Source organism: Nocardioides insulae DSM 17944 (assembly GCF_000422825.1).
In the GTDB taxonomy this organism is placed as follows: domain Bacteria; phylum Actinomycetota; class Actinomycetes; order Propionibacteriales; family Nocardioidaceae; genus Nocardioides; species Nocardioides insulae.
Genome location: NZ_AUGU01000020.1, coordinates 1 through 57,671, shown reverse-complemented (window position 1 = coordinate 57,671; position 57,671 = coordinate 1). Strand labels below are relative to the sequence as shown.

General features: G+C 70.6%; 51 protein-coding genes and 1 rRNA gene (1 of these 52 running past the window's edge). 18 read left to right on the top strand and 34 right to left on the bottom strand.

Translation table 11 applies throughout. The features are described from left to right. Positions 1-685, top strand: the 3' portion of a protein-coding gene (locus tag G515_RS0110090; RefSeq protein WP_028660038.1) for a Ppx/GppA phosphatase family protein. It extends 836 nt beyond the left edge of the window; the window shows 685 of its 1,521 coding nt (coding positions 837-1,521); the start codon falls outside the window, past its left edge; its stop codon occupies positions 683-685. 52 nt (positions 686-737) lie between these two features. On the opposite strand, the gene G515_RS0110085 is transcribed toward G515_RS0110090, so the two are convergent. The 4 genes from G515_RS0110085 to G515_RS0110070 all read right to left on the bottom strand — a co-directional run bounded on the left by G515_RS0110085 (position 738) and on the right by G515_RS0110070 (position 5,285). Next, positions 738-2,090, bottom strand: a complete 1,353-nt coding sequence (locus G515_RS0110085; protein ID WP_028660037.1) for a dipeptidase — start codon at positions 2,088-2,090, stop codon at positions 738-740. Further along, the gene (locus G515_RS0110080) at positions 2,083-2,529 is read right to left on the bottom strand and encodes a hypothetical protein (RefSeq protein ID WP_028660036.1); all 447 of its coding nucleotides are present in this window, start codon (positions 2,527-2,529) and stop codon (positions 2,083-2,085) included. Before G515_RS0110080 ends, G515_RS0110085 begins: the two co-directional genes overlap by 8 nt. Next, complete coding sequence (gene gadC / locus G515_RS0110075; RefSeq protein WP_028660035.1) at positions 2,526-4,004, bottom strand: glutamate/gamma-aminobutyrate antiporter GadC; 1,479 nt, start codon at positions 4,002-4,004, stop codon at positions 2,526-2,528. Before gadC ends, G515_RS0110080 begins: the two co-directional genes overlap by 4 nt. Before the next feature lie 144 nt (positions 4,005-4,148). Next, positions 4,149-5,285 carry an aminopeptidase P family protein gene (locus G515_RS0110070; RefSeq protein WP_036555312.1) on the bottom strand — a complete coding sequence of 379 codons (1,137 nt, stop codon included), beginning with the start codon at positions 5,283-5,285 and terminating at the stop codon, positions 4,149-4,151. Between the two features lie 337 nt (positions 5,286-5,622). Here G515_RS0110070 and G515_RS0110065 point away from each other — a divergent pair, with 337 nt between their 5' ends. Beyond that, entirely contained in the window at positions 5,623-6,237 is a 615-nt protein-coding gene (locus G515_RS0110065; RefSeq protein ID WP_028660033.1) for a hypothetical protein, read from the top strand. On the opposite strand, the gene G515_RS0110060 is transcribed toward G515_RS0110065, so the two are convergent. The 6 genes from G515_RS0110060 to G515_RS20685 all read right to left on the bottom strand — a co-directional run bounded on the left by G515_RS0110060 (position 6,210) and on the right by G515_RS20685 (position 20,713). After that, positions 6,210-8,900: a winged helix-turn-helix domain-containing protein gene (locus G515_RS0110060; protein ID WP_028660032.1), complete on the bottom strand. Its 2,691-nt coding sequence runs from the start codon at positions 8,898-8,900 to the stop codon at positions 6,210-6,212. The two genes, G515_RS0110065 and G515_RS0110060, sit on opposite strands and share 28 nt — an antisense overlap. Positions 8,901-9,035: 135 nt before the next feature. After that, the gene (gene ychF, locus G515_RS0110055) at positions 9,036-10,124 is read right to left on the bottom strand and encodes a redox-regulated ATPase YchF (protein WP_028660031.1); all 1,089 of its coding nucleotides are present in this window, start codon (positions 10,122-10,124) and stop codon (positions 9,036-9,038) included. 91 nt (positions 10,125-10,215) lie between these two features. Beyond that, positions 10,216-17,847, bottom strand: coding sequence for a DUF7927 domain-containing protein (locus G515_RS22685; protein WP_051218175.1), 7,632 nt, complete (start codon positions 17,845-17,847; stop codon positions 10,216-10,218). Positions 17,848-18,000: 153 nt separating this feature from the next. After that, complete coding sequence (locus tag G515_RS0110040) at positions 18,001-19,092, bottom strand: ABC transporter substrate-binding protein (RefSeq protein ID WP_028660030.1); 1,092 nt, start codon at positions 19,090-19,092, stop codon at positions 18,001-18,003. Between the two features lie 8 nt (positions 19,093-19,100). Next, on the bottom strand, positions 19,101-19,892 hold the full coding sequence (locus G515_RS20690; RefSeq protein ID WP_211221007.1) for an ABC transporter permease: 792 nt from the start codon (positions 19,890-19,892) through the stop codon (positions 19,101-19,103). Next, on the bottom strand, positions 19,889-20,713 hold the full coding sequence (locus G515_RS20685) for an ABC transporter ATP-binding protein (protein WP_051218173.1): 825 nt from the start codon (positions 20,711-20,713) through the stop codon (positions 19,889-19,891). The genes G515_RS20690 and G515_RS20685 overlap by 4 nt, the downstream gene beginning before the upstream one ends. A 258-nt stretch (positions 20,714-20,971) precedes the next feature. Here G515_RS20685 and G515_RS0110025 point away from each other — a divergent pair, with 258 nt between their 5' ends. Continuing rightward, positions 20,972-21,748, top strand: coding sequence for an exodeoxyribonuclease III (locus G515_RS0110025; RefSeq protein WP_028660029.1), 777 nt, complete (start codon positions 20,972-20,974; stop codon positions 21,746-21,748). Positions 21,749-21,826: 78 nt separating this feature from the next. Here G515_RS0110025 and G515_RS0110020 read toward each other — a convergent pair whose 3' ends face one another. Both G515_RS0110020 and G515_RS0110015 read right to left on the bottom strand, forming a co-directional pair. Continuing rightward, a complete protein-coding gene (locus tag G515_RS0110020) occupies positions 21,827-23,074 on the bottom strand; it encodes an acyl-CoA dehydrogenase family protein (protein ID WP_028660028.1) in 1,248 nt (415 codons plus the stop codon). 120 nt (positions 23,075-23,194) lie between these two features. After that, on the bottom strand, positions 23,195-23,710 hold the full coding sequence (locus tag G515_RS0110015) for a flavin reductase (protein WP_211221006.1): 516 nt from the start codon (positions 23,708-23,710) through the stop codon (positions 23,195-23,197). A gap of 195 nt (positions 23,711-23,905) precedes the next feature. Here G515_RS0110015 and G515_RS0110010 point away from each other — a divergent pair, with 195 nt between their 5' ends. After that, entirely contained in the window at positions 23,906-24,349 is a 444-nt protein-coding gene (locus G515_RS0110010) for a MarR family winged helix-turn-helix transcriptional regulator (protein WP_051218170.1), read from the top strand. Positions 24,350-24,397: 48 nt separating this feature from the next. Here the strand turns inward: G515_RS0110010 and G515_RS0110005 are convergent, their stop codons facing one another. Beyond that, complete coding sequence (locus G515_RS0110005; protein ID WP_028660025.1) at positions 24,398-25,567, bottom strand: hypothetical protein; 1,170 nt, start codon at positions 25,565-25,567, stop codon at positions 24,398-24,400. Between the two features lie 243 nt (positions 25,568-25,810). Between G515_RS0110005 and G515_RS20680 the strand changes: the two genes are divergently transcribed. Then, the gene (locus tag G515_RS20680) at positions 25,811-26,905 is read left to right on the top strand and encodes a DNA recombination protein RmuC (RefSeq protein WP_051218167.1); all 1,095 of its coding nucleotides are present in this window, start codon (positions 25,811-25,813) and stop codon (positions 26,903-26,905) included. 67 nt (positions 26,906-26,972) lie between these two features. Beyond that, a complete protein-coding gene (locus tag G515_RS0109995) occupies positions 26,973-27,389 on the top strand; it encodes a DUF6542 domain-containing protein (RefSeq protein WP_036555308.1) in 417 nt (138 codons plus the stop codon). 174 nt (positions 27,390-27,563) lie between these two features. Here G515_RS0109995 and G515_RS0109990 read toward each other — a convergent pair whose 3' ends face one another. The 11 genes from G515_RS0109990 to G515_RS0109940 form a co-directional block, all read right to left on the bottom strand. Beyond that, positions 27,564-28,184 carry an L-threonylcarbamoyladenylate synthase gene (locus tag G515_RS0109990; protein ID WP_028660023.1) on the bottom strand — a complete coding sequence of 207 codons (621 nt, stop codon included), beginning with the start codon at positions 28,182-28,184 and terminating at the stop codon, positions 27,564-27,566. A 1-nt stretch (position 28,185) separates the two neighbouring features. Continuing rightward, entirely contained in the window at positions 28,186-29,181 is a 996-nt protein-coding gene (locus G515_RS0109985; protein ID WP_036555307.1) for a 4-hydroxy-3-methylbut-2-enyl diphosphate reductase, read from the bottom strand. 111 nt (positions 29,182-29,292) lie between these two features. Further along, the gene (locus tag G515_RS0109980) at positions 29,293-29,556 is read right to left on the bottom strand and encodes an exodeoxyribonuclease VII small subunit (protein ID WP_028660021.1); all 264 of its coding nucleotides are present in this window, start codon (positions 29,554-29,556) and stop codon (positions 29,293-29,295) included. Then, on the bottom strand, positions 29,549-30,826 hold the full coding sequence (gene xseA / locus G515_RS0109975) for an exodeoxyribonuclease VII large subunit (RefSeq protein ID WP_028660020.1): 1,278 nt from the start codon (positions 30,824-30,826) through the stop codon (positions 29,549-29,551). Before xseA ends, G515_RS0109980 begins: the two co-directional genes overlap by 8 nt. A 96-nt stretch (positions 30,827-30,922) precedes the next feature. Next, positions 30,923-32,518, bottom strand: coding sequence for a sensor histidine kinase (locus G515_RS20675; RefSeq protein WP_051218165.1), 1,596 nt, complete (start codon positions 32,516-32,518; stop codon positions 30,923-30,925). After that, positions 32,515-32,724 carry a hypothetical protein gene (locus G515_RS0109965; protein ID WP_028660019.1) on the bottom strand — a complete coding sequence of 70 codons (210 nt, stop codon included), beginning with the start codon at positions 32,722-32,724 and terminating at the stop codon, positions 32,515-32,517. The genes G515_RS20675 and G515_RS0109965 overlap by 4 nt, the downstream gene beginning before the upstream one ends. After that, positions 32,721-34,235 carry a glycosyltransferase family 2 protein gene (locus G515_RS0109960; protein WP_211221005.1) on the bottom strand — a complete coding sequence of 505 codons (1,515 nt, stop codon included), beginning with the start codon at positions 34,233-34,235 and terminating at the stop codon, positions 32,721-32,723. The genes G515_RS0109965 and G515_RS0109960 overlap by 4 nt, the downstream gene beginning before the upstream one ends. Beyond that, complete coding sequence (locus tag G515_RS0109955; protein ID WP_211221004.1) at positions 34,190-34,939, bottom strand: PHP domain-containing protein; 750 nt, start codon at positions 34,937-34,939, stop codon at positions 34,190-34,192. The genes G515_RS0109960 and G515_RS0109955 overlap by 46 nt, the downstream gene beginning before the upstream one ends. Beyond that, positions 34,936-35,913 carry an ATP-grasp domain-containing protein gene (locus G515_RS0109950; protein WP_028660016.1) on the bottom strand — a complete coding sequence of 326 codons (978 nt, stop codon included), beginning with the start codon at positions 35,911-35,913 and terminating at the stop codon, positions 34,936-34,938. The genes G515_RS0109955 and G515_RS0109950 overlap by 4 nt, the downstream gene beginning before the upstream one ends. Beyond that, positions 35,910-36,977, bottom strand: a complete 1,068-nt coding sequence (locus G515_RS20670; RefSeq protein ID WP_051218162.1) for a response regulator — start codon at positions 36,975-36,977, stop codon at positions 35,910-35,912. Before G515_RS20670 ends, G515_RS0109950 begins: the two co-directional genes overlap by 4 nt. 160 nt (positions 36,978-37,137) lie before the next feature. Further along, positions 37,138-37,737 carry a DUF4245 family protein gene (locus tag G515_RS0109940; protein ID WP_028660015.1) on the bottom strand — a complete coding sequence of 200 codons (600 nt, stop codon included), beginning with the start codon at positions 37,735-37,737 and terminating at the stop codon, positions 37,138-37,140. Positions 37,738-37,861: 124 nt separating this feature from the next. Between G515_RS0109940 and G515_RS0109935 the strand changes: the two genes are divergently transcribed. The 11 genes from G515_RS0109935 (at position 37,862) to G515_RS20660 (ending at position 48,344) form a co-directional block, all read left to right on the top strand. After that, entirely contained in the window at positions 37,862-38,257 is a 396-nt protein-coding gene (locus G515_RS0109935; protein ID WP_028660014.1) for a TOBE domain-containing protein, read from the top strand. Then, the gene (gene modA / locus G515_RS0109930; RefSeq protein WP_084653426.1) at positions 38,254-39,054 is read left to right on the top strand and encodes a molybdate ABC transporter substrate-binding protein; all 801 of its coding nucleotides are present in this window, start codon (positions 38,254-38,256) and stop codon (positions 39,052-39,054) included. Before G515_RS0109935 ends, modA begins: the two co-directional genes overlap by 4 nt. Continuing rightward, entirely contained in the window at positions 39,051-39,845 is a 795-nt protein-coding gene (locus tag G515_RS20665; RefSeq protein ID WP_245565331.1) for an ABC transporter permease, read from the top strand. Before modA ends, G515_RS20665 begins: the two co-directional genes overlap by 4 nt. Beyond that, complete coding sequence (locus G515_RS0109920) at positions 39,842-40,918, top strand: sulfate/molybdate ABC transporter ATP-binding protein (RefSeq protein ID WP_028660012.1); 1,077 nt, start codon at positions 39,842-39,844, stop codon at positions 40,916-40,918. Before G515_RS20665 ends, G515_RS0109920 begins: the two co-directional genes overlap by 4 nt. A 10-nt stretch (positions 40,919-40,928) precedes the next feature. Then, a complete protein-coding gene (gene glpX / locus G515_RS0109915; RefSeq protein ID WP_028660011.1) occupies positions 40,929-41,960 on the top strand; it encodes a class II fructose-bisphosphatase in 1,032 nt (343 codons plus the stop codon). 1 nt (position 41,961) lies between these two features. Further along, complete coding sequence (locus G515_RS0109910) at positions 41,962-42,894, top strand: alpha/beta fold hydrolase (protein WP_036555303.1); 933 nt, start codon at positions 41,962-41,964, stop codon at positions 42,892-42,894. Positions 42,895-42,924: 30 nt separating this feature from the next. After that, positions 42,925-43,935, top strand: coding sequence for a cytochrome c oxidase assembly protein (locus tag G515_RS0109905; protein ID WP_028660009.1), 1,011 nt, complete (start codon positions 42,925-42,927; stop codon positions 43,933-43,935). Between the two features lie 106 nt (positions 43,936-44,041). Continuing rightward, positions 44,042-45,355 carry an extracellular solute-binding protein gene (locus tag G515_RS0109900; protein WP_036555300.1) on the top strand — a complete coding sequence of 438 codons (1,314 nt, stop codon included), beginning with the start codon at positions 44,042-44,044 and terminating at the stop codon, positions 45,353-45,355. Continuing rightward, on the top strand, positions 45,352-46,296 hold the full coding sequence (locus G515_RS0109895) for a carbohydrate ABC transporter permease (RefSeq protein WP_028660007.1): 945 nt from the start codon (positions 45,352-45,354) through the stop codon (positions 46,294-46,296). The genes G515_RS0109900 and G515_RS0109895 overlap by 4 nt, the downstream gene beginning before the upstream one ends. 1 nt (position 46,297) lies before the next feature. After that, positions 46,298-47,140 carry a carbohydrate ABC transporter permease gene (locus G515_RS0109890; protein ID WP_028660006.1) on the top strand — a complete coding sequence of 281 codons (843 nt, stop codon included), beginning with the start codon at positions 46,298-46,300 and terminating at the stop codon, positions 47,138-47,140. Positions 47,141-47,153: 13 nt separating this feature from the next. Further along, positions 47,154-48,344, top strand: coding sequence for an ABC transporter ATP-binding protein (locus G515_RS20660; RefSeq protein ID WP_051218158.1), 1,191 nt, complete (start codon positions 47,154-47,156; stop codon positions 48,342-48,344). Positions 48,345-48,384: 40 nt separating this feature from the next. Here the strand turns inward: G515_RS20660 and G515_RS20655 are convergent, their stop codons facing one another. From G515_RS20655 to G515_RS0109860, 5 genes are all read right to left on the bottom strand, one after another. After that, a complete protein-coding gene (locus G515_RS20655) occupies positions 48,385-49,020 on the bottom strand; it encodes a DUF1707 SHOCT-like domain-containing protein (protein ID WP_036555297.1) in 636 nt (211 codons plus the stop codon). A gap of 55 nt (positions 49,021-49,075) precedes the next feature. After that, on the bottom strand, positions 49,076-49,789 hold the full coding sequence (locus G515_RS20650) for a DUF1707 SHOCT-like domain-containing protein (RefSeq protein ID WP_036555295.1): 714 nt from the start codon (positions 49,787-49,789) through the stop codon (positions 49,076-49,078). A gap of 191 nt (positions 49,790-49,980) precedes the next feature. Continuing rightward, a complete protein-coding gene (locus G515_RS0109870; RefSeq protein ID WP_028660005.1) occupies positions 49,981-50,799 on the bottom strand; it encodes an arylamine N-acetyltransferase family protein in 819 nt (272 codons plus the stop codon). A gap of 67 nt (positions 50,800-50,866) precedes the next feature. Continuing rightward, the gene (locus G515_RS0109865; RefSeq protein WP_028660004.1) at positions 50,867-51,340 is read right to left on the bottom strand and encodes a VOC family protein; all 474 of its coding nucleotides are present in this window, start codon (positions 51,338-51,340) and stop codon (positions 50,867-50,869) included. A 49-nt stretch (positions 51,341-51,389) separates the two neighbouring features. Beyond that, entirely contained in the window at positions 51,390-51,800 is a 411-nt protein-coding gene (locus G515_RS0109860; RefSeq protein ID WP_157571070.1) for a helix-turn-helix domain-containing protein, read from the bottom strand. Positions 51,801-51,883: 83 nt separating this feature from the next. Between G515_RS0109860 and G515_RS0109855 the strand changes: the two genes are divergently transcribed. Further along, positions 51,884-53,572 carry a fumarate hydratase gene (locus G515_RS0109855; protein WP_028660002.1) on the top strand — a complete coding sequence of 563 codons (1,689 nt, stop codon included), beginning with the start codon at positions 51,884-51,886 and terminating at the stop codon, positions 53,570-53,572. Positions 53,573-53,657: 85 nt separating this feature from the next. On the opposite strand, the gene G515_RS0109850 is transcribed toward G515_RS0109855, so the two are convergent. From G515_RS0109850 to rrf, 5 genes are all read right to left on the bottom strand, one after another. After that, positions 53,658-54,746, bottom strand: a complete 1,089-nt coding sequence (locus G515_RS0109850; RefSeq protein ID WP_028660001.1) for an SPFH domain-containing protein — start codon at positions 54,744-54,746, stop codon at positions 53,658-53,660. Positions 54,747-54,783: 37 nt separating this feature from the next. After that, positions 54,784-55,299 (bottom strand): NfeD family protein, encoded by a 516-nt coding sequence (locus G515_RS20645; protein WP_084653423.1) that lies wholly within the window; start codon positions 55,297-55,299, stop codon positions 54,784-54,786. A 123-nt stretch (positions 55,300-55,422) separates the two neighbouring features. After that, complete coding sequence (locus G515_RS0109840; RefSeq protein WP_028660000.1) at positions 55,423-55,902, bottom strand: DUF3145 domain-containing protein; 480 nt, start codon at positions 55,900-55,902, stop codon at positions 55,423-55,425. 240 nt (positions 55,903-56,142) lie between these two features. Further along, entirely contained in the window at positions 56,143-57,417 is a 1,275-nt protein-coding gene (locus G515_RS0109835; RefSeq protein WP_028659999.1) for a tetratricopeptide repeat protein, read from the bottom strand. Between the two features lie 107 nt (positions 57,418-57,524). After that, positions 57,525-57,641: ribosomal RNA gene (rrf, locus tag G515_RS0109830) — 5S ribosomal RNA — on the bottom strand. Positions 57,642-57,671: the final 30 nt, after the last annotated feature.

Here is a 57,671-nt window from a genome sequence, read left to right as displayed (position 1 = left end):
CGGCACCGCCGGTCTGCGCCAGGCGTCGAACCGCGAGGATTTCCTCGCCGCCGTCCATGACCGGTGCCAGGTGGGCGTCGAGGTGATCTCGGGGGTCGAGGAGGCCGAGGTGGCCTACCGGGCCGCGGTGTCGGCCCTGCCGCTTCGCGGCGATCGGCTCCTGGTCTTCGACTCCGGTGGGGGGAGCAGCCAGTTCACCCGCGGCACCGCGACCGGCATCGAGGAGCAGTTCAGCCTCGACGTGGGCGCTGTCCGGATCACCGAGAGGTTCGGGCTGGCGGACGCCGTACCCAGGGAGGCCGTGGACGCCGCCTGCTCCGCCCTCGCCGAGGAGTTCGACCGGCTACGACACGGCCCGCGACCGGACACGGTGATCGCGATCGGCGGTACGTCGACCAACCTCGCGGCCCACCTGCACCGGCTGGTCAACTACGACCCGGCCGTCGTCCACGGCACCGTGCTCGAGGTGACCGAGGTCGAGCGCCAGATCGAGACCTACCGTCGGCTCTCCGCGGACGCTCGGCGTGAACTCCCCGGTCTCCAGCCCGCCCGCGCCGAGGTGATCCTCGCCGGTGCCTGCATCGTGCGGACCATCCTCGCGCTCACCGGGCAGGAGGCGATGACCGTCAGCGACCGCGGCCTTCGGCACGGGGTCGCCCTCCAACGGTTCGGCGGCGACGGCTGAGCACGAACGCCACCGATCCCCCGCCGCGGTGGGTTCGGGCCACGCCGTCGGCTCATCCCTCCCGCGCGGCGTACCGCTGGAGGAAGAGCGCCTCGCTGAGTGCCATCTGGGCGATCTCGTCCGGATGGACACTCTCGTTCGGCGCATGGATGAGTGCCTGCGGCTCCTCGACGCCGATCAGGATGATCTCCGCCTCCGGGTAGGTGTCGGCGAACACGTTGCACAGCGGGATCGAGCCGCCCTGCCCGAGCTTCGTGCTGGGCACGCCGTAGGCCTCCTCCATCGCGGCCATCATCGCGCGGTACGCCGGACCGTCGTCGGTGGCCTGGAACGGTGCCCCGGTCGCCTCGACGGCGACCCGGACCCGGACGCCCCAGGGGGCGGCGGCCTCCAGGTGCTCGGTCAGGGCGGTCCGGGCCTGCTCCACCGTGGTTCCGGGCGGGATCCGGAGGTTGAGCCTGGCCGCCGCGCTGGGCACGATCGCGGCCGCGGACCCCACCACCGGTGGTGCGTCGAGGCCGAGCACCGTGACGGCCGGTCGCGCCCAGAGCATGTCGGCGACGCTGCCGTCCCCGAGCAGGACGACCCCGTCGAGCACGCCGGCGTCGGCACGGAACCGTTCACCGGGATAGGGCTCACCGGTCCATGTCCCGTCGTCGGCCAGGCCGTCGATGGTGGTGTTGCCGCGCGCGTCGCGCAGGGTCGCCAGCATCGAGATGAGGGCGGCCAGCGCATCCGGCGCGGCCCCTCCGAACATGCCGGAGTGCAATTCGGAGGCGAGCGAGTCGACCGTCACCACGACGTTCACCATCCCCCGCAGGCTCACGGTCAGCGCGGGGTGTCCGACGGCGGCATTGCCGGTGTCGCAGACCAGGATGGCATCGGCGCGCAGCAGTTCGGCATGTGTGGCCACGAAGTCCTCGAGGCCACCGGTTCCCTGCTCCTCGGATCCCTCGACGACGAGCTTGAGATTCACCGGGATCTCTCCGAGTGCCCGGAGCGCGGCGAGGTGCATCACGATGTTGCCCTTGCAGTCCGCGGCCCCACGTCCGAACCAGCGGCCCTCGACCTCGGTCAGCTCGAACGGCGGCGTGCGCCAGGCCCCGTCGTCGAGTGGGGGCTGCACGTCGTAGTGGGCGTAGAGCAGCACCGTGGGCGCACTCGGGTCCGCACACGGCCGGGACCCGACCACCGCCTCGCTGCCGTCGCTGGTCTCGGCCAGGTGCACGTCGTCGAACCCCAGGTCGGCGAACCTCTCGGCGACCCACTTCGCCGCGCGCTCACATTCCTCGGGCGCGAACTGTCGCGGATCGGCCACCGACCTGATCGCCACCAGCTCAGCCAGTTCCTCCCTGGCCCGCGGCATCAGGCCGGCGACCGCGGCGCGCAACTCCGGCTCAGTCACCGGCCACCTCATCGGTCTCGAGGTCATCGACGAAGGACTGGAACGCCTCGACCTCCTCCGGACAGTAGGTCTGCATGATCAACACCTGTCCCTGGAACACCAGCCGGTCCACGACCACCGGCCGCGCCCCCGGACCGGAGGCGCCGTTGGCCAACTGGGCCAGGAAGGTGGCCTTGTTGAGCGCCTCGTTCGGACTCGCGCACACGGCGCCCCCGTCATCGCCGAGCAGGTTCACGACCCGGTCCTTGTCCGGGGCCGTGAGACCGGCGTCCTCGAAGGCCGCGATCAGCTCATCCGCCTTGGCGTCTGCGGTGCGCGCATCGCCGACGCCCCTGAAGGTGACCAGGCCGACGATCACCAGCACCACGACCGCGATCCCGACCACCGCATAGATGAAGAGCCGCTCGCCCCGGGACTGGGTCTCCTCCATGACACTCATGACTCATTCACCTCCGTGACCTCGGGCTGCCGCCACGAGGGCTTGCGGAACTTGTAGAAGAGGAACGGGACGAGGAGTCCGAGTCCGAGGGCACCGCCGCCGACGATCAGGAGGTAGATGATCGGGTTGCCTCCCCCAAACTGGGAGGGCGGGATGAAGCCGACGAGCAGGGCCGCGAGCGAGGCCGCGAACCCGATGCCGCACAGGCCGACCAGCATCGGGGCCCGGTACCCGCGTGGGTGTTCCGGATGCTTCCGCCGCAACTGGATCGCAGCGACGAACATGAGCAGGTACATGATCAGGTACACCTGCGTGGTGATCACCGAGAAGATCCAGTAGGCGCTGGAGACGTCGGGGATCAGTGCGTACATCAGGCCGATCGCCGTGGTGAGCACGCCCTGCACGACCAGGATGTTCTGCTGGACGCCGTTCTTGTTGAGCTTCTGGAGGAACGGCGGCAGGTAGCCCTCCTGACGGGAGATGAGGAGGAGGCCCTTCGAGGGCCCGGCGAGCCAGGTGAGCATGCCGCCGAGCGAAGCGGTCACCAGCATCACTCCGACGATCGGCGTCAGCCACTGGGTGCCGAAATTGGCGAAGACGGCGTCGAAGGCCTGCATCACGCCGGCGGTGAGGGAGAGCTCCTCGGCCGGCACGACCCAGCTGATCGCGAGTGCCGGGAGGATGAAGATGACCAGGACCAAGCCCATCGCCAGGAACATCGACTTGGGGAACTCCTTGCCCGGGTTCTTCAGCGAAGAGACGTGCACGGCGTTCATCTCCATGCCCGAGTAGGACAGGAAGTTGTTGACGATGAGCACGAGGCTGGAAAGACCCGCCCAGACGGGGAAGATGTGGTCGGAGGTCATCGGCGCGGCCGACTCGTTCCCCTGCCCGAGGAAGATCGAGGCGAGCAGGATCAGGACCGCACCGGGGATCAGGGTCCCGATGATCAGGCCCGCACTGGCCAGGCCGGCGACCCCCTTGGTGCCGCGCGAGGATATCCAGACCCCGCTCCAGTAGACGACGATGATCACGCACGCCGTCCAGACCCCGCTGCTGGCCAGGGCCGGATTGAAGACGTAGGCCAGCGTGCTCGCGACGAAGCCCAGCAGGCTCGGGTAGTAGAAGATCGTCATCGCGAACTGGCACCACACGGCCAGGAACCCCATCGGCTTGGAGATCCCCTCCGACACCCAGTTGTAGACGCCGCCCTTCCAGCCCGAGGCGAGCTCGGCCGAGACCAGCGAGGTCGGGAGCAGGAAAACCAGCGCCGGGAGCAGGTACAGGAAAACGCACGCCAGGCCGTAGACGGCCATCGTGGGCGCTGCCCGGAGGCTGGCGACCGAACTGGTGGTCATCATCGCCAGCGCGATCCAGGAGATCCAGGCAGCCGCCGGCGGTTTGCCCCGCCCAGCGGATGCGGACGGCGGCTCGCCAGGTGCGGCCGAGCGGTCAGGCACGTCGGTGGCGCTCATCGCGATCGTCTCCTCGAGCGGGCGAGCGCGCCCGCGTGGGGCCCGGTCGCACAGGAGGAGTGGGTAGTGGTCAGCATCATCGATCCCTTCACCGTGTCGGTCGGGTCCATGGCCCGGTGGCCGGGTTCGTCGTCATCCGCGCGCCTACTCGACGACCCTGAGTCCGTGGTCGGTGTTGTTCAGCCGGGCGCCGCCCTCGGGGGTGACGGTGACGATGTCCTCGATCCGCACACCGAAGCGCCCGGCGAGGTAGATCCCCGGCTCGATCGAGAAGCACATCCCCGGCCGGAGCGGCTGCTCCTCGCCCTCGACCATGTACGGCGGCTCGTGGGTGGTGACGCCGATGCCGTGGCCGGTCCGGTGGAGGAACTGTTCGCCGTACCCGGCCTCGGTGATCACCGCTCGGGCGACGCGGTCGATCTCCTGGCAGGCCACCCCGGGTCGGACCGCCTCGAACGCCGCGGACTGAGCTTCGCGCACGATGTCGTGCACCCGATGCTGTTCGGGCGTGGGCTCCCCGACGACCACGGTCCGGGTCGTGTCGGACCCGTAGCCGTAACGCAGCCCCCCGAAGTCCAGCACGACCATGTCGCCCTCCCCGATGACCCGCTCGCCGGCCTCGTGGTGGGGATTGGCTCCGTTCGGTCCCGAACCCACGACGGTGAAGTCGACCTGCTCGTGACCGAACTCGGTCAGCAGCCGGGCGAGATCGGCGGCTACCTCGGATTCGCGTCGACCGGCGAAGCGCAGGTGGACGATCTCCTGGTACGTCGCGTCCGCGGCCGCACCGGCCGCGGCCAGGCGGGTGAGCTCGGCGGCGTCCTTCACTGCCCGGAGCATCGGCAGGCACTCGGTGAGTGCTCGATAGGCGGTCGCACGCATCGTTCGCTGGAGCCCGAGCACGTGCATGGCCCAGGTGGAATCCGAGATGCCGTACTCCGCTTCCGGGGAGACCAGGTCGCGGGCGACCTGGTAGGGATCCGTGCCGTCGGTCCAGTCGACGATCTCGAGGACCGGTGCGCCGTCGGCGGCCTCCGCGTCCGGCCGCTCGAGGGCCGGCACCAACAGGGTCGGTCGGTGTCCGGGAACGATGACCAGCATGGTCAGTCGCTCCGTGATCGCGGTGGGCCGGTAACCGGTGAGCCAGACGAGATCCGGGCCGGGCGTGACGATCAGGCCGTCCAGGCCCACCGCCCGCGCCGCGTCGCCGGACCGCGCCATCCGACTCCCGTAGTCCTCGTGCGTGAACGGAGACGGTGACGGGTCAGTGCTCACACTCACCGGGCGACCCTCCTGTCATGTGCAGAGAACGAACTGTGTCGGGCATCGACACGTGGCGCGGGCCGGCGGCCCCCCCGGCAGAGGGTCACTCGGTGCCGGGTGGGCCCGCACCACCCCAACGGGGGTGAACGTGAGGGTCGGCGCGGTTCCAGGGCAGCGCCGGACGCTGAGCCCCATGCCATCGGGCCGATGGATGAGGCACTCGCGGACCGACGGGGTGCGGGGTCGCGGGTAGGCAGGGCCCGCGGCCATCCCTTCCCGGGTGGTGCCGCTCCACCCCGTCCAGCGCGAGCATGCCCATGTCCGCCATCCATCGCCGGTCACCGAGAAGGCGCCCATGTCCGACCCAGTCCAGGACGACGAGACGCTCGCCATCGACACCGACCTGATCGAGTACCTGCTGGTCTCGGTCCGGTCACTCGATCACGCCGAAGAGGTGGCACGCACGATGTCGGGTCTGGTCGCGGAAGGCGTGGTGCGACTGATCGACGTGGTCCTCCTCGACCGTGCCGCCGGCCGGACCAGCGTCCGCGAGCAGGCGCCCGCTGACGTGCAGGCGCTGGCGGAACTGGGCAGGATCATGGACGGTCGGCTGCGGCTGAGCGCTCACGACATCGCCCTGGCCGGCGGCACGATCGGACAGGATGGAGCCGCCCTGCTCCTCCTCGTCGAGCACCGCTGGGCGAGTGGGCTGGCCACCGCGGCCCGTGCCTCGGGTGGGCTGCTCGTCGCCGGGGAGCGGATCGGCCGGGAGCGTGTGCTCCTGGGACTGGCCCGGACGGCGGTCGGCGAGCGTCCCGACCTCCTGGGCCGGAGCCCGGCCACCGACCGCCGGGCCGAGAACGCCGTCGATCCGGTGGCGCAACTCCACGCCCTCGCCGATCTCGTCGACCGCGGCCTGCTCACCCTCGAGCAGTACGAGGCTCAACGACGGGTGGTCCTCGACGGCTGACCCTGCCGCCTCAGACTGACCAGCGCTCGCACCATCTCGGCCGCCTCCGCGCGCGAACCGCAGCCGAGCTTGCGGTAGATCTCCTTGAGATGGAACTTGAGCGTGTTCACGGAGATGTAGAGCTGGTCGGCGATCTCCCGCAGGGTGAGGCGACTCGGCAGCATCCGCAGGATCTCCAGCTGCCGCTCGGTGAGCTCCTCGATCAGGTCCAGCGGCACCGTGGCGACCGGGGCCGCCGCCCCGGACGCCGGCAGGCTCCGTAGCCGGGCCAGCCACGGCGCCGGCAGCTGCCAGGCGAGCCGCTCGATGGAGTCGACCACCTCGGGTCCTTCGGAGACCACCGTCTGGACGAGTCCGTGCTCCGCGGCGAGCCGTGCCGCTTCGAGCAGCTGGGTCTCGGCCTCGGTACGGTCGGCAGTGGTCCGGCTCAGCAGCAGCGCGAGCACCACGCGGTGGCGTTCACAGCGGGGTTCGGCCTCCTTGAGCGCGTCGAAGGCGACGCCTCGATCGCCCTCGGCGATCAGGACCCGGGCCCGCTTCACACACGCCCAGAACGGGTCCTCGACCTGGGCGGCCCAGGTGCGCGCCTCCTCGAGCTGCCCGGTCGCCAGAGCCACCAGGACGCCGACGCGGGCGAGCCAGGTCCGGGCGCCGGCCGCGGTCACCTCGGTGTCCACGATCTCGACCGCCTGGCCGAAGGACCGACGCGCGGAATCGAGGTTGCCCTCATCCAGCCATGCCCGGGTCAGCTCCAGACAGGCAAGCAGCCGACAGTAGGGCAACGGGTCGCACTCGGTCTCCGCCAGTTCCAGCAGCACCGACGTCCGGCCCACCAGGTCACCGAGCTCGCGTTGGGCCACCGCCTCCGCGATGGATAGCTCCGCGCGCAGCATCGCCGTGTTCGCCAGGTCTGACGCCCGGCGTGCACCGGAGATCACCCGCAGCGCGTCGACCGGACGCCCCGCCAGGGCATGGCCCAGCGCCCGGGTGCCCTCCAGGCTGAGTCGCCGCTCCGGCACGATGCTGACGGCGGCGGTGACGTGGCGCACTTCGGGCGCGGAGTCCTCCCAGCGCTCCGCGAGGGCGATCTCGCGCGCGATCAGGCTCCAGCTGACCTTGCCGGCGGGGTCGAGGAACCACTGGTCCCCGAACATCCCGAGCGCCGACCTCGTCAGCCTGGCCCCCTGGGCCCAGTCACCCCGCAGGGAGGCGGCCTGCGCCTGCACCATCACCGTCCGGGCGGCCAGGACGTCGTCGCCCTCGGCTCCCTCGGGCCTCGACCAGCCGGCGAGGTGCTCGACGGTGTGCCGGAACGCCTCCCGGTCGACGTACAGCTGGCACCAGGCGAGCTCGACGTTCGCGGCCAGGTCCTCGGGAGCCAGGCGCCCCTCGAGGGCGGCGAGGGTGTGCCGGATGGTGGCCTCCCGCCCGGTCTCGTACAGCGTCGTCACGGTCCGTGCGAGCAGGCGGACCGCCTCGCGTGGCTCGCCGGCCCGCAGCAGGTGGTCCAGAGCAGGGACGGGTGCGCCGTCGGCCTCGAACCAACCGGCCGCGAGCCGGTGCAACTCGACGAGACGTTCCGGCGCCCTCCTCCGCTGCACCGAGAGCAGCGCCTCGCGCACCAGACCATGCATCTCATAGGCACCGGACGGCTCGAACCGGGTCACGAACAGGCCACGGACCTCGGCCTCCTCCAGGAGCGCCGCGGCGTCGGGCCGGCCGGTCAGGATCTCGGCCAGTGCGGGCTCCACCCGCTCGACCACCGCGGTCGAGAGCAGCGCGTCCACGACCTCCGCCGGTTCGCCGGCGAGCACCTCGTGCCAGATGTAGTCCTCGAGGAATCGCACGCCCTCGTCCTCGGGCGGTACGCCGAGCGTGGCCTGGGCGTCGACCGAGCGTGCCGCGATCGCGGCGAGCTGGATGCTGGCCGCCCATCCCCCCGCCCGGACGGCGACCTCCTTCACCCGGTCGTCGGGTAGCGAGGGCGCCAACCGCCTGAACATCTCCGCCGCCTCGTCCACGGAGAACCGCAGCTCGGGGAAGTGGAGCTCGCCGATCAGTCCCCTGGCGCGAAGTCGGTCCACCGGGAGGCGAGGAGTACGGCGGCTCGCGACGACCACGTGGAGCCAGGCCGGCAGGTGCTGCACGAAGACCGACAGGGAAGCGGAGACGGCCTCGTCACCGTCGACCAGTTGGAGGTCGTCGATCACGAGCACGCGCGGCGAGTAGGAACGGGTCTCGAGGTCGTCGAGCAGGGCACTCACGGCGCCCAGGACGGAGCGCTGGAGGCGTAGTTCGTCGGTCGCCGGCTCCGCGCACCCGGGGGCGATGCCCTCGAGCGCGGCCAGAACTCCCAGCCACAGCTGCGCCGGGTCACGGTCCGTCTCGTCGATCGAGAGCCAGGCATGCGGAAGGTCGGTGGCCTCGACCCACTCCCGCAGCAACGAGGTCTTGCCCGACCCCGCCGGGGCGGAAACGAGCGTCAGCGGTGCGGTCGCGAGCCGGTCCAGGAGCTCCACGAGCCGGGGACGCGGCACCAGGTGCCCGGGATTGACCGCGGGCCGCAGCTTGGCCTGGTAGATCGTCGTACGGAGATCCCGCGGCCGCGCGGTCGCATCGGTCGACCCGGTCGACCCGGTCGGGATATCGGGTTCAGCGCCCACGTCTGCCACTCCCACGCTCGGGGGACTCGGTTCACAGTAGCGCTCGCCGCCTGCCAGGAGGCGAGGATCGCGCCGTTCAGCCGGACGCGGCTCTCGGGAGCTGCTCCCTCGCGGTGCACCTTGATGCGGGCGGCGTCACACGTTGAAGCGGAACTCCACCACGTCGCCGTCGACCATGACGTAGTCCTTGCCCTCCATGCGGACCTTGCCGGCCTCCTTGGCCTTGAGCATCGACCCGGCCTCCACGAGGTCGTCGAAGGAGACGATCTCGGCCTTGATGAAGCCCTTCTGGAAGTCGGTGTGGATCACGCCGGCGGCCTCGGGGGCGGTGGCGCCCTTCTTGATGGTCCAGGCGCGGGTCTCCTTGGGACCGGCGGTGAGGTAGGTCTGCAGGCCGAGGGTGTCGAAGCCGACCCGGGCGAGTACGTCGAGACCGGGCTCCTCGACGCCCATCTCGGCGAGCATCTCGCGGGCCTCCTCGTCATCGCCCAGCTCCACGAGCTCGGCCTCGAACTTGGCGTCCAGGAAGATCGCCTCGGCGGGCGCGACCAGGTCGCGCATCTTCGCCTTGAGCTCCTCGTCGGCCAGCTCGTCGGCGTCGCAGTTGAAGACGAAGAGGAACGGCTTGGCGGTGAGCAGCTGCAGTTCGCGGACGTGCTCGGCGTCGAGCGCTCCCGACTGGAGCAGGGTGATGACCGGCGTACCGGCCTCGAGGGCCTCCTGGGCCTGCTTCGCCGCGGCCACGACGGGGGCCAGGTCCTTCTTGCCCTTCGCCTCCTTCTCCAACCGCGGGACCGCCTTCTCGACGGTCTGGAGGTCGGCGAGGATCAGCTCGGTGGAGATGGTGGAGATGTCCGACCCGGGGTCGACCTTGCCGTCGACGTGGGTGACGTCCTCGTCGCGGAAGACACGGGTCACCTGGCAGATCGCCGCGGACTCGCGGATGTGGGCCAGGAACTTGTTGCCCAGCCCCTCCCCCTGCGAGGCGCCGGCGACGATCCCGGCGATGTCGACGAACTCCACCGTCGCCGGCAGGATCCGCTGCGAGTCGAAGATCTCGGCCAGCTTCGGCAGCCGGTCGTCGGGCACGCCCACGACGCCGACGTTCGGCTCGATGGTGGCGAAGGGGTAGTTCGCCGCGAGGACGTCGTTCTTGGTGAGCGCGTTGAAGAGGGTCGACTTGCCCGCGTTGGGGAGACCGACGATGCCGATGGTGAGAGCCACGGGCGTGAAGTCTACGGCGCTGCGGGTCCGCCCCCGAATCCCTCGCCGCGGGTGAGCGGATCCGGCCCTCCTGCGTCTCCACCGCCGACGCTCAGGAGCCGGGTGCCCGCCGACCACGCCGGATCAGGTAGCCCCCCGAGCCGAGCAACAGTACGACGAGCAGCAGGGCGAGGCCCAGCCTCCCGGCGCCCGTGTCGGGCAGCCATCCCCCGGGTCCTCCCGCTCCCGGTCCGGGACCCGGCGGCTGGGCACCGGGGCCGGGGTCAGGACCGGGGTCGGGCGAGTCCGTGGGCGCGACCGTACTGGTCGTCACGCAGTTGTCGTCCTCGCCGTCCAGGCAGAGGCCGCCGGGTGAGCGCGCGACCACGGCGTTGACCATGTCCGCGTCACCGGTACTCGGCCGGTTCACCGTGAGCGAGTAGGTGATCGTCACGGTCTCGCCCGCCGCCAGCGGACCGGACCAGCGCAACAGCGGTCCAGCGAAGGAGACCTCGCCGGTGTCGGCCGCGGCGTCGCCGTTCCAGGCCGCGTCGTCGAGCGCCTCGGACAGGTCGTCCCGCACCACGGCCGGCTCGTCCGCCGGATAGTCGACCCCACCGGTGTTGCGCACCGTGAGCGTGTAGGCGACGTCCCCACCCGGTGACACTCGGTGCGGCTGGGCCTGCTTGGACACCTCGAACTGGCGCACCGCGACGGTGCTGCGGCATTCCGGAGCTAGCCTCGCCACCCCGCCCACCGCTCGGGCCGGAGCCGGGTCGGAGGAGGGGAAGCAGTTGGACTCCGCGGGACCGGCCACGGCGTTGGTCAGCAGCCCGTCACCGCGCACTGGCGCGTCGACGGTCAGCGAGTAGGTGAGGGTGACACTCTCGCCCGGGCCCAGCGGACCTGACCAGGACAGGGTCTGCTCCTCGAACCTCACCGTGCCGCCGGCGGGGACCGCCGCCGCGTCGTCGTTCCAGGTCGCGTCGTCGAGCACGTCGGCGAGGTCGTCCTGGACCGCCGCGGCGCTCTCCTCGGTGTAAGCGATCGAGCCGGGGTTCTCGACGGTCACCGTGTAGGTGACCACGTCGCCCGGCAGCACAGCACCGTCGGCATCGTCGGACTTGGTGATGTTCAGCGTGCGGGGACTGGCGCCCGGCGGAGGCTCCACCACCACCCAGCACCCCGCCTCCGTGCCCTCCACACAGGACGACTCGGGAGGACCCGTCACGACATTGGTCAGCACCCGGTCACCGGTCATCGGATCCTCGACCGTCACCGAGTAACTGATCCGCACGCTCTCGCCCACGGTCAGCGGCCCGGTCCAGGTCAGCGTCGGCTCGTCGTAGGACGCGCTGCCCTGGCCGGGCTCCACCACGATCGAGCCCTCGTCGAACGAGGCGTCGTCCAACACCCCCGCCAGATCGTCGGAGACCACTGCCGGTGCGTCCGCCGGATAGCCCACCCCGCCGGTGTTCGTCACCGTCACCGCATAGGTCACGGTGCCGCCCGGCAGCACTTCCGCCGCACCGTCCACGGTCTTCTCGATCGTGAGCGCGCGCACCGGCGTGCTCGTCGTACACGCCGGATCCTCCGCACCGGCGGGACAGTTCGATCCCGGGGCCACGACGGCGTTGGCCAGGACGGCGTCCCCGCCCGGCGGGTCGTCGACCGTCACGGCGTAGCTGATCGTCACGGTCCCGCCCACGGCGAGCGGGCCGGACCAGGTCAACCTCTGGCCGGTGCGGGCCGCAGTCCCGATGTCCGGCGCGAGGACGATCGAGCCCGGGACGAACGAGGCGTCGTCCAGCACCCCCGACAGATCGTCGGAAACGGTCGCGGGCGCCGAGGCCGGGTAGGCCACCTCGCCGGTGTTGTCCACGGTGACCGTGTAGGTCACGGTGTCGCCCGGCACGACCTCGGCCCCGGCGTCGGAGGTCTTGGTGACCTCCAGGCCGGCCTCGAGCACCGGCACCTGCGTCGAGCAGTCGGGGTCGTACGCCGGGGCGTCCGGGTCGGTCACCGCGGGGTCGGGGCACCCGCCGCCCACGACCGCGTTGGTCAGCACCCCGTCCCCGCTCACCGGGTCGGCCACCGTGAGGGTGTAGCTGATGGTCACCGTGTCGCCGACCGCCAGCGGACCCGTCCAGGTCAGGGTCGGCTCGTCGTAGTTCGCACTGCCCTGGTCCGGGTCGACCACGATCGAGCCCTCGACGAGGGTTGCGTCGTCCAGCACCGCCGAGAGGTCGTCGGCCACCGTCGCCGGATCCTGCGCCGTGAAGGCGAACCCGCCGGTGTTGGCGATCTCGATGGTGTAGGCGATCTGGTCGCCCGCGATCACGCCCGACGGCGAGTCGGAGGTCTTGACGACCCCCACCGAACGCACCGGCGTGGTCGTCGTACAGCCCTCTTCGGTGCCCTCGGCGCAGGTGGACTCCGGCGGACCGGTCACGGCATTGGTCAGCACACCGTCACCGGCAACCGGATCGTCCACGTCGACCGTGTAGGTGATCGTGACGCTGTCATCGACCGCCAGCGGCCCGGTCCACGTCAACGTCTGGCCGGCGAGGGCCGCCGTGCCGATGTCCGGCGCGAGGACGATCGACGCCTCGTCGAGGGTCGCATCGTCCAGAACGGCCGACAGGTCGTCGGTCACGGTCAGCGCCGAGTCCGGGCCGACGTAGTCCACGCCACCGGTGTTGGTCACCTCGACCGAGTACGTCACCGTGTCGCCCGGCAGCACCTCACCCACCGCGTCGGAGGCCTTGGCGATACCCACCGAACGCACCGGCGTCGTCGTCGTACACCCCTCCTCGGTGCCCGCCGGACAGTTGGACTCAGGAGGTCCGGTCACGGCGTTGGTCAGCACGCCGTCACCGCCCGGCGGATCGTCCACGACGACCGAGTACGTGACCGTGATCGTCTCGCCGGCCGCGAGCGGCCCCGACCACGCCAGTGTCGTGCCACTGAGGGACGCCGCGCCCTGGGACGGGTCGACCACGATCGAACCCTCGAGGAACGTCGCATCGTCCAGCACCGCCGACAGGTCGTCGCTGAACCCCGCCTGGTCGGCCGCGGTGTAGGCCACCGTGCTCGGGTTGCTCACCTGGACCGTGTAGGTCACGGTGTCGTCCGGCAGCACCTCGGCGGCCGCGTCCGAGGTCTTGGCGATCGCGAGCGTCCGCACCGGCGTCGTGGTCGTGCAACCCTCCTCGGTGCCCTCCGGACAGTTCGACTCAGGAGGTCCGGTCACCGCGTTGGTCAGCACGCCGTCCCCGCCCGGTGGGTCGTCCACCGTGACCGAGTAGGTGATCGTGACCGATTCGCCGACCGCCAACGGGCCGAACCACTCGAGCTCGGCGCCGGTGACCTCGGGCGCACCCAGGTCCGGGTCCGACACAGCGTCGTCGTTGTACGTCGCGTCGTCCAGCACGCCGGTCAGATCGTCCAGGACCTGCGCTGGGGCGGCGGCGGTGTAGTCCCTCTCGCCGGTGTTGGTGACCACGACCGTGTAGTCCACCGCGCCGCCCGGCAGCAGCGGGTCCGTGTCCGGCGTCGCCGTCTTGACGATGTCCAGCCCCGGGGCCGGCAGCACGACGGTGCAGTCCGGGTCGGCCGGGTCGGCTCCCGGGCCACAGTTGGACTCGGCCGGGCCGCTGACGGTGTTGGTCAGGATGTCGTCGCCGGTCAGCGGATCGTCGAGCGTGACCGTGTAGGTCACGGTCACCGACTCACCGGCCGCGAGCGGACCGCTCCATGACAGCACCGGCGCGGCGTAGCCGAGCGTGCCCTGGTCCGGGGCGACGGTGGCCTCGCCGCTGAAGGCCACGTCGTCTAGCACGGCCGATAGGTCGTCGACCGCCGTCGCCGGGTCGGCTGCCGTGTAGTCGTAGCCGCCGGTGTTCGTCACGGTGAACGAGTAGCCGATGCTCTGGCCCGGGAGGATCTCCGTGACCGCGTCGGAGGTCTTCTCTATCTCCAGGGACCGCACCGGGGTGCTCACCGTGCAGGCCGGGTCGGCGGGGTCCACATCCGGCCCGCAGCTGGAGTCCGGCGCGACCACCGTGTTCTCCAGCACCGCGTCGCCCGCGGGTGGGGCGTCCACCGTGACGGTGTAGGTGACGGTCACCGTCTCCCCCACCGCCAGCGGCCCCGCCCAGGTCAGCGTCAGCGTCGGCTCGTCGAAGGCGACACTCCCCTGGTCCGGGGTCACCGTCGCATCCAGGTTGTAGGTCGCGTCGTCGAGCACGTCGGCGAGGTCGTCGGCGAGGGACGCCGGGTCGGCCTCGGTGAACTCGGCCGTCCCGGTGTTCTCGACGGTGACCGTGTAGGTGAGGACGTCGCCGGGCAGGACGGAGCCGCCAGCATCGGAGGTCTTGGTCACCGACAGCTCGGGCTCCACGACCGCGACCAGGTAGTCCTCCACCTCACCGCCGGTCCACGCGCCGGTCGGCTGCGGGTCGCCGTTGGCGCCGTCGAACAGGCGCACCCGAAGGTAGGAATCGCCCGGCACGCTCGCCGCGGGAAGTGTTACCGGGTAGGTCAGCGCCCCGCTGCCCGCGGGCACGGTGACCGCCGCACTGGCCTCGCCGGGGTCGAAGGTGCCGGACTGGTCACCGTCCAGCCAGGCGACCAGGGTGGCGTCGCTCGTCGAGTCGTTGGTCGCCAGGACGTCGAGCACCACCTCCTCGCCGAGCTCGGCGGTCACCGGCTCGGTGACCGCACCCTCGTCATCCACACCCGCGAGGTCGTCGCCGTCCGCACCGAGGGTCGGAACGCCGTCCTCCTCGGTGTCCACGGTGTTCTCATCGCCCAGCATCAGCGGTGCGGTGTTCGTCGCCTCGTCGTAGTCCACGACGGCGTGGCTCGCACCCCCGGACGTGGTCAACGTGCCGTACGAGTCCGGCGCGTCACCGTGGTCGAGGGGCAGTTCGCTCAGCGTGATCGGCCAGTCCTCGACCTCTCCGGACTCGACACCGGGACCGATGTCGGTCGGGTCGGTCGGCAGTGCGTCCGCGTCGCCGAGCACCGTGCGCAGCCGCAGATAGGAGTCGCCGGGCACGGCGTCGGCGGGCACGGTCCAGGTCAGCACGTCGTCCCCCGACGTCATCCCCGCATCGACCGCGGCCCGCTCGTCGTCCTCGAAGGTGCCGCTGTGGTCGAAGTCGATCCACCCGACCAGCGCGGCCGACTCGCCGGAGCTGTTCGCGATCGGGATGCTCAGACTCGTCTCGGCGGCGTCGATGGTCACCGTCGGGTCCGTGGCGAACGCGTCGTCCTGATCGAGGGCCGCCGAGGCTGCAGGCTGCCCGTCCGGCTCGTCGGTGACCGACTCCCCGATGCTCAGCAGCGGCTCCTCGGCGTCGCCGACGCCGTGGTAGGGGCCGCCGCTGGCGAGCAGCGTGCCGTAGCTGTCCGGTGCATCTCCCCAGTCGATGGGCAACGGCGCGGTCGGGCAGCGGGTTCCGTCATTGTTGGAGGAGGTCGGACCATAGGAGAAGAACTCCGCACTGGTCGGGGCCGCCATGTCGACCCGCCAGATCTGGCCGGTCTGGTTGTTCGCCAGGTAGAGGTAGCCGTCGGGCGTCGTGTACGCCGCTCCCCAGGGGCTCGCCTGCGGGTTGGCCGCGCCGTTCGGCCCGACCAGCGCGCCGGGGACGCCGACGACGCTCAGGCTGCCGTCGGCCGGGTCGAAGCGCACGATGCGGGGACCACCGCTGCTCGCCGGGGCCAGCGAGAGGAAGGTCCCGGTCGCGGCGTCGAAGCCCCAGTCGTAGATCCCCGTGGTGACACCGGGAAGGCCCGCCGACCCGGAGGCCAGCACCTGGAGGTAGGTGGCCGAGTCGGGGTCGAGGTCGATCTCGACCCAGCGCAGCGGCGATCCCGAGCCGCCGTTCGCGAGCCACAGGTGTCCCTCGTCGTCGAACTCCCCGACGTTGTAGGTCGTCTGGGGGTTGGCGACCTCGCCCCAGTCGGGCGGCGTGCCGAGGTCGGTCACCGTGCCGCTGGCGCTGACCCGCACGATCCGCGTCGGGGAGCTTCCGGTCACGGCGCCGTACAGGTAGTCGTCGAGCAGGTTGTAGCCGACGCCGTTGATGCCCTGGTCGTACAGGTCCGGGTGCAGTTCGTCGTAGGCGCCGGTGAGCAGGTCCACCTCGAAGACGTCGACCGGGACGTTCTGGAACAGGTATGCGCTCGCGCTGCACTCGAGACTGTCCTCGACGAAGGAGATCTCGGCCTCCCCCGGCGGGTTCAGACCGGTGAGCTCCATGTCGCCGGGTCCGTTGCTGAAGGTGCCCTCCACGTCCGCGGTCACGCCGACCGTGACGGTGCAGGTGACGGGGTCCGGCCCGACGAGATCCCCGCCGATCAGCTCGACCGTGCCGGTGGCGGCGTCGACCGTCACCTCACCGTCACCGCAGGTGGTCGAGGAGGTGCCGGTCAGCAGCAGGTCCGGGTCGCTGAGGGTGTCGGTGAAGGCGAAGTCGACCTTCGGGCCGGAGGGGGTGTCCGGATCACCCGGTGCGTGGGTGTTGGTCACGGTGAAGGTGAGCTGGGCCGGCGACCCCACCGGGGCCACCGCGGGGGTGAACTCCTTGTCGAGCTTGGGCGTCGTGTCGAGGATCATGATGTTGTCGAAGGCGGTGTCGTTGCCCGCGGGAGAGCCGTCCAAGTTGTCGACCCGCAGGCCGATCGCGTCACCGGTCGAGCGCAGCGCGGTGTCGCCCACCCAGGTGCCCACCCGCACGGTCCGCTGCTGGCCGAGGGCCGTCGACCCACCCCCGGGTCCGAGCTGGCCGAACGAGCTGGCCGTGGCTCCGCTGCAGGTGTCAGGCGGGGTCGTGAACGCCGTCGACTCCGAGCCGTCGGCCTGGGTGAGATAGAACTGCGGATTGGCGCCGTTGCCGCTGTTGACGCAGCTCTGCGAGGCGATGTCGACCGAGAACTGGTAGAACCGGCCCGCATCGACGGGAATCGGCTCGGCCAGCTCCAGCATCGTTCCCGCCGTCTGCGGCTGGACGGCATTGGTGAACGACGTGACGACGTGATTGACCACCGAGCTGGTCGGGAGTGGCACCAGACCTCCGGCGTACGGGTACGGGGCGCCGGAGATGTTGCCGAGCATGTACTGCCCCATCCCGTTCGCATTGATGCGGTTCGAGTTGAACCACCGGTTCGGGCCGCTGCCGGTGCCTGCGAAGCGACAGTCGGCGGCGGCGGGGGTGCTCGGCAGCGGGACGTCGTTGCTGGTGTTGGCATAGCTGACCGATCCGTGCGCCGCCATGACCAGGCCGTTGCAGTTGGCGCCCGCAGCCCAGATCTCGTCGGCGATGTACGTGGCCCCTGAGTCGTTGGTGTACCCGGGCTGGTAGCCCGCGTCTCCCGGGCTCGCGCCGTACGGGTAGGCGGTGAGGGTCTGGACGTGGTCGCCGGCGTCCCAGGCGTTCGGGTTCGTGCCGATCTGGGTGGGACCGACGGGCTCGGGCCAGGTGGTGTTCTCGAAGTCCTCGAAGAAGAAGGTCTCCGGCGACTCCATGACGCCCGGGCTGCCGGGGGCCGCCGAGGCCGGGGGCGCGGGAGTCCATGGGGTCTCGACCACCGGAAGCACCACGACGCTGGCCAGGCCGGTGAGGAGGGTCAGCGAGCCCAGTACGCCGAGCAGGCGGCTCCTCCAGTGTCGAGCCGACCGACCGGCGCGACGTCCGACTCGGCCCCCGGCCCAGGCCCGGACCGCCTCAACCATCAGGGCCCCAGCGAGCCGCGGGTTGACGCCCTCCCCGTCGGCCGGTCACCGACCCACTGTGGCACAGCGCACACTCGCCGGGTCAAGTCACATGTGGCCCACAGCACAACCCACGTCCCGCCGGGCGTGGGCGGCCTTCGGTCGCGGGGCCGGTCAGGGCGCCGGCCAGATCACCTTGCCGGACTCGTCGACGACCGCCTCGGCCACCGACGGGTCGAAGTCCGCCACGGCGTCGGCCGGCGCGATCTGCTGGCCGGCGTAAGTGGTGATCAGCGTGGCCAACTGCCTCACGTTGGCGGTGTCGATGCCGCCCCACCGCACCGGCAGCGGATCCTCGGCCGCCACCTCGGACTCGGTGGTCCACACGTCGGTCTCGTGCTCCGGGTCGGATTCCGCTCCGGCGTACTCGCCCTGGATGTCGATGCACTCCTCGACGTTGTTCTCCTCGGCGCAGTACTGGAAGGCCTTGAACGAGGCTCGGAGGAAGTCCTGGGCGGCGGTCGGGTGTTCGGCGAGGAAGTCGGGGTTGGCCGAGAAGGCTCCCAGCGATCCGGGGACGTCCAGGTCGCTCGGCTGCCAGACGGTGATCTCCTCACCGGCGCGGGCGAGCTGGTTGGGCTCGTTGGAGACGAACCCGGTGAGGCCGTCGACCTGGCCGCGGGTGAGCACGGTGGGGTCGTAGCCCACCTTGACCAGCTTCAGCGACCCGTAGTCGACGCCGGCCTTCTCCAGCATCCCCTGCACCGCGATCGGCATCCAGCCCTTGTGGCCGATGGTGGCTCCGTCGAGCTGGGTGAGCTCGGTGACGTCGGTGCCGGTCATCAAGACATCCAGCCCGGAGTTGGAGTACGACGAGATGCCGGTGATCGCGAGCCCGTTGGCGTTCGCGCTGATGACGTCCTGCTGGGACAGGCCGGTGAGCTGGACCTGCCCGCTGGCGACCAGCTTGGCGTTCTGCGAGGTGTCCCCGGGACCCGGCTGGATCTCCACGTCGAGGCACAGGTCGTCGAAGTAGCCCAGGTCCTCGGCCGCCATCACCTCCAGGATCGAGGCGGAGGCCTGGTAGTGATAGCCGGTGAGGTAGGTGATGGTGCCGGCCGCCTCGTTGTCGCTGCACCTCTCTGCGGAGACCGCCCCGCCGGTGGCCCCGGAGTCCTCCTCATCGCCGCCACAACCGGCGAGCAGCGCGAACGGGAGCGCCAGCGCCGCGGCGCCGGCAAGTGCCCGGGAGGGGCGGAAGGTCATCGGTTCTCCTAGCGGGAGGGGCGGGCGGTCGACTCGTGCCAGTGCAGGACGCGGCGTTCTGCCACCGTCACGATCAGCAGCAGCAAGGATCCCATCACGGCCAGCACCACGATCGCCGCCCACACCACGGCGAGACGATTCATCGAGGAGGCCACCAGGATCACGGTGCCGAGTCCGTCGTCGGAGCCCGCCGCCGACATCTCGGCGACCACCGCGCCCACGATGGAGAGGGGAAAAACGATCTTCAGCGCGGCGAAGACGAAGGGCAGCGCGGTCGGGATCCGGAGATGGCGCAGGAGCTCCCAGCGGGATGCATGCACGGTCCGGAATACCTGCAGCACCTCGCGGGAGACCGAGCGGAGCCCGGCCGCAGTGTTGATCAGGATCGGGAAGAAGCAGATCAGCGCGGTCACGATCAGCTTCGGCGCCGGACCGAACCCGAAGGCCACCACCAGGGCCGGCGCGATCGCCACCAGCGGCGTGACATTGAGGACCACGGCCACCGGCATGATCGCCCTGCGGGCGAGCACGGACTCGCTGACGAGCACGGCGAGCACGAACGCGGCGACGAAGCCGATCGCCAACCCGCCCAGCGCCTCACCCAGAGTCACCCCGGCATGGCGCAGGAAGTACGCCGGATCGCCGGCGAGCGTGTCCCACAGGTCGCTCAGGGGCGGCAACAGGTAGGGCAGCCGCTCGGCCCCCACGGTCCACAGCGCGAGCAGCACCAGCAGCATGACCACCGCCGGGGCCCAGTAGCGCGGGTGCAACAGCCGCACCCCGCGGCGTACCTCGCTCATCGGGGATCTCCCCCATCGCGACGACGCGGCAACTGATGCTCGTGGTCGAACGCATCGCGGAGGTACTGCCGGACCACCACCTCGTAGTCGTGGAAGTCGGGACTCAGGACGAGGTCCTGGGTGCGCGGGCGGGGCAGATCGATGTCGACCACCTCGAGGATGCGCCCGGGCCGGGCAGCCATCACGACCACCTGGTCGGAGAGCCGGATCGCCTCGCTGATGGAGTGGGTCACGAAGAGCACGGTGGCGCGCAACTCCTCCCAGAGGTCGAGCAGCTGTTCTTGGAGGGCCTCGCGGGTGAACTCGTCGAGCGCCGAGAACGGCTCGTCCATCAGCAGGACGTCGGGGTGCAGCCCGAAGGCGCGCACGATCGCGGCCCGCTGCTGCATGCCGCCGGAGAGCTCACCGGGGAGTACGTGCATCGCCTCGCCCAGCCCCGCCTTGCGCAGGAGCTCGGCCGCGTCCGGGAGGGTGCGTCCGCGGTCGGCGCGACGGTTCATCCGGGCCGGCAGGGTGACGTTCTTGAGCACGGAGAGCCAGGGCAGCAGCGCGGGGCGCTGCGGCACCAGGCCCAGTCGCTTGGCTGCCGCGGCACGCTCCGGGGGCTCCCCGCCCACCTCGATCGAGCCGGTGTCGGGACTCTCCAGCCCCGCCACGAGTCGCAACAGGGTCGACTTGCCGCAGCCGCTGGGCCCGATGACGCTTACGAACCGGCCGCGATCGACGGTGAGGTCGACCGCACCCAAAGCCTCCACCGGCGCCCGGTCGGCGGAGGCGTAGACGCGCGAGGCACCACGGACCGCGATCGCGGGGACCGACATCGGTGCGCTCCTCCCTGCCATGGGCCGGTGCGTGCCCTCGGACCTCCGCAACCTATCCGAGCCCACCGACGCCCGTTCCTCCCGGGCGGGCCGCCCGGGAGGAACGGCGTCCCGGAAGGCCCGAGCGCACCCTTCGAGCGCGGGGCGTACCTGGTCGCCTCGCCATCGCTCGAACACCGGCCCTCGGCGCGATGCGCCGTAGGTCGGTGTCACCCGGAGGGCGCCGACCGGTCAGAGCCTCCCCATTAGGGTGTCCCGGTGCGCATCGCCACCTGGAACGTCAACTCCATCCGCTCCCGCATCGACCGCGTCGAGGCCTTCCTCGAGCGCCACGACGTCGACGTCCTCGCGGTCCAGGAGACCAAGGCCAAGGTCGACCAACTCCCCATCATGGGCCTGCAGGCACGCGGGTACGACGTCGCCGCCGCAGGTGTGAACCAGTGGAACGGGGTCGCGCTGATCTCCCGGGTGGGGCTCGACGACGTCCGGGTCGGTTTCCCGGGCATGCCCACCTGGGGCGATCCCGCCGTCGAGGAGGCCCGTGCCATCGGCGCGGTGTGCGGCGGCGTACGCCTGTGGTCGCTGTACGTGCCCAACGGCCGCAAGCCCGACGACCCGCACTACGCCTACAAGCTGGACTGGCTCGCCCGGCTCCGAACGGCCGCCCAGGAGTGGCGCGATGAGGACACCGCGCTGGTGGGCGACTGGAACGTGTGCCCCTTCGACGAGGACTGCTTCGACCCGAGCCAGTTCACCAACTCCACGCACCTCACACCGGCCGAGCGGGAGGCGTTCTTCGCCATCGCCCGGGACTACGCCGACGTGGTCCGCCCGCACACCCCGGGCCCGGACGTCTACACCTACTGGGACTACTACCGGCAGCGGTTCGAGCGCAATCGTGGTCTGCGGATCGACTTCGTCCTCGGCTCGCCCTCCTTCGCCGGCCGGGTCACCGGTGCCTTCATCGACCGCGAGGAGCGGGCCGGCAAGGGTGCCTCCGACCACGCCCCGGTGATCGTCGACCTGGCCGACTGAGACCCGGCCGACTGAGACGTGGTCGACGGCCATGATCCGCGAGGACACGGACCAGGGCCGGCCCCTTGTCGGCGAGCCTCAGGTCAGCAGCGAGTTCGGCGGCAGACCGACCATCGCCCGCCCATGCAGTTCGGTGGCGACGTCGAGGTCGTAGACCACGTGGCTCTGCATCACCTGGACGTCGCGCAGCAGCCGCTGCATCGGGTTGTCGAGGCTGTGGATGCTGGAACCGGCGCCCTCGCAGCAGGTGCGGACCGCCTCGACGCACTGTTGGACCGCGATCGCGATCTCGGCCCGGAGCCGGATGCGCTCCGCGGTCTGCTCCGGCTCCGGGATCTCGCCCAGGGTCAGGTTCTCGCGTGCGGCCGCCCGGATGGTGCGCTCCGCCGACCGGGTCAGCAGGTCGGCGCGGGCCAACCGCATCTGGGCGGCGGGCTTCTCCACGCTGGTGGCCGTGCTGCCCATCTTCACGTGGACCGACAGTCGTTCGCGATAGAGGGCCACCGCCTGGCGCGCGGCGCCGAGCGCAGGGATCGACGCGGTGACACACAGGTTCGGCAGCATCGGGGAGCCGTACAGGCCGGGCCCGTGGATGGCCCGCCCGTCGCCCTGGCCGGAGCGCACCGGTTGGATCGCGAACTGGTGATCCTCGGCCACGAAGAGATCGTCGAGGACGACGTCGTTGCTGCCGGTCGCGGCCATGCCGGACATGTGCCAGGTGTCCAGGACGGTGGCCTCCTCCGCGCGGAGCAGGAACATCCGCGCGATCGGGGCGCCGCCCTCGACCTTCTCCAGCGCGTTGAGCAGGATCCAGTCGGCGTGCATCACGCCGGTGCCCCACTTCCAGTGACCGGTCAGCCGGTAGCCGCCGTCGACCGGCACAGCCACCCCGGGGGGCGAGGCGAGACTTGGTGCGTTGACGAAGGGGGTCGCTCCCCAGACCGCGGCCTGGGTCGCTTCGGGCAGCTGGGCGATGAACCAGTTGTGCTCGGCGGAGAAGCAGGCGGCCCAGGCGGTGGAGGGACAGGCCTCGGCGATCGGCAGGGTGGCGGAGATGTAGGTGTCGGGGTCGAACTCCAGCCCCCCGAACCGGCGCGGGACGAAGACGTAGAAGTAGCCGCTGCGGCGAAGTGCGGACCAGACCTCGTCGTCGGGGCGCCGGTCACGCTCGGCCACGGCGGCCCGGCCGGCCACCAGCGGCTTGAGCGCCCGGGTGCGCTCGACGAGGATTTCGGGGGTGAGGGCCGCGACCTCCTCGGCGGCGAGGAAGTCGTCCCCGGGCGGGATCCGCCGTTCGGCCAGCTTGTCGGTCGCGGTCATCGTCATCGTCGCCTCCGGTCGTGGTGCGTGGTCACTCGTGATGGGGCCGGCCGGGCGATCGCATGCGCCCGGTCGGCGGACACTCTGCGGCCGCTGCGGGGGGCGGCCGGTCGAACTGCTCGTGGGTCAGTCCCCGCCGATGGGATGGAACCGGCGCTGGAAGTAGACGAGCCCGCCGGCGTCCTCGTTGAGGACGACCCCCTCCACCTCGACGAAGACCACCGAGTGCGAGCCCTGAGCCTTGATCTCGCTGATCCGTCCCAGCACGGACGCAGCCGCGCCGACGAGGACGGGTACGCCGGCGCGGTCCTGCCACTGCCCGGACGCGAACCGCTCCGCCCCGGACACACCGGTGCCCCCGGCGAAGACCCTCGCGACGTCCTCGTGCCCGCTACCCAGCACGTTGATGCAGAGCCGACGGTTGCCCTCGAAGACGTCGTGACCGCTGCTGGACCGCTTGATGCAGACCAGCATGGTCGGCGGCGTATCACTGACGGAGCACACCGCGCTCACGGTGAGTCCGGCCCGTCCGGCCGGCCCGTCCGTCGTCACCACGTTGACGCCCGCGGACAGGCCCGCCATGGCCGATCGGAACCTCTCCCGAGCCGGGCTCGGGGTCGGGTCGATCATCATCGCGGTCATCTGTGGTCACCTCCTCCTCGGTGATGTGGCGCGCATCACCATGACAGGGCACCCGATCACTACTGTCAACTCGGTTGACAAATTTTCGTGGCCTCCCGGCGGCGCCCGACCTTCACCGGGCGCGCGCCCAGGTGGCTCGACCCCATGACACGATCCGGGTTGCGCGATTCCGGACGGCTCCGCGATGGTGTCCCGGTGCAGGCCAGCCTTCTGATGCTCGACGTGATGCGAGCCTTCTACTGGTTCGACGAAGGGCTCCAGGCGGCACTGCGCGCGCGAGGTTGGGAACCGATCACCCGCACCCAGTCGATGACCTTCGCCAACCTCGCCCTCGGAGTCACCCGGCCGGCTGAGCTCGCCCGCAACCTCGGCGTGAGCCGTCAGGCCGTGAGCAAGATGCTGCAGGACATGGTCGAGCGCGGCTGGGTGGAGATCCGTCCCGACCCGGCCGACCGACGGGCCTCGGTCGTCTCCTTCAGTGCCAGTTCGCAACGCCTGCGGGATGACGCCGTCGAGATCCTGGCCGGACTCGACGCCGTGCTGGGCGAGCGGATCGGCGCCGACCGCCTGGCCGACCTGCAGGCCACTCTCGGGAGCGACTGGGGTGCGCCGCCGGAGATCGACCTCGATCCCCGGTGACACCGGGCCGGTACGCCCGGCCCGGCGCGGTCGGCATACCGTCCCGGGTCACCCCGGCGGCAGCGCCTGTCCCGGAACACCACCGAACACCGAGCGTCGGGCAGTGTCGAGCTCCAGACGACCGGGCACCGACTCCTCGCGATCACCGTGCACCCAGAACAGCCGGAACGGATGCCCCTCCCGGTCCCTCATCGCCGGGTCCAGACGCGCCACGATCTTGTCGTCCTGCCCCTGCCACCAGGTGATCTCCTCCTCGCTGCCCGGCAGCATCGACCAGCCGTCGTCGTCACGCACCCAGGTGCCGCGCAGTCGGGTGTACGGTGGCTCGTCCTCGGGGTAGCCCTCGAAGCGGACGGCCACCCGATCACCCACCTTGTCGATCTCGGCCACCGACCAGGTCTCGTCGTACTCCTCGGGCATGCCGTACTCGGCGGCGACCTCGCCGGTGGCCGGGTCGAGCTCGACCAGCTCCTCCGCCACCTCGCAGCCGCCGCACGGGTCACCGGAGGGGCGCCGCAGGGCCAGCAACGCCGACCCGTCCGCGCTGAGCCAGGTCGAGGTGATCCGCCCGTTGACCTGGGCCTGGCCGATGGCACCGCCGTCGGCGTCCACGCGAAGGAGACCGTAGTGCGGCTCGGATTCCTCACCGTTGGGGTCGTAGTCGTCCCACTGCAGGTAGGTGATCCCGTCGATGGTCTGGCCCTGCTGATAGCCGCGGACGAAGCCGCTCCCCGACCCCGCGTTCGGGTCGGCGTCGTCCGGTCCGGGGAGGCGGCTCTCCCACCGCGGAGTGAGGTCGAGGTCGTAGGCCCTCAGGAGGTTGCGGCCCTCGCGGGGCTCCAGGCTGACGTCGACCTGCGTGACCGAGCGCTTGAGATCCCCCGGCCCGATCGGCGTCCGGCCCGGCCCGAGCTTGGTGACCGGGCCGAGCACGTCGGTCTCCGGCTGCCAGAGTCGGACCCGACCGCGGGCGTCGTAGATCAGCGCGCGTCCCCCCGGGAGCCACTCGAGGGTGTACGCCTTCGGGAAGGTCCGTTCCGCCTCGCCGGACCGCACGAGCAGACCCCGCGGGGTGGCCACGGCGTACGTCGGGCCGGTCAGGCCCAGGTCGACCGGTGCCACCGTACCCTCGAAGACCTGCTCGCCGGTACCGGCCATGACCTGACACGAGCCGACGGTGACGGCCACCGGGAGCAGCAGGGCGAGCAGCCCGGGCACACGACGACCCGGGCGTCGGGTGCGTCGGGATCGGAGGGATCGTCGGGATCGGCGGGCCATGTCCCGGAGCCTTTCACAGCACGAGGACCGTCACGCCCCTGCGCTGGACCGCCGCGACCCGGTGTCGTCTCCGAGGCTGACAGTCGGGGCTACGGTTCGCGATGGCACCGCGCGCGGGAACCGACGGGTGCGCGCCGACAGGTGACCCAGAAACTGTCGGTGCCCCCTGCCAGGCTGGTCCACATGGAGATCTCGACAGTCCTGCTCGTCCTGGTCGTGCTGTCCGCCGGGCTCGCGCTCGGCGTGCTGATCGGCGTGCTCTGGGGGCGCGTCCGCGGCGTCTCGGCCGACTCCATCGACTCCCTCGTGGAGGCTTCGGTCGACAAGGCCGAGGTCATGCAGGGCCTCGACCGGCTCAGCGACCAGATGCTGGCTCTGGACCGCGCCCGTGAGCGGTGGCAGGGCGAGTTCCACACCCAGGTCACCTCGCTGCGCGACGAGACCCGTTCGCTCTCCACCGCGTTGCGCAAGCCGCAGGTCCGGGGCCGGTGGGGTGAGTTGCACCTACGCCGCGCGGTGGAGTTGGCCGGTCTGGTCGACCGCTGCGACTTCAGCGAGCAGGTCCGGCTCGACGACGGCGCCCAGCGCCCCGATCTGGTGGTGCGGCTGGCCGGCGGCAAGCAGATCGTGATCGATGCCAAGGTGCCCCTGGATGCCTATCTCGACGCCACCTCCACCGAGGACGAGGCCGAGGTGGCCGAGCACCGCCGCCGGCACGCCCGGCAGCTGCGCACGCACGTCGACCAGCTGGGTGCGAAGGCCTACTGGCGGGCGCTGCCGGAGACGCCGGAGTTCGTGGTGCTCTTCATGCCGGCCGAGTCCTTCCTCGCCGCCGCACTGGAGACCGACCCCGGTCTGATCGAGTACGCCGCGGCTCGCCAGGTGGTGCTGGCCACCCCCACCACCCTGATCGCGCTGCTGCGCACGGTCGCGCACGGCTGGTCGCACGAGGCGCTCGCGGAGCGGGCGCACGAGATCCACCGCCTCGGCCGCGATCTGCACGGGCGGCTGATGACGATGAGTGGTCACCTGGACGGGGTCGGCCGCTCGCTCAACACCGCCGTGACCCGCTACAACCAAGCGGTCGGCTCCCTCGACTCCCGGGTCCTCGTCGCGGCTCGTCGCTTCAACGAGCTGGGCGTGACCGACGACGAACTCCCGACCCCTCGGCCGGTGGAGCTGCATGCGGTGGAGCGCCTTCCCCGGGGCCCCTTCGACGAGTCCGGAGCGGGGCCGGCGCTCGGCGAGGCGGCCCGCGATTCCTCGGGGGCGGGCTGAGTCGCCTCGGCGCGTCGGGCGGACGCTGCGCGCGCGGGACCATACCGTGACCGTGGAGAGGAGAGCCATGGCCCATGCACGCACGATCTGGGAAGAGGGACGCGAGTCCGGCTCGCAGGTGGTCGCCCTCGGCCTGGCCGTCTCGTTCTCAGCGGCCGGGGCCGATCTGCTGCTCTACGACCGGATCGGGCTCATCTTCGACGTCGTGTTCGTGCTGCTCTGCGTGGCCTTGGCCCTGCTGGTCGCTCCCCAGGCCCTGTTCACGGTGGGAGTGCTGCCGCCCCTGCTGATGCTGGCGACCTTCACCCTGCTCGGGTTCACCAGACCTGACGCGATCGCCCACCCCGACGACGGCGTCGTCCAGGCCGTGGTCTCCGGGCTCGGCACCCACTCCGTGGCACTGTTCGTCGGCTACGCCCTGTGCCTCGCCTGCTTGGCCATGCGCCGCCGGGTGGCCGAGCAGCGCGCCCGCCTCACCGACTGACGCCGTTGAGTCGGGCCTTCCGGACCGTTGAGTCGGTCCTCCCGGACCGTTGAGTCGGTCCTCCCGGAGCGTCGAGTCGGTCCTCCCGGACCGTTGAGTCGGTCCACCCGGACCGTTGAGTCGGTCCTCCCGGACTGCCGAGTCAGGCCTCCCGGGTACCTCGACAGCCGAGGTTCAGACGAAACGAACGGTGTCGCCGGCTCCCTCGCGCAGCACCTCAGGTACGCCGTCGACCCAGTCGACCACCGTGGTCGGCTCGGCGGGGGTCTCCCCAGCTTCGATGACCAGGTCCACCTGGTGGTCCAGTTCCTCCTTGACGTCCCAGCCCATCGTGCGCGGCTCGGTCTCGCCGGGGAGGATCAGGGTGGAGGAGAGCAGCGGCTCGTCGAGTTCGGCGAGCAGCGCCTGGACGAGCACGTGGTCGGGGATCCGCACGCCGACGGTCCTCTTCTTGGGGTGCAGCAGGCGGCGCGGCACTTCGGGCGTGGCGGGGAGGATGAAGGTGTACGGCCCCGGAGTGGCCGACCGGATGGCGCGGAAGGCGTGGTTGTCGACGTGGACCAACTGTCCGAGTTGGCTGAAGTCACGGCACATCAAGGTGAAGTGGTGCCGATCGTCGAGGCCACGGATCCGCAGGATCCGGTCGCGACCGTCGCGGTTGCCCACCCGCGATCCCAGCGCGTAGCCGGAGTCGGTGGGGTAGGCGATCAGCGCGTCCTCGCGCAGCGCGTCGACGACCTTGCTGATCAGTCGGGGCTGCGGATTGTCCGGGTGGATGTCGACGTAGGTCGCCATCTCAGGCACCTGCCGCGGCGGCCTTGAGGTCGCGTCGCAGTTCCTTGGGCAGCGAGAAGATCAGGGACTCCTCCGCACTGTGCACCGCCCGGGCGTCGGGATAGCCGCGCTCGGCCAGGAAGGTCAGCACGCCCTGCACCAGGGACTCTGGCACGCTCGCGCCGGAGGTGACACTCACGGTGCGTACGCCGTCCAGCCAGCTCTCGTCGATCTCAGAGGCATCGTCGACGCGGTGGGAAGCGCCGGCCCCGGCCTCGAGGGCCACCTCGACCAGGCGGACGCTGTTGGAGGAGTTGCCGGAACCGACCACGATCACCAGGTCCGACTCACGGGCGATCTCCTTCACCGCGAGTTGGCGGTTCTGGGTGGCGTAGCAGATGTCGTCGCTGGGCGGGTCGAGGAGATCGGGGAAACGCTCCCGGATCGCTGCCACCGTCTCCATGGTCTCATCCACGGAGAGGGTGGTCTGGGAGAGCCAGGCCACCCGCTTCGGGTCGCGCACGGTGATCCCGGCGACGTCGCCGGGGCCCTCGACGAGCTGGATGTGCTCGGGCGCCTCTCCCGCGGTGCCCTCGACCTCTTCGTGCCCGGCGTGGCCGATGAGCAGGATGTCGTAGTCCTCGCCGGCGAAGCGCTTCGCCTCGTGGTGCACCTTGGTGACCAGCGGGCAGGTCGCGTCGATCGTCTTCAGGCTCCGCTCGGCGGCGTCGGAGTGCACCTGCGGGGAGACCCCGTGGGCGGAGAACACGACCGTCTCGCCCTCGGGGACCTGGTCGAGCTCGTCGACGAAGATCGCACCGCGCGACTCCAGGTCACTGACGACGTGCTTGTTGTGGACGATCTGTTTGCGCACGTAGACCGGTGCACCGTAGAGCTCGAGTGCCTTCTCCACGGTGACCACGGCCCGGTCGACCCCGGCACAGTAGCCGCGGGGTGCGGCCAGCAGCACGGCCTTCTCCTGGTCACTGAGCACGCGTGGGGTCGCTAGATCGGTCATGCCCGGAAGTCTACGGACCGCTCCCCTGGACCAGCCAGCTCACCCGATGGCGACCCGGCCTGAACGGTCTGTGACCTGCACTCTCACACGTCGTCGCCGACACCAGCTCCCCTACTCGTCCCGGGCGTCGCTCGCCTGCTCATCGATCGAGTCTGCTGCGTCGAGCCGCTCCCTGGCACCGTCGAGCCACTGCTGGCAGCGTCGGGCCAGCAATTCGCCCCGCTCCCACAGGGCCAGCGATTCCTCCAGCCCGAGGCCGCCGGACTCGAGCTGGCGCACCACCTCGACGAGCTCCTCGCGGGCGAGCTCGTAGCCGAGCGTTTCGACCGGTGCTCGCTCGTGCGTGAGGCCGGTGGACTCGTGCGGGTCAGCCATGGTGCTCCTCAGCGGGGATCTCGTGGGTGCGGTCGGTGGGCTCGGCCGACGGTTCGGTGCTGGTGCCGGTGACGTTGGTGTGCACCCGGCCGTCGAGGACGCGCACGCCGAGCGCCTGGCCGTCGGCGACCTCGGCGATGCTGGTGACCACATGCCCGTCGGCGTCCTGCAGGACGGCGTACCCGCGACGCAGGGTGGCCAGCGGGGAGAGCGCGCGAGCACGGGCGCGCTGGTGGTCGATCTCGTCCGCGGCCCGGTCGAGCCGGTGACCGAGCGAGCGCCGTGCCCGCTCCTGGAGCAGCACCACCGAGACCCTTCGCTCCTCGATCAGGGTGTGCGGGTCGGCGAGCACCGGACGGCTGCGCACGGCGTCGAGTCCGGCCTGCTCCCTGGCCACCCAGGAGCGCAGCGAGGAACGCAACCTCGACCGGGCGGTCTCGACCAGCCGCGCCTCCTCGGCGACGTCGGGCACCACCAGTTTGGCGGCGTCGGTCGGTGTGGAGGCGCGGACGTCGGCCACCAGGTCGAGCAACGGGGTGTCCGGCTCGTGCCCGATGGCCGAGACGACGGGGGTGCGCGCGGCGTGCACCGCCCGGATGACCGCCTCGTCGGAGAACGGCAGCAGGTCCTCGACCGAACCTCCACCGCGGGCGATCACGATCACGTCGACCTCGGGGTTTCGGTCGAGCCGCTCGACCGCGGCGATCACCTCCGCGGCAGCTCGGGTGCCCTGCATCGCCGCGTGGGCCACCTCGAAACGGACCGCCGGCCATCTTCGGCGGGCGTTGTCGAGGACGTCCCGCTCGGCGGCGCTCCGGGGGGCCGTCACGAGTCCGACCCCACCCGGGAGGAACGGCAGCGGCCGCTTCAACTCGGCGGCGAACAGCCCCTCGGCCGCCAGCAGTTGACGCCGTCGCTCCAGTCGGGCGAGCAACTCGCCCAGCCCGACCATCCGGATCTCCCGGGCCTGGAGCGAGAGCGTGCCGCGGTTGGGGTAGTAGGACGGTTTGGCGAAGACCACGATGCTCGCGCCCTCGACCAGTGGCGGGTTGAGGCTGTCGAAGACCACCCGCGGGCAGGTCACGGTGATCGACAGGTCCGCCACCGAGTCGCGCAGGGTCAAGAAGACGGTCTGCAGGCCAGGGCGGCGGGTGAACTGGGCGACCTGTCCCTCCACCCAGACCGCACCTAGCCGATCGACCCAGCCCGAGATCGCGGTCGCGATCTGCCGGACCGGTGCCGGTGACTCGGGCGAGGTCTGCAACGCCATGGCAGTGACCCTAGAACACCCTCCCGACAGGCCGGACGAGGCCCGGACCCAGGCCCGCCGGCGCCGTCAGGCTGCGCAGGCGCCACACGGAAGGTCCTACGCCGTGAGGGGAAGGGTCACCGTGAGCGTCGTCCCCTCCCCGACGTGGCTCTCCACCGCGAGGTCACCGCCATGGGCCTCGACGATGGCGTTGACGATGAACAGCCCCAGGCCGGCACCGACGACGCGCGCCGACGTGGCCCCCGAGGCGCGGAAGAACCGCTCGGTCAGGTGGGCCAGTTCGTCGGGAGGGACGCCCGGTCCGGTGTCGGCGACCCGCACCTGAGCGGCGTGCCCCTCCGGGGTCTCGACCAACGCGGTGGTGAGGGTGACGCTTCCACCTGCGGGAGTGAACTTCAGCGCGTTGGAGAGCAGATTGTCGACGACCTGGGCGAGCCGGTCGGAGTCGGCCTCCAGCGGGAGCGGACCGTTGGTGGCATCCATCAACCGGATCTGCGCGGCGTCGGCGGCGGGCCCGGCGGAGACGAGACAGCCCCGCGCGACCGCGGTGAGGTCCGCTGGACCGCGCATCAGTTCGAAACGGCCTCCGGCCACCTGGGTCGACAGCAGGAGGTCGCTCACCAAGGAGAGCAGGCGCCGACCGTTGCGGTCGATCACGGCGACGTACTTGCGCTGGTCGTCGTCGAGTTCCTCCAGGCCGAGGAGTTCGGTGAAGCCCAGGATCGAGGTGATCGGCGAACGCAGTTCGTGGCTCACCATGCCGAGGAAGCTCTGCTGGAGCTGCACGGTCTCGAGCTCATCGGTGATGTCGGTGCCGACGAGCAGAACGCCGTCGTCCTCGCCCTCGGGGCCCGACTGCGGTGTCACCCAGGCGCGCAGGGTCCGATGTTGGCCATCTCGGCGCAGGAGCACCACTTCGAGGACCTGTGACTGGGCCACGAACACCCGTTCGCTGCGGAGGAGGTCCTCGACCCGCAGGTGCCCGACCGCCTCCTCGCGGGTGTACCCCAGCACGTGCTCGGCGCCCTGGTTGAACACCTCGATCCGGCCTTCCGCATCGGCCACGATGATGACCTGGTCCTTCGCCGCGTCGATGAGGCCCAGGATGCGGTCTCGGGATGCGGCGAGGTCCTCGGCAGCCCACTCGAGCGCGGCGCTCTGTGCCCGCAGCGCGCCGGTGAAGCCGTTGACCGCGACGCCCAGCGCCAGCGCGAGCAGCGGGAGCAGCAGGATCCGACTGACGAACTCCCTGCCGGCCTGGGCCTCCACCAGCGCCGGGACAAGCACGACCACGACCGCCCCGAGCGTGCCCACCACGATGCCGTGACGGCCCGGCTTCATCGCGAGCGCCACGACCGGGAGGAGTGCGATCGTGCTCACGACGTGGGTCGTGGAGTCGATGCCGACGTCGAGGCAGATGACGGCGGCGAACTGCATGATCGGAAGGATGTCGCTGGCGACCACGGGCCACCGGTGCCACGGCAGGAGGGCGGCCGCACCCGAGGCGGCAACGGTCAACAGCGCGGCCGCGGCGACGAGAACCGGACTGTCCGCGGCCAGCACCGGAGTCGCCAACAACCCGAGCACCAGCGCCACCAGCGCCACGAACGGCACGTGCCGCGCCACCAGGGGCGTATTGATCCAGAACTGCTCTCGCCGGTCGATCCAGCGAGAGATCGTCGTCGTGCTCATGTCGTCGTCAGCCGATGTACGACGAGCGCCAGCCCGGTGAGGAGGACGGCAAGCAGCCCGACGAGCAGCAACCACCGCTCACCGCGCCGATTGGCCTCGATCTCGTCCTGCAGGGCGAGTGGCTCCAGGGTGGCCCACCACTCGGAGCCGCTCAATGCGCCGGACTCGGGCGCCGGCCCCTGTGGTGCGGGCGTCTGCTCGCTCATCCGACAACCCTCCCTGTCTTCTCCGTCTTGTCCCACGTCTGGTCAGCACCGCGCCACTCCTGGATGTAGGCGTCCACGGTGATCGCGCACAGCATCGGCCCGAATCCGACGAAGTACAGCAGCGGTCGGGAGAGGAAGCGTGCCCAGCGCACCTGCTCGATGCTCTTCAGCAGCCGAGCGAGGAGCAGAGCGATGATCCCCCAGGAGTAGAGCACCAGCAGCCACACCCTCTCGCCCGTCGCGGTCAGTTCCAGTCCGAACAGCGACGGCAGCCATTCCCTCCAGACCTCCGGATACCACGCCGCCACCATCACGATGATCGAGCCGATCCCGGGGAAGGCCAGTCCCTCCAGCCATGACCTACGCGCGGTCTGCGGGTCGATCAGGAGGGTCATCGCGGTGATGAAGACGTAGGCGCCGACCCCGAGCCACCACAACAGCGAGAACACGCTGGCGGCGGCGTAATCGTCCACGACGTACAGGCCGAGCAGTCCGACCGTGGAGAGCACGATGGCCACCGGCAGGTAATACAGCGAGTACCAGATCAGTCCGAAGGAGATCGAACCCAGCCGATGGGATCGCGAGGGGCGGAAGAAGACCCTGCGGAACCGCCGGGTGATGTGGACGTTGCCGCGGGCCCAGCGCAGTCGCTGCTTCCACAGCGCCCCCGCATTGTCGGGTTCCTCGGCGAGCACGACCGCGTCCGGCTCGAAGACCACCCGGCGCCCACCGAGTTGGGTGAGGAAAGTGGTGAAGGTGTCCTCGGCCAGGGAGGAGGTGTCGATCTCGCCGCCGATGGCCTCCAGGTTGGCCCGGGAGTGGAGTTGGGCCCCGCCGGCCAGGCAGGCCACCGCGCCGAGGACGTTCTGCGCCCGACGTGCGGCCGCCTGCGCGGTGATGTACTCGTAGCCGATGAACCGGGCCACGCGGCCCGGTCGCAGGCTGCCCTCCTTGATGTAGCCGGTGACCGCGCCGACCCGTTCGTCGGCCAGGTGCCTGGTCATCCGGCGCAGCGAGTCGGGCCTGAAGACGACGTCGGCGTCCATGATCAGCACCGCCTGCGCCCAGTCGTCGGCGAGCGCGCGACGGATGCCGTGGTTGAGGGTGTGCGCTTTGCCCTCGCCCCCCTGCGCCCGACGCAGATGGAAGATCCGCCCGGGGTGGAGCGCCGCCATCGCGAGGGTCACCTCGGGGGTGTTGTCGGTCGAGGCGTCGTCGACGACATAGACCCGCAACCGCTCGGGCGGGTACTCCAGCCGCATCAGGCGCTCGAGCGAGGCGGTGAGGACGGCCCCCTCGTTCCAAGCCGGCACGATCACCACGACTCGAGGGAGGTACGGCGCCGCGTCGGGCAGGTGGTTCTTGACGCCGTGCAGCGGGATCAGTGCGTATTGGTAGACACCGATCAGCACCGGGACGGTGCCGGAGAACGCGAGAACGACGAACAGGATGGTGACGAGCTCTCTCAGGAGGTCGATCGCGTGCCTCCCTCCGCCTCGAGGGCCAACCACTGGTAGCGGCCCACGTCGTCGGCGTGGTGGGCATCGGAGCTGGCCACCATGGCCACTCCGTGCCGATCCAGCCGGGCCCTGATCCGGGCGCCCGGGCAGCGCCACTTCTCGTTGACCTCGACCACGGCATCGGCGGCGAGCACCGCGGCCGCGAGTTCGTCGAGCTGATCCTCGGTGATGTGCTCCTCGGAGAGCCCGATCTTGGGCAGGATCGAGAACGGGTGCGCCAGTTGCGCCGGACCGGTATGCCGGAGCGCGCCGGCGTAGGCGTCGATGAGTTGCTGCACGGCGGCCACCGGCTCGAGGCCGGAGGCGAGCCGCTCGCGCGCCACCCGCGGGCTCCACGGGCCGTCCGGACCGGGAAGCTGGTGATCGGCCAGGAGCACCCGGCCGGGACCGCTGCGTGTGCCCAGGGAGCGCAGCACCTCGGGCGGGGCGTCGACGGCACCCGAGGTGTCGAGGAGCTTGGCCTCCACTCCGGTGAGCACCTCGAGCCCCTCGGGCGGCCGCAGGGCGGCGACGGCCGCCAGGAACTCGGGCACGTAGGTGGTGTCACCTCGGACGTGGTCGGTCATCCGGATCGACGCGAGCCCGCGCCGGAGCGCCGCGGCGAGGTTGTCCTCCGGCGTGCTGTGCGCGTCGTCGGAGAAGGTGGAGTGGACGTGGTGGTCGTGGTCGACCCGCATCGACGCGACCCGGCTCACGGCTGCGGAAGGATCTCGTCGAGAGGCAGGAAGCGGTCCTCGAGGTAGCGCACGTTGGCGATCTCGCGGAAGTCGAGCCCCTCCGGGGTCGGCCTGCCCAGGACCGCGTCGAGGGTCAGTGACGGCATGTCGATGCCGGAGGCGATGGTCAGCGGCATCGTGCCGGGGAACCGGGGGTTGACCTCCAGCAGGCCCGGGACGCCATCGGCGGCACGCTTGAGCTGGATGTTGGCGACGCTGGTCAGGCCGATCGCGCGGGCCACGGCGGTGGCCGCCGCGATCAGTTCGTCGTCGTGGATGGTGATCCCCGCCACCGAGACGCCAGAGTCGACCCGCAGCCGCGCCCGGGGGACGGCGGCCAGCACCCGGCCGGAAAGGTCGGCCATGGTGTCGACGGAGTACTCCTCGCCGGGAAGGTGCTCCTGGACGAGGAGGTCCTCGCCGGCGTCGCCGGCCTGGATCGCCTCCAGCTCCGGCTGGTCGCGCACCAGCCGCACGCCGCGCGAACCGGCGCCGCGACGCGGCTTGACGATCACCGGGTAGGACCAGCCTGTGGTACAGCCCGGTGTGCCGAGGAGTTCGGTGCGTGGCACGCGCACGTGCCCCTCACAGGCACCCGCGAGGGCGAGCTTGTCCAGGCAGGTCTCGAGGGTCTCCAGTGCGGGCGAGGCGAGGATCGTGCCGGCCTCCTCGAGCCGGTCGCGCACCGCGGCCAGCCGGGGCAGCTCGACGTCGACGGTCGGGAAGAGCACCTCGATCCCGTCGGCCGCGCAGATCGCCAGCGTCTCCTCGACGAACTCGGGGGCCCGGCCGGCGGGGACCAGCCGACGGCGCCCGGCGTCGACGAGGTAGAGGCCGCTGGCCCAGCGATCCATGTCGGCGGCGTACATCTCGACGTCGCCGCGCGCTGCCAGCGAACGGATGACGGCGATGCCGGCGGGACCGCCGGCCCCGGTGACGAGTACACGGGTCATGCCCTGCCTCCTGCTGGGTCGTGGAAGGGAGCCTGCGCGACCGCCTGGGGCAGCGCCCACGCCGTGAGGGGTACGGCGGCGCGCACCATCTCGACAGGCTCGCAGTAGTTGCCCTCCCCGTAGCGCGACCAGTAGCGGGCGCTCGCGCGGACCAGGTCGGGGTCCATGTAGTCCCGGTGCTGCTGGGAGGCGAAGGCGGCGAGCATCCGCAGCTTCGTCTCCACCCGCCCGTCGACCGGGATGAACCGGGTCGGGCGGTAGTCGAGGGTGGCCGACGGGCTCTGGAAGGCCGCCACCACCGGGATCCTCCGGGTGGCGATCTCGACCGCGTGGGCGACGGCGCGGTGGTCCTGGTGACGGTCGTGCACCGAGTGTGAGTAGACGACGGTCGGGCGGATCTCAGCGATGACCTCCTCGATCGCGGTCGTCACACCCGCGGCGGGGTCGAGCCGGGTGTCGGGGAAGTCGCGCAGGTCGAGCCGCGCCCCGACCACGTCGGCGGCTGCCTGGGCCTCCCGGCGGCGCTCGTCCACGGCTCCCCCGACCCCGCCGCCGGACAGGGTCAGGACCGTGATCGGGTCGCCCGCCTCGTGGTGCCCGGCCAGGGTCGCACCGATCCCGATCTCGACGTCGTCGGGGTGGGCGCCGACGGCGAGGACGACGTCGTGCGGTCCCGCCGATCGGCTGCGCGCCTTCTCGGCCAGTTCGTGGATGCGGGCGGTCAGCTGGGCGGAGTCGACCGGCTTGACCAGGAACTCGTCCGCCTCGCGCCGAAGCGCCTCGACCGCATAGGACACGTTGCCGTGCGCGGTGATCACGATGACCGGGACGCCGGGGGCGGACTTCCGCACCTCCGGCAGCATCGCCAGACCCGACATCCCCGGCATCTCGATGTCCGTGACGACGACGTCGAAGGTGGCCTCCCGGAGCAGGGCCAGCGCCCCGGGAGCGTCGTTGGCCACGCTGACCGTGATGTCTGGCTGCCGCTGCAGGATCAACCGGAGATACTCGGTCTGATCGACGTCGTCGTCGACGACCAGCACCCGCACGGTCTCCTCGGTCACGTGTCCACCTCCGTTGCCGGAACGAGCCTCCGACCCGTTCCTCTCGGAGCCTAGGCCCAGACGCTGACACCAGCCTGAGACCGCGCCGAAAACAACTGCACCGGGTGGGGGCACGAAGGGGGTCGACCAGCAGGGGCGTGGTCACCCGACCCCGAGGTGCTCAGTCCTCCAACGGGTCGGTGGTGAGCAGCCTCAGGAACCTCTCGAGGTCCTCGGTCGGCGCGGAACCGTAGACCAGCACGGTGTCCTCGCCCACCTCGCTGGCATAGGCGTGGTCGCCGCCCTCGTCGGTCCAGGTGCTCCAGCGCCGCGCGACCGCCCCGTCCACCACCAGGTCCTCGCCCTGCTCGGCGTCCTCGTCGACGTGCTCGGCCAGGAGGTCCTCGAGGTCCTCGTCCTCCTGGACCAACCCGACGAAGGCGTCGTCCTCGGTCAGCAGGCCGAGTCCCCAGGAGAAGTCGGAGGCCGCGGTGCCGCGGACGCTGGTCACATCCCAGCCCTCGGGGACCGAGGACGGGTAGACGACGGTGAGCCCGGCGTCCTGGTAGGCCTGCACCAGGCCGGACCACTCGGCGTACGGCACGGGGTCGGGGCGCGAGTCGGGGACCTCCTTGCGGGATTCCTGTGCCACCCAATAGATCAGCACCGCTGCCGTGGTGATGATCATCGCCGCGACGAGGCCGCCGAACGTGCGGGGGTACCGGCGGCGCGGCTGACCGACCGGCTCCTGGCCGGTGGTCGTGGACTCGGTCTCGCTCACTCGACCATCCTCCCAAAGACCCCTACGCCCGCCCGCATCGACCTCACCCGGGGAACCTGCGACGGCTCCCGCAGGTGCGGCGACTTTCTGGACAGAACGGCCGCAGGTGCGACACGATCCGCTCGTGCCCACCTACCGAATCGCCGAGGCGGCCCAGCTCCTCGGTGTCAGCGACGACACAGTCCGCCGCTGGATCGACGCAGGTCGCCTCCCCGCCGCGCACTCCGCTGGGCGACAGGTGATCTCCGGCGCCGACCTCGCTGCCCACGCCCAGGCCCTCGCCGACGGCCCTGACCGGGAGGCCACCCGCGCCGACGCGGTCAGCGCCCGCAACCGGTTCGACGGGCTGGTCACCCGGGTGACCAAGGACCGGGTGATGGCCCAGGTCGAACTGATCTGCGGCCGCTACCGCGTGGTCTCGCTGATGAGTGCGGAGGCCGCCGACGAGCTCGGTCTGGAGCCCGGCGTCCGCGCCATCGCCTCGGTGAAGTCGACCAGCGTCGTGGTGGAGCGGCTGTGAGGGCGCGCACCGCCCCGCGCTCCGCCCGGCACACCTCCCCGCGCGGGGGCCCGGCGCTGGCCGGGCTCGCCGTGCTGGGTGTCCTGGCCACGTCCCTGACCGGGTGCGGTGGCGAGGAGAACGAGGACACCACGCTCACCGTGTTCGCCGCCGCGTCACTGCAGGACACGTTCACCGAGATCGCGGACGAGTTCGAGGCCGAGCACGCCGACGTCGACGTCCGACTCAACTTCGACGGCTCCTCGGGCCTGGCCGAGCAGATCCAGGGAGGGGCTCCGGCCGACGTGTTCGCCTCGGCCGACACCCAGACGATGGACACGCTCGTCGCCGACGACCTGGTGGAGTCCCCCGAGCCCTTCGCCACCAACACCCTCGAGATCGCGGTCCCGCCCGACAACCCCGCCGGCATCGCCACCTTCGCCGACCTCGCCGGCCCCGACGTGCGTCTGGTGATCTGCGCCCCCGAGGTGCCCTGCGGCCACGCCACCGCCCAGGTCGCCAGCGATGCCGGCGTCACCCTCGCCCCGGTCAGCGAGGAGCAATCGGTCACCGACGTCCTCGGCAAGGTGACCACCGGGGAGGCCGACGCCGGCCTCGTCTACGTCACCGACGTGACTGCCGCCGGCGAGGACGTGCAGGGCATCCCCTTCGAGGAGTCGAAGGACGTGGTCAACACCTATCCGATCGCGCCCGTGACCGACTCCGAGCACGGCGACCTGGCGGCCGAGTTCGTCACCATGGTGCGTTCGGACGCCGGTCGACAGGTCCTCACCGAGGCGGGCTTCGGTACGCCGTGAGCATCAGCCTGCCCCGTTGGCTGCTGCTGCCGGCCGGGCTGGCGGCAGCGTACCTCCTCCTGCCACTGGTCGCGATGGTGCTTCGGGTCGACTGGCCGGGCTTCCTCGGTCTGGTCACCAGTCCCTCGGCCCGCGACGCCCTCTGGCTCAGCCTGCGCACCGGCGCGGTCAGCACCCTGGTCTGCGTGCTCCTGGGGGTCCCGCTGGCGACCGTGCTGGCTCGGACCCGTTTCCCCGGCCAGGGCCTGCTCCGGTCGCTGGTGCTCCTCCCCCTGGTGATCCCGCCCGTGGTGGGCGGGATCGCGCTGCTCTACACCTTCGGGCGGCGCGGCCTGCTCGGCGGCACCCTGGAGGCCCTCGGGGTGGAGGTGGCCTTCAGCACGGTGGCCGTGGTGATGGCCCAGGTCTTCGTCGCGATGCCCTTCCTGGTGGTCAGCACCGAGGGCGCGCTGCGCACCGCCGGGGAGCGGTACGAGGTGGTGGCCGCGACCCTGGGCGCCTCACCGTCGACCGTCTTCCGCCGGGTGACGCTGCCGACCGTGCTGCCCGGCCTGCTCAGCGGCACGGTCCTGGCCTTCGCCCGGTCCCTCGGCGAGTTCGGCGCCACCATCACCTTCGCCGGGAGCCTGCAGGGCACCACCGCCACCCTGCCGATCCAGATCTACCTTGAGCGGGTGGACGACCCCGACGCCGCGGTCGCGCTGAGCCTGGTGCTGGTCCTCGTCGCCGTACTGGTGATCGGGCTGACCTGGCAGAACCCCGTCGCCCGGAGACGGCGGGCACCGGCATGACGGGCCTCGACCTGGTCGCGCGCATCCCCGAACGCGACGTCGACCTCACCCTCGGCGTACCCGCCGGCCGGACGCTCGCCCTGCTGGGGCCCAACGGCGCCGGCAAGTCGACCGCGCTCGCCGTGGCCGCCGGGCTGCTGCGCTCGCCCGCCTGCCGGGTCGGCGTCGGCGGGCGTCGGCTGGACGACGTACCCACCCACCACCGCGGGGTCGCGATGCTCTCCCAGGACCCCCTGCTGTTCCCGCACCTCAGCGTGCTCGACAACGTCGCCTTCGCCCCCCGGGCCCAGGGGGTACGACGCAGCGCGGCCCGCGCCGCAGCCTGGCGTTGGCTCGACGAGGTCGGTGTGTCCGGGCTGGCCCAGCGGCGACCGGGAGCGCTCTCCGGAGGACAGTCCCAACGGGTGGCGATCGCCCGGGCGCTGGCGGCCGAGCCGGAGGTGCTGCTGCTGGACGAGCCGATGGCGGCCCTCGACGTCTCGGTGACCCCGGCCCTGCGGCAACTGTTGCGGCGGGTGCTGGCCGAGCGCACCGTCCTGCTGGTGACCCACGACGCGCTGGATGCCGTGCTGCTCGCCGACCGGGTGGCGGTGATCGAGCACGGCCGGGTCGTCGAGGAGGGGCCCACCCAGCAGGTGCTCGAACGGCCCCGCAGCCGGTTCGCCGCCCGGATCGCAGGGCTCAATCTGATCACCGGCCGCTGGCACGGCGGCGCCCTGGAGGGGCACGGCCTGCGAGTGCAGGGCGTCACCGACGGTCTCGCCCTGGCCGAGGGCTCCCCCGCGGTCGCGGTCTTCGCCCCCTCGGCCGTCTCCGTCTTCGGCAACGATCCGGGCGGGAGTCCACGCAACGCCTGGCCGGTGGTGGTCACCGATCTCGAGCCCAGGGAGGACCGGGTGCGAGTGCGCGCGGACACCCGGCTCGGGGAGGAGTCGTTGGCCGCCGATGTGACCCCTGCCGCGGTCGCCGACCTCGGCCTCGAGCCCGGAGTGCGGGTGCGGTTCGCGGTCAAGGCCACCGAGGTGACCGTGCATCCGGCGGGACCCGATCCCGAGCCGCCGGCGAGCCGATAGAGTCGCCCGCATGAGCGCCCACAGCCTGCCCGAGCCCCTGGACGTCGGCCCTGCCGCGCCCGACCGCAACCTCGCGCTGGAGCTCGTCCGGGTCACCGAGGCGGCGGCGATGGCGGCCGCGCGTTGGGTGGGGCGCGGCGACAAGAACGGCGCCGACGGCGTGGCGGTCAACGCCATGCGGGTGATGATCTCCACGGTCGCGATGAACGGCACCGTCGTGATCGGTGAGGGCGAGAAGGACAACGCCCCGATGCTCTACAACGGCGAGAAGGTGGGCGACGGCACCGGGCCCGCGGTCGACGTCGCGGTCGACCCGATCGACGGCACCACCCTGACCGCCAAGGGGATGAGCAACGCCATCGCCGTCCTCGCCGCCACCCCGCGCGGGTCGATGTATGACCCCAGTGCGGTGTTCTACATGGAGAAGCTGGTCACCGGCCCCGACGCCGCGGAGGTCGTCGACATCCGCAAGCCGGTCGCGGAGAACATCGCCCAGGTGGCCAGGGCCAAGGGCGTCAGCAGGAGCGATGTCACGGTCGTCCTGCTCGACCGGCCGCGGCACGCCCAGATCGCCGAGGAGATCCGCGCCACCGGCGCTCGGATCAAGTTCATCACCGACGGCGACGTCGCCGGTGCGATCTCCGCGGCCAGCTACGGCTCCGGGGTCGACCTCCTGCTCGGCGTCGGCGGCACCCCCGAGGGCATCATCGCCGCCTGTGCGATGAAGGCGATCGGCGGCACCATCCAGGGCCGGCTGTGGCCCACCGACGACGACGAGCGCCAGAAGGCCCTCGACGCCGGCCACAACCTCGACCCCGACCATGTGCTCCGCACCAACGACCTGGTCACCGGTGACGACTGCTTCTTCGTGGCCACCGGCATCACCGACGGTGACCTCATGCGCGGCGTCCAGTACCACCGCGGCGGATGCACCACCGACTCGCTGGTGATGCGCTCGCGCAGCGGCACGATCCGCAAGATCACCAGCGAGCACAAGCTCGCCAAGCTCCAGGCCTACGCGGCCATCGACTTCGAGGGGTGAGATGACGGCCGGCCCGCACCAGACGTGCTCCGCGGAGCTGGTCGCGACGGCCGCTCCCGGCATCGAGCTGTGCTACCAGACCTTCGGCGACCCCGGGGGCGAGCCACTGCTGCTCATCATGGGGCTCGGCGGGCCGATGATCTGGTGGGACGACCCCTTCTGTGAGCTGCTCGCGGCTCGCGGGTTCTACGTGATCCGGTTCGACAACCGCGACTGCGGGCGCTCGACCCTGCTCGAGGGCCGGGTCACCCTGGCCCACCTGACCCGGGCGTACGCCGGACTCGGCGGCCGGCCGGCGTACTCCATCCCCGACCTCGCCGCCGACGCTCTCGGTCTGCTCGACCACCTCGGGATCGATTCGGCCCACGTGGTGGGCATGTCGATGGGCGGCATGGTCGCCCAGACCATCGCGATCAGCCGGCCGGACCGGGTGCGGTCGCTGACCAGCATCATGTCGACCACGGGGCGTCGCTCGGTGGGCTGGCAGCATCCGGCCCTGTTCAGCATCCTCCTCACCCGCGTGAACGACCGGGAGGGCTACCTGGCGGCCGGGCAACGTCTGTGGGGGCTGATCGGCTCCCCCGACTACCCCACCCCGGTCTCCGAGCTGCGCGCCCGCGGTCTGGCCACCTGGGAGCGGGGCGTGTGCCGGCCCGGCACCGCCCGGCAGATGCTGGCGATCCTCACCCAGCCCGACCGGACCGAGCAACTCCGGCGGCTGACCACGCCCACGCTGGTCATCCACGGGCTGGCGGACAAGATGGTGCACGTCTCCGGGGGACGCGAGACGGCCCGGCTCGTCCGCGGCTCCGAACTCCTGCTCGTGCCGGGCATGGGTCACGACCTTCCCGCTCCCCTGTGGCCCGCCTTCGTGGCGGCGATCGAGCGCACCGCCCGTCGTGGCGCTCAAGCCCACAGCGCTGCCGGTTCCTGACCCCACCCGGCCGAGGATTACCGTGGTCCCGTGCACGACCACATGGACATGGCCGGTCTTCCTCCGCTGGGCTGGCCCGAGTTCTTCGGTACCTGGAGCCTGCAGCCGGGTTGGCTGATCCCGCTCCTCCTGCTGGGGCTCGCCTACCTCTACGGCCACCGGCGCGCCGATACCACCACCACCGTCGGAGCCTGGCGGGTCGCCTGCTTCCTCGGTGGTCTCGCCCTCACCTGGGTCTGTGTCGCCTCCGCGATCGGCGCCTACGCGATGGCGTTGACCTGGATGCACATGGTGCTCCACCTGATGCTGATCATGGTGGTGCCGGTGCTCCTGGTGCTCGGTCACCCGCTGACGGTGCTGCTGGAGTCGTTCCCCGAGGAGCGCCGCCCGGCCGTACGCCGGGTGCTGCGGTCCTGGCCGGTGACCCTGCTGCTCAACCCGATCACCGGCACCCTGGTCTACTCGGTCGTGATCATCGGCACCCACCTCACCGGGTTCATGGACGAGATGGCGATGAGCCCCGCCCTGATGACCGGTGAGCAGGTCCTCTACATCGTGGCCGGCTACCTGTTCCTGGTGCCGATCATCGGCGAGGAGCCGATCCGCTCCGACCCGCCGTACCTCACCCGGATCTCTCTGCTGGTGCTCGGCATGGTGCCCGACACCATCGTCGGGATCGTGATGCTCCAGACCAACCAGAACCTCTATCCAATGTACACCTCGATGCGTCCTGACTGGGCGCTGGACCCGGTGCGCGACATCCAGACCGCGGGTGCCCTGATGTGGGCCGGCGGCGACGGCGGGATGATGTTCATCGCCGTCGGCCTGGTGATCGCCGTCGTCGTCTCGGAGAAGCGGCGCGCGCGGATGCTCGGCGGCTTCCTCGAGGGTGTACGCCGTCAGACCCTTGTCGACCACGTCGCCGACTCCGGGGCCGCGGCGCCCGAGGCCACCTCCGGCGCCGAGTTCGACACCGACGGCGACGAGGCGCTGGCGGCCTACAACCGGATGCTGGCCCGCCTGAACGAGCAGGAGAAGTAGGTCCCATCCGCCCCTGGCTCCCCACCCGTAGCAGGAGAGCTGTGGACAACGGGCGCTAAGAGGCGCTATCACTGTGAGTGACCGACGCCACTTTTCGGGAGGGGCGATGTCTGTCACCAAACGCCGAGGCCGCCGGCTGGCAACGCTCGCCCTGAGCGGGGTGTTGTGCACAGCCCTGCTCACCGCCTGCGGGGAGGACGGCACCCCCACGCTGACCTGGTACGTCAACCCCGATGGCGTCGACACCCTCACCACGCTGGCCGAAGGGTGCAGCACCGACGACTATCGCATCGAGCTCCAGGAGCTCCCCAGCGGCGCCACCGACCAGCGCACCCAGCTCGCCCGCCGGCTCGCCGCCGAGGACGACTCGCTGGACCTGATGAGCCTCGACCCGGTCTTCATCCCGGAGTTCGCGAGCGCAGGCTGGCTGGCTCCGCTGCCCGAGGAGTTGGCGCAGCAGGCCACCGACGCCGACGTCCTGGAGGGCGCTGCCGCAACCGTGGAGTGGGACGACGAGGTGGTGGCGTTCCCGCAGTGGGCCAACACCCAACTGCTCTGGTACCGACGCTCGCTGGCGGAGGCCGCGGGACTCGACATGAGCAAGCCGGTCACCTGGGAGCAGATCATCTCCGCGGCCAGCGACCAGGGCGGCAGCGTCGGCGTCCAGGCCAACCGCTACGAGGGATACGTCGTGTGGATCAACGCCCTGATCCTCGGCGCGGGCGGCGCCATCGTGGAGAACACGGAGGCGGGCACCGACGCCGAGGTCACCATCGACTCCGACGCCGGTCGCGCCGCCGCGCAGGTCATCGCAGATCTGGCTGCGTCCCCGGCCGCGCAGTCCGACCTCAGCGTCTCCAACGAGGGCACCAGCCTCGGCCTGATGTATCCCGAGGGCGGCCCGGGCGAGTTCATGGTCAACTGGACCTTCATCTACAAGAACTACGAGGGTCTGACGGGTCAGCCCGGCGGCCCCGCCGACCAGGCCGGCTTCGAAGATCTCGGGTGGGCCCGCTACCCCCAGACGGTGGCCGGTCAGGAGTCCGCGCCTCCGATCGGCGGCATCCAGATCGGCGTGGGCGCCTACTCCGAGTATCCCGACTACGCGATGGCCGCGGCCAACTGCGTGACCACCGTGGACGCCCAGGTGCAGTTGGCGGTCAACAACGGCCTGATGCCCTCCCGGGCCTCGGCGTACGACGACCCGGGGCTGCAGGAGGCCTTCCCACCGGACCTGCTCGACCTCTTCCGCACCAGCATCGACACCGCCGGCCCTCGGCCGCAGAGCGCCTACTACAGCAAGATCTCCGGCGCGGTCCAGAGCACCTGGCACCCGGCCGACCAGGTCGACCCGGAGACCACCCCCGGCGACTCCGCCGAGTTCCTCGCCGACGTCCTGGCCGGGGAGGCGCTGCTGTGACCACCACGACCGCTCCCCAGAAGGGCCGTGCTCGGCCGGGCAGTGACCGGTTGGTCGCCGAGAACCGACTGGGCCGTCGGCTGGTGCTGCCGGCCGTGATCGTGATGCTCTTCGTCACGGCATTCCCGATCCTGCGGGCGCTCTACCTCTCCCTGTTCGACTACTGGCTGACCGCCCCCGACGACCGAAAGTTCGTCGGCTTGGACAACTACGTCACCGCGCTCACCGATCCGCTCTTCTGGCAGGCCACCGGCGTCACCGTGTTCATCATGATCGTCACCGTCTCGGTCGAGCTGGTGATCGGCTTCGGCTTCGCGATGGTGATGCACCGACTGGTCTTCGCGCGCGGCGTCATCCGCACCTCGATCCTGATCCCCTACGGCATCATCACGGTGGTCTCGGGCTTCGCCTGGCAGTTCGCCTTCAGCAGCACCAACGGCTTCATCAACGAGTGGCTGCACTGGGTCAGCCTCGGTAACTTCCCGGTCGACTACAACTGGTTCGGCGACACCTGGCCCGCACTGACCGCGATCATGATCTCGGAGATCTGGAAGACCACCCCGTTCATGTCGCTGCTGCTCCTCGCCGGTCTCGCCCAGGTCTCCGAGGACATGATCGAGGCTGCCAAGGTGGACGGCGCCACCTGGTGGCAGCGGCTGTGGAAGGTGATCCTGCCGAACATGCGCGCCGCGATCATGGTCGCCGTCCTCTTCCGTGCCCTGGACGCCTACCGCATCTTCGACAACATCTTCGTGATGACCGCGGGAGCCCAGAACACCGAGTCGATCTCCTTCCTCACCTACCGCCAGGTGATCGAGCAGTTCTCCTTCGGGATGGGCTCGGCATTGTCCGTGCTGCTCTTCCTCTCGGTCCTGCTGGTCGCCTTCATCCTGGTCAAGGCGTTCCGCGTCGACCTGGCCCAAGCACGGCAGGAGAGCTGAGATGAGTCGGTTCTGGCCGCGATTCGGAATGGTCGTCGGGATCATCCTGATCCTGATCTGGTGCCTGCTCCCGGTGGTGTGGATCCTCTCGCTCTCCTTCAAGAGCGAGGACTCGATCATCAACGGCAACCCCGGCTTCCTGCCCTCCGAGGGCACCTTCGCCGGCTGGGACAACTACGTGGGGGTGTGGGAGAACGACCAGTTCCGGCGCGCGATCCTCAACTCGATCGGCATCTCGCTGATCGCCACCGTGCTCTCGGTCGCGCTGGCCACCCTGGCCGCGTACGCCATCGCCCGGCTCGACTTCAAGGGGAAGCGCTGGGTGCTCTCGATCGCGCTGGCGATCGCGATGTTCCCGGTGGTCTCGCTGGTCGGGCCGCTGTTCGACATGTGGCGGGCGTTCGGCCTCTACGACACCTGGCCGGGGCTGATCATCCCCTACATGTCCTTCACGCTTCCGCTGGCGATCTGGACCCTCTCGGCGTTCTTCCGGGAGATCCCGTGGGAGATGGAGCAGGCCGCCCAGGTCGACGGGGCCACCTCCTGGCAGGCGTTCCGCAAGGTGATCGTCCCCCTGGCCGCACCCGGCGTGTTCACCGCCGCGATCCTCACCTTCTTCTTCGCCTGGAACGACTTCGTCTTCGGCATCTCCCTGACCTCGACCGAGGCGGCCCGCCCGATCCCGGCCTCGCTGTCGTTCTTCGTCGGCTCGGACCCGTTCAACCGGCCGGCCAGCCTGCTCGCCGCGGGCGCCGTCCTGGCGACCATTCCGGTCGTCGTCATCGTCCTGCTGTTCCAGCGCAAGATCGTCGCCGGTCTCACCTCCGGCGCGGTGAAGGGGTAGGGGTGGTCCGCGCATGGCGTCCATCAGCATGAACAACATCGTCAAGCGGTACGGCGACGGCTTCCCCGCCGTCAACGACGTGAGCGTCGAGGTCGCCGACGGCGAGTTCATGATCCTCGTCGGCCCCTCCGGGTGCGGCAAGTCCACGCTGCTACGGATGATCGTGGGCTTGGAGGACATCACCTCCGGCGACATGCTCATCGGAGAACGCCGGGTCAACGACCTGGCCCCGCGCGATCGCAACCTCGCGATGGTCTTCCAGAACTATGCGCTCTACCCGCACCTGACCGTCTTCGAGAACATCGCCTTCCCGCTCCGGCTCGCGGGGGCCAGCCACGACGAGGTCGACACGAAGGTGCGCGAGGCGGCCCAGACCCTGGAGCTCACCGAGCATCTGGACCGCAAGCCCGGCAACCTCTCCGGCGGCCAACGGCAGCGGGTCGCGATGGGCCGCGCGATCGTCCGCGACGCCGACGCGTTCCTGTTCGACGAGCCGCTCTCCAACCTCGACGCCAAGCTGCGCGGGCAGATGCGCACCGAGATCTCCCGGCTGCAGAAGAGGCTGGGGATCACCACCGTCTACGTCACCCACGACCAGACCGAGGCGATGACCCTGGGCGACCGGGTCGCCGTACTCAAGCGCGGTGAGCTCCAGCAGCTGGCCACCCCGCGGGAGCTCTACGACAACCCCGGCAACCTGTTCGTCGCCGGGTTCATCGGGTCACCACCGATGAACTTCCTCCCCGGCGAGGTCGAGGGGGACCAGCTGAAGCTGCCCTTCGGCAGCGTCACCCTGCCCGAGGAGAAGGCCGCCGCGGCGGCGGGCAAGGGGCTGCTGATCGCAGGCATCCGGCCCGAGCACTTCGCCGAGGCCGGCTCGGGCGATCGGGGCGAGGATGCGGGCAACACCTTCCAGGCCCGGATCGACGTCGTCGAGTGGCTGGGCAACGAGACCTACGCCTACGTCCCGTTCGAGGCGCCCCCGGAGGTGCAGGCCCAGCTCACCCAGCTCGAGAAGGACCTCGACGGCGAGACCATCCGCACCCAGCTGATCATCACCCTCGAGGGCGGCTCGACGGTCCAGGAGGGCGATGAGGCCACCGTCTGGGTGGACGCTGCCAGGTTCCACCTCTTCGACCCGGAGACCGGCGACAACCTCACCGTCGACCCGGAGCACGCCGGCCGGATCCTCGGACGCGACTGACCCTGACCGCGCAGTCAGGGATCGGGCTCAGGGATCGGGCTCAGGGCAACTTCCTGCGGCGCGGCTCCCCCGGCATCCTCTTGCGGGTGACGGTCACACCCCCGAGCAGCGCGAATCCCCGCACCCGTACGACGGGTGAGTCGGCGCTCAGTTCCGCCGGCACCCGATCCCGGGCCTGTTCGAAGCCGCCCAGGATGCCGCTGCCCTCCATGACGACGTGGGTGTGGGCGTTGACCGTGATCTCGACGCCCCCCAGGACCGCGTTGGCGGTGATCACGATCTCGCGGGCGGCGAACTGGGCCTCCCGAAGGTCCAGGTCGACCCCGCCGAGGATCGCGGTCGCGGTGTGGGTCTGGCCGATCTGCCAGACCCCCCGGCGGTTCACTCCGGACAGCAGGGCCAGGCTGGTCTCGACCGGTTCGACCCCGCCCGGCGGCACCACCTGCGAGGTCGGGGACGTGGCCGGCGCGATCGGCGCCTGGTCGGGAAGCGCGAGGTCCGCGGTGATCGGGACCAGGTCGGCGTAGGTCCGGGCCCGGTAGGTCGCCTCCAGCCGCTCATCCAACTCGTCGACCTCCAGCCGCCCCTGGCCGGCGGCTTCACGAAGGAACTCGGCGACGCGATGCCGCTCGGCGTCACCGATCCTGAGCTCCGGTTGCCGCTCCATCTCTCCCATGTGCCCAGCCTAGTGAGGACAGCAGCGACACTCACCAGCAGTCGCCGCCGAGAGGTCAGTCCCTGCGCCGGCCCCACGGCCAGCGACGCGGGCGCGGCATCGCCTTGCGGACCACGTCGACGGTCCCCATCACGGCGTACCCGGTCAGACGCACCACGGGTGAGTCCGGACCGATCTCCGGCGGCACCTCGTCGCGTTGCTGTGCGAACTCCCCCGCAGCCTTCACGCCGTCCATGACGACGTGCGTCGCGGCATTGACGACGATATGGACGGTGCCCATGAACGCCACGCAGTACACCTCGGTCTGCCGCGAGGTGAACCGCACCTGTCGCAGATCGAGCTCGACACTCGCCAGCACGCTGGTGGCCTGGTGGCGCGCGCCGATCTCCCACACCCCGCGGCGGGCCTCGCCGGAGAAGACCGAGGTGGTCTTGTCGTGATGCATCACCGGCACCGGTACGCCGCCACCGGGGACGCCCGTCGGCCCGACCACCGGCCCGGCGGCCGGTCCCATCCCGGGCGACCAGACCGGCGGCGGTCCGGCGGACGCCTGGCCGCCGGACCCTGGCGGTCGCGGCTGCCAGGGCAGGTCGGCGGTGAGCGGGGCGAGGTCGGCGTACGTCTTGGCCCGGTAGACCCGCTCGAGCCGCTGGTCCAACTCCTCCAGGTCGATCCGCCCCTCCCCTGCCGCCTCGCGCAGACGCTCGGCCACGTGATGCCGATCGGCGTCCGAGGCCCGCAGCCTGCTCGGATCGGACGGTGAGGACATGTCGACAGACTAGCCAGCCACTCCCTCTCGACCGTTGACTTGGCCCGGACCGCCCTGTTGGGTCTCCCGGACATCTCCTCCCGCAGGCTCCGGCTCAACGGCCCACCACGCCCGACGCGACCCACAGCGGGCGCGTCGGGCGTGTGGTCCAGTCCGACGGACCTCGGTGGCGCCACGACAGCGCCCAGGACTCACCCGCCGACCAGGTCGGCAGCCCTCTCCAGCAGGCGGTCCTCCTCCTGCCTGGTGAGCGGGACCTCGAGCTCATGCAGCCAGGTGCGGAGTTCACCGGGCTCCAGCGGGCGGTGCTCGGTGGGCTCGCTCGGGCGGCGGACGGTCACGGTCTCGTGGGTGACGGTGACGTGTCGGCCGGGCAGATGCCGGCAGACCATCAGCCCGTGCCGGAAGTGTGAGGCCGGGAAGGTGCTGGTGAAGTGGTGGCCCATGATCACGTCGACCGGGCGGACCGGGAGTTCGTCGGTGGTGTGCCCGACCTCCCATCCGCCGTCCCGCTCCCGCTCGAGCACCCAGGTGCCCTCCTCCGCGCGCACCCGGTAGCGCCATCCCAGGTAGTCGTCGGCGGCGCCGTCGCGAAGCTGGATCGACCGGAGCCGACTCATCCCGAAACCCGGGTCGCACAGCCGCCGTTCGCCGTCCAGACGCACCTCGAGGACCATGTGGGTCCGACCCGAGGCCGAGGGGTCGCCGACCCGCCCGAGACGGCGGCGTACGTCGTAGCCGAGCCGCTCCAGCGCCGCCGCGAAGATGGTGGAGTGCTCGAAGCAGTAGCCGCCGCGGCCACCTCGGACGAACTTCTCCTGCACCGCGTCCAGCCCCACCCCGGGATGCTGGTCCAGGAGGACGTCGATGTTGTCGAAGGTGAAGGTGCGCACGTGCGCCTCGTGCAGCTCGTCGAGCGCGCCCACGCTCGGCGTCCGTGCCGGGAGTCCGAGCCGGCCGAGATAGCCCTCGAGGTCGAGTCGTGCGATATGCCAGGGGTCACTGGTCATGACGTCCCAAGCCCGCCGGAGGACGTTTTCTTCCGTCGGCCGATGTTCCTCGCGCCGGCCAGGTCGCTCAGGACCGCTGGGCCGAGTCGCCGCTCCACCGGGCGATGTCCTCGTCGGTGACCTCCACCGGGCCGGTGGTCGGCTGGGTGATGCGGATGTGGTTGCCGAACGGGTCCCGGAGCGCGCAGTCGATGCCGTAGGGCTGCTCGGTCGGTTCCTCGGTGAACTCGACGCCCTTGGCCCGCAGCTCCTCGAAGGTACGGCGGCAGTCGTCGGTGTTGAGGATGCAGGCGACGCCGAGGGCGCCCTTGGTGAGCAGATCCCGCAACTGCGCGCCGGTCTCCTCACTGTGCGAGGGCGGGCCGGGCACCTCCAGCAGCAGGTGTCGGTCGGGGTCGGCCGGGAGGGACACGGTGAGCCACCGCATGAAGCCCATGTCGACGTCGTCACCGACCTGGAAGCCGAGCTTGCCGACGTAGAAGTCGAGGGCCTCGTCCTGGTCGAGGACGTGCACGGAGCTGATCGTGATCTTGGAGAACATGGCTGTCACGCTACGGCGTGCCGCACCGCTCCCACTTCTCCGAAACTGCTCACCCCGCCGGGCGGGTCCAGGCCTTGGTGAAGCACACCGCGGCCGGGACGGCGACCGCTCGCTGGCGGTAGGCCCTCGGCGAGGTGCCGACCACGGCCCGGAACGTCCGGCTGAAGGTGCCCAGGCTCCCGAAGCCCACGGCCCAGGCGATCTCGGTGACCGACGTGTCGGTGTCGCGCAGCATCGCCATCGCGCGTTCGATCCGCCGGCGCTGCAGATAGCGGTGCGGCGTCTCGCCGAAGGTCTGCTTGAAGATCCTGGCGAAGTGCGCCGGGGAGACGTGCGCGGCCCCCGCGAGGGTCGGTACGTCGAGCGGGCGGGCGAACTCGCGGTCCATCAGGTCCCGCGCGCGAAGGAGGTCGCGGTTCTGCCGCTCGCGCGGACTCATCGCCCTGCTGGAGGTGGGCACCCGGCGAGCCTACGCCGTCCCGTTGTCTCGCCAGAGCCCGCCGTTTCGGGGACGCGCGGGCGGCGGGCGTATTCTCGGGAGCCGTGGCTGAACCAGAGTTCCGGTATTCCGACCTGCTTCCCCTCGGTGAGGACGACACTCCCTACCGCCTGATCACCAAGGAGGGGGTGTCCACGTTCGAGGTCGACGGGCAGACCTTCTTGAAGGTCGAGCCCGAGGCGATCCGCCGGCTCGCCGCCGAGGCGATGAAGGACATCAACCAGTATCTCCGCCCGGCGCATCTCGCCCAGCTGCGAAGGATCATCGACGACCCCGAGGCGTCCGGCAACGACCGTTTCGTCGCCCTCGACCTGCTCAAGAACGTCAACATCTCCGCCGGCGGCATCCTGCCGATGTGCCAGGACACCGGCACCGCGATCGTGATGGGCAAGAAGTCCGAGGGCGTCCTGACCGGTGCCGACGACGGCGAGACCATCTCGCGCGGCGTCTACGACGCCTACACCAAGCTCAACCTGCGCTACTCGCAGATGGCTCCGCTGACCACCTACGAGGAGAAGAACACCGGCAGCAACCTGCCGGCCCAGGTCGAGATCTACTCCACTCCCCAGACGAGCGGGAAGCCGGAGTACAAGTTCCTCTTCATGGCCAAGGGCGGCGGCTCGGCCAACAAGTCCTTCCTGTTCCAGGAGACCAAGGCGATCCTCAACCCGCAGCGGATCCTGCCCTACCTCGACGAGAAGATCCGCTCGCTCGGCACGGCCGCGTGCCCGCCGTACCACCTCGCCATCGTGATCGGCGGTACGTCGGCGGAGTTCGCGCTCAAGACCGCCAAGTACGCCTCCGCCCACTACCTCGACTCGCTGCCCACCGAGGGCTCGATGTCCGCGCACGGGTTCCGTGACGTGGAGTTGGAGGAGAAGGTCTTCGAGCTCACCCAGAGCTTCGGGATCGGCGCCCAGTTCGGTGGCAAGTACTTCTGCCACGACGTCCGGGTCGTCCGGCTGCCCCGGCACGGCGCCTCCTGCCCGGTGGCGATCGCCGTCTCGTGTTCGGCCGACCGGCAGGCGCTCGGCAAGATCACCCCCGAGGGTGTCTTCATCGAGCAGTTGGAGACAGACCCGGCCCACTACATGCCCGACGCCGGTGTCGCCGAGGACATCGCCGCCGGCGAGGTGGTCGAGGTCGACCTCAACCAGCCGATGGAGGAGATCCTCGAGCTCCTCTCCCAGTACCCGGTGAAGACCCGCCTCTCCCTGTCCGGTCCGCTCGTCGTCGCTCGCGACATCGCGCACGCCAAGATCAAGGAGCGCCTGGACGCCGGCGACGAGATGCCGCAGTACCTCAAGGACCACCCGGTCTACTACGCCGGACCGGCCAAGACTCCCGATGGCATGGCCTCGGGCTCCTTCGGGCCCACGACCGCCGGCCGGATGGACTCCTACGTCGAGCAGTTCCAGGCCGCCGGCGGCTCCAAGGTGATGCTGGCCAAGGGCAACCGTTCCAAGGTCGTGACCGAGGCCTGCGACGCCCACGGCGGCTTCTACCTCGGCTCCATCGGCGGCCCCGCCGCACGCCTCGCCCAGGACTGCATCAAGTCGGTCGAGGTGCTGGAGTACCCCGAGCTGGGCATGGAGGCGATCTGGAAGATCGAGGTCGAGGACTTCCCGGCCTTCATCGTCGTCGACGACAAGGGCAACGACTTCTTCACCGATCCCTCCGGCACCACCACCATCCCGCTGACCGGCATCCGGGTGCGCTCCAAGGAGCGCTGAGCCCAGCGGCTCGCCAACCTCGGCCGGCGTCGTACCTCACGACGCCGGCCGAGTCCGTCCCGACCCGCCAGCCACCGGCGGCGGGTCACAGCGCCACTCGGTGCTCCTCCCGAGCCTGGGCCAACATCTGATCCACCGCCGCCTTGGCTGCGGCGAGGTCCAGCGAGTCCATCACCGGCGTCCGCGGGGGCGGGATCTCGGGCAGGTGCATGTGCGGTGTCGGCACCGTCTCCAGCGCGGGCGGCTCAGCGCCTCGGTCCTGCTCGGCCGCCGGGCCGGTCTCGTGGGTGGCGGACAACGCCCCTGAGACGGCGTCCTTGCTGAAGGCCCCGGTGACCGTGCGCATCGCCTCGGTGAGCTCGCCCGGGATCACCCAGAACGTGTTGCCGCTGCGGGCCAGCTGCGGGAGCATCTCGAGGTACTTGTAGGCGAGCACCTTCGGGTCCGCGTCGTTGCGATGCACCGCCTGGAAGACCTGTTCGAGGGCCCGGGACTCGCCCTCGGCCTCCAGCACCTGCGCCTGCCGCGACCCCTCGGCGGTGAGGATCCGGGCCTGCCGCTCCCCCTCCGCGGTCAGGATCCGCGCCTGCCGGTCACCCTCGGCGTGCAGGATCGCGGCACGCTTGTCGCGCTCGGCCCGCATCTGCTTCTCCATCGCCTCCTTGATGCTGACCGGCGGATCGATCGCCTTGATCTCCACCCGGTTGACTCGGATGCCCCAGCGCCCGGTGGCCTCGTCCAGCACCTCCCGAAGACGGGCGTTGATCACCTCGCGCGAGGTCAGGGTCTTCTCCAGGTCCATCGAGCCGATCAGGTTGCGCAGGGTGGTGACGGTGAGCTGGTCGATCGCCTGCAGGTAGTCGGCGATCTCGTACGCCGCCGCACGGGGATCGGTGATCTGGTAGTAGAGGACCGTGTCGATGTTGACCACCAGGTTGTCCTCGGTGATCACCGGCCGCGGGTTGGAGGAGTAGACCTGCTCGCGGACGTCCAGCTTGGTGTTGACCCGGTCGACCAGCGGCACGATGAAGTGCAGCCCCGGCTGCAGGGTCGTGCGATAGCGGCCGAACCGCTCGATGTTGAACCGTCGCGCCTGCGGCACGATCCGCACCGTCGAGGCCACCACGAACACCATCAACAGGGCCAGGATCACGATGGGCACCAGTAGGGACATGCCTGCTCCTCTCCGGGTCGGGCGACCCGCTCACCGATCAGGGGTTGAGACCGGGCTGCTCCGGCGGCGGATCCGCGGGCGGTGAGAGCGACTCGCCCCACCCGACGCCGGGTCCGCCCAACGCCGCGTCGCGCGGATGTACGAGCGCGGTCGCGCCGTCTATCTGGAGGACGTCGACCCTGGCCCCCACCGGGATGACCAGACCGTCGACGTACGGCCGGGCGGACCAATCCTCGCCGGCCAGGTGCACCACCCCGTGGGAGAAGCCGACCTCGCTGACCACGAACGCCTCCCGGCCCACCAGGGCGTCACTGCCCTCCTTCGTCAGCGGCGGCACCTGGAGATGGCGACGAGCGATCGGCCGCACGGCGAGCAGCCCCACTCCACCGGTCACCGCGAAGGTGGCGACCTGCACCAGCACCGGAGCGCCCAGACCCGCCGAGACCGCAGCTGCCACCGCAGCCACGGCCAAGAGGCCGAAGCCGAGGGTCAACGTATAGGCCTCCGCGATACCGAGAACCACGGCGGCGATGAGCCAGTACAACCACCACATAGGACCACCCGCTCGGAGTGAGCTCCATCATAGACCGGTCACCTGACCCGCGACCTGCTCTGAGAACGACCCCGCCCCCGGCCTGACGAGCAGGTCGGGGGCGAGCGATGGGACGGCGGTGGGTCAGACGACCTGGTGCAACCAGCGCACCGGTGCGCCCTCACCGGCGTACCGGAAGGTCTCGAGCTCGTCGTCCCAGGGCTTGCCGAGGAGCTTGTCGATCTCCATCTCGATGGTGACCTCACCCAGGGCCGACTTCACCACTGCGGCCTTGAGTCGATCCTCGGGGATCATGATGTCACCGTGCAGCCCGGTCACGGCATGGAAGATGCCGAGTTCCGGGGTGTAGGAGTAGCGCTCCCCCTCCGAACCCGAGGTGGGCTCTTCGGTGATCTCGAAGCGCAGATGGTTCCAGCCCTTGAGCGCCGAGGCGATCGAGGCAGCCGAACCCACCGCACCGACCCAGGAGAGTTCAGCGCGATAGGTGCCTGCCTGCGCGGGCTGGGGTGTCCAATCCAGGTGGACAGCAGCACCCAGGACACCGCCGACGGCCCACTCCACGTGCGGACACAGCGCGGAGGGCGCTGAGTGCACGTAGAGCACGCCCCTCGTCGCTGTGCGGGAGCTACTACCCGTGCCGGATCGGCCAGGGATGTTGTGTGCGGTCACCGTGGTCTCCTTCGTCTCGGCGTGAGCGACGCCTTCCCCAGCGATCTCAACCCGGACAGAAGTGATTCCTCGATGAAACAACACGGATGTAGTTGTGGGGCCATTGTGACCGATGAGGCCCAGATACTCCAGTCGACCGACCAGATGTGACACCCGCCGCAGCAGCGGGACGGCTCAGACGTCCATCTCCCGCTCGAGCTCGGCCGCCCTCGACTCCGCGTCGGTGATCTGGTCCGAGTCGATGGCGTGGGTGCGGTGGAACCAGGTCAACGCCTCGGTGGGCCTGCCGGCGGCGACCAGGGTGTCGGCGTACGCGTAGCGCAGTCGCACCACCCAGGCCGCCCGGCTCTTGTGCTGCAGCGGGGCCAGCTCGAGCGTACGCAGCGCTGCGTCCAGCTGGCCGAGGTCGCGGCGCGCGCCGGCCTCGACGATGGTCATCTCCGCCTTCGCCTCCGGCACGAAGTTGCGCACCGAGGGGTTCTGGGCCAACCGGATGGCCTGCTCGGGCTGGCCGAGGGCACGATGACAGTCGGCCATGATGGGGATGTACGCCGTGGCGCCGTTCATCCTCTTCGCCGCCCGCAGCTCTGAGAGCGCTTCGGCATAGTGACCGGCGGCGTAGGCGGCCTCGCCCAGCGCCTCCCGCACCACCGCGATCCGCTGCGCCCGGTTCTTGGCCGCCTTCGCATGCTGGTAGGCCAGCTCGGGGTCCTCGTCGATCAGCAGACCGGCGGCGACCAGATGGCGCGCGATCCGGGAGGCAAGCTTCTCCGGCAGGCCCTTCAGCTGTTGCGCGATGTTGCGGTCCAGCTCCTGACCGGTGATGTCCTCGGGCAGGTCCGGACCGTCGTAGGCCTTCTGGTCCGCCGTACGCTCGGCCCGCTCGTAGCGCTGCTCCCCTCGGGAGTCACGGCCAGAGCCCGGCCGGCGGTCCTGGGAGCGCCCCTGGGCGGAGTGACCGCCCCGGCTCCCCTGGGCTCCGGACTTGCCCGACCCCTTCGGAGCACCGGAGGTCGCGCCGGGCTTGTCGTACCGCTTGGGGCGCTCGGAGTCGGCCCCGGACTTGCCGTACCGCTGAGATCCGCCGGTGGAGGAGGAGTCGGGCTTGCCGTACCGCTTGGAGCCCTCCGAGTCACCCCCGGACTTGCCGTACCGCTGAGATCCGCCGGTGGAGGAGGAGTCGGGCTTGCCGTACCGCTTGGAGCCCTCCGAGTCACCCCCGGACTTGCCGTACCGCTGAGATCCGCCGGTGGAGGAGGAGCCAGGCTTGCCGTACCGCTTTGGGGCATCGCCCGAACCGGACCGCCTCGAGGAGGAGGCGTCGCGGGAGGACTGTCCGCGCCCGCCCTCCGGGCGTCCCGCGGAAGAGCGTCCTGGCTTCGAGGGACGCGAGCCGCCCCGGCCCGCTCCCGAGCCCTGTGAACGACCACTCCGCTGACCTTCAGCCATCACTCTCATCCTCACCGAGGTGCCACGTGGCACATCACTTACGCACTACGACCCACAACGCAGTGTAGGGGCCACCCCAACGGGTGGCCCCTACACGCTCAATAATTGTCCGGCGGCGTCCTACTCTCCCACAACCTCTCGGTTGCAGTACCATCGGCGCTGAAAGGCTTAACTTCCGGGTTCGGGATGGGACCGGGTGTTTCCCTCTCGCCATGACCGCCGTAACTCTACCCAACCCCTACCACACAACCAGT

What these genes read in the sequence shown, in the direction of transcription:
- G515_RS0109985 (WP_036555307.1), bottom strand. Translation starts at nt 29,181, where the DNA reads ATGACCGATCTAGCGACCCCACGCGTGCTCAGTGACCAGGAGAAGGCC.
- G515_RS0109950 (WP_028660016.1), bottom strand. Translation starts at nt 35,913, where the DNA reads ATGACCCGTGTACTCGTCACCGGGGCCGGCGGTCCCGCCGGCATCGCC.
- glpX (WP_028660011.1), top strand. Translation starts at nt 40,929, where the DNA reads ATGAGCGCCCACAGCCTGCCCGAGCCCCTGGACGTCGGCCCTGCCGCG.
- G515_RS0110080 (WP_028660036.1), bottom strand. Translation starts at nt 2,529, where the DNA reads ATGAGTGTCATGGAGGAGACCCAGTCCCGGGGCGAGCGGCTCTTCATC.
- G515_RS0109900 (WP_036555300.1), top strand. Translation starts at nt 44,042, where the DNA reads ATGTCTGTCACCAAACGCCGAGGCCGCCGGCTGGCAACGCTCGCCCTG.
- G515_RS0109995 (WP_036555308.1), top strand. Translation starts at nt 26,973, where the DNA reads ATGGCCCATGCACGCACGATCTGGGAAGAGGGACGCGAGTCCGGCTCG.
- G515_RS0109870 (WP_028660005.1), bottom strand. Translation starts at nt 50,799, where the DNA reads ATGACCAGTGACCCCTGGCATATCGCACGACTCGACCTCGAGGGCTAT.
- G515_RS0109965 (WP_028660019.1), bottom strand. Translation starts at nt 32,724, where the DNA reads ATGAGCGAGCAGACGCCCGCACCACAGGGGCCGGCGCCCGAGTCCGGC.
- gadC (WP_028660035.1), bottom strand. Translation starts at nt 4,004, where the DNA reads ATGAGCGCCACCGACGTGCCTGACCGCTCGGCCGCACCTGGCGAGCCG.
- G515_RS20675 (WP_051218165.1), bottom strand. Translation starts at nt 32,518, where the DNA reads ATGAGCACGACGACGATCTCTCGCTGGATCGACCGGCGAGAGCAGTTC.
- G515_RS0109920 (WP_028660012.1), top strand. Translation starts at nt 39,842, where the DNA reads ATGACGGGCCTCGACCTGGTCGCGCGCATCCCCGAACGCGACGTCGAC.
- G515_RS0110040 (WP_028660030.1), bottom strand. Translation starts at nt 19,092, where the DNA reads ATGACCTTCCGCCCCTCCCGGGCACTTGCCGGCGCCGCGGCGCTGGCG.
- G515_RS0109865 (WP_028660004.1), bottom strand. Translation starts at nt 51,340, where the DNA reads ATGTTCTCCAAGATCACGATCAGCTCCGTGCACGTCCTCGACCAGGAC.
- G515_RS0109890 (WP_028660006.1), top strand. Translation starts at nt 46,298, where the DNA reads ATGAGTCGGTTCTGGCCGCGATTCGGAATGGTCGTCGGGATCATCCTG.
- G515_RS22685 (WP_051218175.1), bottom strand. Translation starts at nt 17,847, where the DNA reads ATGGTTGAGGCGGTCCGGGCCTGGGCCGGGGGCCGAGTCGGACGTCGC.
- G515_RS0109850 (WP_028660001.1), bottom strand. Translation starts at nt 54,746, where the DNA reads ATGTCCCTACTGGTGCCCATCGTGATCCTGGCCCTGTTGATGGTGTTC.
- G515_RS0109990 (WP_028660023.1), bottom strand. Translation starts at nt 28,184, where the DNA reads ATGGCGACCTACGTCGACATCCACCCGGACAATCCGCAGCCCCGACTG.
- G515_RS20645 (WP_084653423.1), bottom strand. Translation starts at nt 55,299, where the DNA reads ATGTGGTGGTTGTACTGGCTCATCGCCGCCGTGGTTCTCGGTATCGCG.
- G515_RS0110065 (WP_028660033.1), top strand. Translation starts at nt 5,623, where the DNA reads ATGTCCGACCCAGTCCAGGACGACGAGACGCTCGCCATCGACACCGAC.
- G515_RS20650 (WP_036555295.1), bottom strand. Translation starts at nt 49,789, where the DNA reads ATGTCCTCACCGTCCGATCCGAGCAGGCTGCGGGCCTCGGACGCCGAT.
- G515_RS0110020 (WP_028660028.1), bottom strand. Translation starts at nt 23,074, where the DNA reads ATGACGATGACCGCGACCGACAAGCTGGCCGAACGGCGGATCCCGCCC.
- G515_RS20680 (WP_051218167.1), top strand. Translation starts at nt 25,811, where the DNA reads ATGGAGATCTCGACAGTCCTGCTCGTCCTGGTCGTGCTGTCCGCCGGG.
- G515_RS0109910 (WP_036555303.1), top strand. Translation starts at nt 41,962, where the DNA reads ATGACGGCCGGCCCGCACCAGACGTGCTCCGCGGAGCTGGTCGCGACG.
- G515_RS0109980 (WP_028660021.1), bottom strand. Translation starts at nt 29,556, where the DNA reads ATGGCTGACCCGCACGAGTCCACCGGCCTCACGCACGAGCGAGCACCG.
- G515_RS20685 (WP_051218173.1), bottom strand. Translation starts at nt 20,713, where the DNA reads ATGTCGGTCCCCGCGATCGCGGTCCGTGGTGCCTCGCGCGTCTACGCC.
- G515_RS20690 (WP_211221007.1), bottom strand. Translation starts at nt 19,892, where the DNA reads ATGAGCGAGGTACGCCGCGGGGTGCGGCTGTTGCACCCGCGCTACTGG.
- G515_RS0110015 (WP_211221006.1), bottom strand. Translation starts at nt 23,710, where the DNA reads ATGACCGCGATGATGATCGACCCGACCCCGAGCCCGGCTCGGGAGAGG.
- G515_RS20655 (WP_036555297.1), bottom strand. Translation starts at nt 49,020, where the DNA reads ATGGGAGAGATGGAGCGGCAACCGGAGCTCAGGATCGGTGACGCCGAG.
- G515_RS20660 (WP_051218158.1), top strand. Translation starts at nt 47,154, where the DNA reads ATGGCGTCCATCAGCATGAACAACATCGTCAAGCGGTACGGCGACGGC.
- G515_RS0109835 (WP_028659999.1), bottom strand. Translation starts at nt 57,417, where the DNA reads ATGGCTGAAGGTCAGCGGAGTGGTCGTTCACAGGGCTCGGGAGCGGGC.
- xseA (WP_028660020.1), bottom strand. Translation starts at nt 30,826, where the DNA reads ATGGCGTTGCAGACCTCGCCCGAGTCACCGGCACCGGTCCGGCAGATC.